Here is a 55,896-nt window from a genome sequence, read left to right as displayed (position 1 = left end):
AAATCTGGCTCAAGCTAGGAGGCAATAATCCCGCCGGCTCCGTTAAAGACCGCGACGCTTGGTCGATGATCCATCAGGCCGAGCTGCGCGGCGACATCGCGCCGGGCGATTGGCTGATCGAGGCCACCAGCGGCAGCGCGCGGGACACTTTGCGCTTCGGCTCCTTTCACCGGCTTGCCTGACGCTGCGCGCCTGAAAAAGGCAATAAAAAACGGCACTCTGAGGTACCGTTTTTTATGCGCGATAGCTGTTACTTCTTGATGCGGATCACCGGCGTTTCGCCAACGTTAACCTTACCAGAAAGCTTCGTCAGCTCTTTGATCTCATCCATATTGGAGATCACCACAGGCGTCAGCGTCGATTTCGCTTTCTCTTCCAGCAGCGGCAGATCAAACTCGATCACGACGTCGCCTTTCTTGACCTTTTGGCCCTCTTCGGCGATACGACGGAAGCCTTCACCTTTCAGCTCAACCGTATCGATACCGAAGTGGACAAACAGCTCGATGCCGTTGTCAGACTCGATTGAAAAGGCGTGGTTGGTTTCAAAAATCTTGCCGATGGTGCCATCAACCGGCGCAACCATTTTATTGCCGGTTGGCTTGATAGCAATGCCGTCGCCAACGATTTTCTCAGCGAATACCACATCCGGTACGTCTTCAATGTTTACGATCTCGCCTGACAGAGGCGCAACAATATCAATCGTCCCAGATGTGCTTTCTGGTTTATTGCCGAAAAGCTTGTCAAGAAACCCCATATTCTTCTCCTAAACAGTATTGTTGGGATAGCGTCTCGTGGATCAGCAGAGTGTTTTCTCTTTGATGAACTTATTCACCAGATTCATCAGTTCTTCCGCTGTAGGTTGAGCCAGAGCCTGCTCCGCCAGAGCTTTCGCATCTTCGAAATTCGTGTTGCGAATGATTTTCTTAATGCCTGGGATTGAAATGGCACTCATGCTGAATTCGTCCAGCCCCATACCCAGTAAAAGTAGTGTAGCACGTTCATCACCGGCCAGCTCACCACACATGCCGGTCCACTTGCCTTCGGCATGGGACGCGTCGATAACCTGCTTGATCAGGCCGAGCACCGACGGCGACATCGGGTTATACAGATGAGAAATCAAATCATTACCACGGTCAACGGCTAGAGTATACTGCGTCAGGTCGTTTGTCCCAATACTGAAGAAGTCAACTTCTTTCGCCAGGTGGCGGGCAATCACCGCGGAGGCGGGCGTTTCCACCATGATGCCGACTTCGATGGTTTTGTCGAACACTTTGCCTTCTTCGCGCAGCTGCGCTTTCAGCAGCTCCAGCTCCGCCTTTAGGCTGCGCACCTCTTCAACCGAAATAATCATCGGGAACATAATGCGCAGTTTGCCGAACGCCGAGGCGCGTAAAATGGCGCGCAGCTGAGCGTGTAAAATCTCTTTGCGGTCCATGGCGATACGGATCGCGCGCCAGCCGAGGAACGGGTTCTCTTCTTTCGGCAGGTTCATGTAGGGCAGGTCTTTATCGCCACCGATATCCATGGTGCGCACGATAACCGCCTGTGCGCCCATCGCTTCCGCGACGGCTTTATAAGCCTGGAACTGCTCTTCTTCGGTCGGCAGCGAGTCGCGATCCATAAACAGGAATTCGGTGCGGTAGAGGCCCACGCCTTCCGCGCCGTTGCGCTCGGCGCCTGCGACGTCGCGAATGGTACCGATGTTGGCGCACACTTCAACCGGGTGACCATCCAGCGTAATCGCCGGCAGATCTTTCAGCTTGGCCAGCTCATGTTTTTCGCTGAGGTATTGCGTCTGGACCGCTTTCAGCTCTTCCAGCACGCTTTCCGACGGGTTGACGTAAATTTTATTGTTGACGCCGTCCAGAATCAGGAAGTCGCCGTTTTTCACCGTCGCGGTGACGTTGCCGGTGCCGACAATCGCCGGCAGCTCCAGCGAGCGCGCCATGATAGAGGTGTGCGAGGTGCGGCCGCCGAGATCAGTGATAAAGCCCAGCACTTTTTTCAGGTTCAGCTGTGCGGTTTCCGACGGCGTTAAATCTTTTGCCACCAGGATTGATTCTTCATGGATGGCGCTCAGGTCAACAACGTGCAGACCGAGAATGTTTTGCAGCAGACGTTTGCCGATATCGCGAACGTCCGCGGCGCGTTCTTTAAGGTATTCGTCATCCAGCTCTTCCAGCGCTTTTGCCTGTCCGTCAATCACGAAATAGGCGGCAGCGTCGGACGAGGCGTGATCTTTTTTGATCAGGTCGATGATTTCCTGCTCCAGCTCTTCGTCTTTCAGCAACATGATGTGGCCTTCGAAGATGGCTGCTTTCTCTTCACCAAAGGTCTCACCCACTTTCACCTTGATGGCTTCCAGCTGTTGCGCAGCCTGATCGCGACCGTCGAGGAAGCGTTTCACTTCCTGATCGACCTGTTCGTCAGAAATTTTCTTGCGGTTGATGACGATCTCATCCTCAATCAACAGCAGAGCTTTGCCGAAAGCGATACCTGGTGATGCTAAAATGCCTGAAATCATAACCCTACCTTTTAATCACGATGGCTCTTTGACCCAATACGTTGCCATTGTCGCGGGAGCTGTACTCTACGGATGTGATAACGCGGACAGATTGTCCGCGATCAAGATGTTTGCACTCAGGGGCAAAGGAGTCGGTATAATGCAAAAGCTGAGCGGATTATTCCAGTTCAGCCATCAGTTTAACCAGATGCTCAACCGCCTGCTGCTCATCTTCGCCTTCTGCAGAGAGCGTCACAACCGTGCCCTGCGTTAGACCCAGCGTCTGCAGCTTGAACAGGCTCTTGGCGCTGGCGGATTTGCCGTTAGAGGTAACGGTGATTTCTGACTGGAACGTTTTCGCTTCTTTAACAAACTGCGCGGCAGGGCGGGTGTGGAGACCATTAGGCGCGGTGATGGTAACTTCTTGCTGGAACATTCTGTTTCCCCAACGTTATCAGGTTTGGTGTTATGGACTTAAAGTCTAGCCTGGAGCCGTAACTTTAGCCTGTGTAGGTGCGCGGGTATAGCCTGTCGCTGACCAATGAATGCGCTTTAATGAGCGTGTCATTCCAGATGAATGGGTCACAGTCCGTGTAGAGCGCTTCAGCTACTAATTATGCCGTGATTCGACGTAACGCCAAATGCGTAAATCGATTCAGCTTGATCTAATTCAAAGGCTGATTAATTTCAGGCACTTAAATTATTTCCAGCTTAAGTACCAGAGCAGCGTCACTGAAATCAATCTGGGCGGTGGTAAAAGTGGGATCTGAGCCACAAAAAAGCCCCCCTTGGGGTGCTTTTTTCGGCGTTTTCGCAGGCTGGCGTTACTGCTGCAGCTCTTTTTCGGTGAAGAGATCGGCAAACAGCGCGGTACTCAGGTAGCGTTCGCCGGAAGAGGGCAGCACAACGACGATATTCTTGTTGGCGAACGCTTCATCTTCCAGCAGCTTGACCGCAGCGGCAACGGCGGCGCCGGAGGAAATACCCGCCAAGATGCCTTCCTCTTCCATCAGCTTACGTGCGGTAGAGATCGCCTCTTCATTAGTGATCGCCACCACGCGGTCGACCAGGTCGAGATCTAGGTTGCCCGGGATAAAGCCTGCGCCGATGCCCTGAATTTTATGCGGGCCGGGTTTGATCTCTTCGCCAGCGAGCGCCTGAGCAATGACGGGTGAATCGGTCGGCTCGACCGCCACGGTGATAAGATCCTTTTTACCTTTGGTGTTCTTGATGTAGCGCGAAACGCCGGTCAGCGTGCCACCGGTGCCGACGCCGGCGATAAAAACATCTACCGCGCCGTCCGTATCTTCCCAGATTTCGGGACCGGTGGTTTTTTCATGGATCTCCGGGTTAGCAAGGTTGCTGAACTGCTGCAGCAGCACGAATTTATCCGGCTCGCTGGCGACAATCTCTTCCGCTTTGGCGATGGCGCCTTTCATGCCTTTCGGACCCTCGGTCAGCACCAGGTTGGCACCCAGCACCTTCAGCAGCTTGCGGCGCTCTACGGACATGGTTTCCGGCATGGTCAGCGTCAGCTTATAGCCACGCGCCGCAGCGACGTAGGCCAGCGCGATGCCGGTGTTGCCGCTGGTTGGCTCGACCAGCTCGACGCCGGATTTCAGGATACCGCGTTTTTCTGCGTCCCAAATCATATTGGCACCGATACGGCATTTGACGCTGAAGCTCGGGTTACGGGATTCCACCTTCGCCAGAAGGCGGCCGTTACCGATGCGGTTCAGGCGAACCAGCGGCGTATGACCAATTGTCAAAGAGTTATCTTCATAGATCTTACTCATAGCCCGTCCTTAACTGTATGAAATATTGGGAACCCTCAGAGCATACGCTTTCTGCCTGCGCGCGGAAGGAAAGAAAACGCATATCTATATGTCCCCAGGCAATAAGCCTTGCTAAAAAATGCATAAGAGACTCTGAAGCGTATCAGCATAGCTCAGTACGACCAAGCTGGCTACGGTAGCGATCGACCCACATTGCCGTCGCGCCGCACACCGCCACAGGCATAATCGCCAGGTTAAGGATCGGAATAATGGTAAACAGGCTGACCAGCGCACCGAACTGCATATTAGCGCTTTTATGACGGCGCAGCGCGCTGCGCATCTGCTGAAAGCTGACCTTATGGTTGTCGAACGGGTAGTCGGAATATTGTACCGAGAGCATCCAGGCGCTGAACAGGAACCACAGCACCGGCGCCACCGTCTGGCCGAAGCCGGGGATAAAGTAGAGCAGCAGCAGGCCGAGCGCGCGCGGCAGGTAGTAGCCCAGCTTTTGCAGCTCGCGCTTCATGATGCGCGGCACATCTTTCAGCATTGCCGCCCAGCCGCTGTCTGGCAGCGGTTTGCCCGTCAGGCGCCCCTCCAGCTGCTCCGCCAGCAGGCCGCAGAAGGGCGCGGCGATCCAGTTGGCAATAGTAGAAAAGAAGTAGCTGAACACCAGCACGATAGAGATCACCGACAGTGGCCAGAGCAGATAGCTCAGCCACTGCAGCCAGCCGGGAATATGCGCCATCAGCTGCGGGATCCAGCTGCCGAGGCGATCGAACAGCCAGATGAACGCGCCGCCCAGCAGCACGATATTCACCAGCAGCGGGATGACTACAAAACGTCGGATGCCGGGCAGACGAACCAGTCTCCAACCTTCGCTAAAATAGTGCACACCATTGAAACTTGAGACAGTGTTCTCACGGGCCATAACAGGCAACTCCTGGAAAATTATCGGGCGAGACCATGATAACCTGGCTTTTTCTTCTGAACATGAGGCGATTGGGTGAAAAAACAGCAAAAAAACGTGGGGCGACTATCTTATTTGTCAGAAAATACTGCACGAGCTTGCACTTGTTTAACAGGGCAAATACAGTTAGAGGATAAAGTTTGCCGCAGTGGCAAGGTATTGGAACAACAGAGAATACAATGATGCAGGATTTGCGTCTGATATTAATCGTTGTTGGCGCGATCGCCATTATAGCGCTTCTTCTTCACGGACTGTGGACCAGCTGTGAAGAGCGCTCGTCAGTGTTTCGCGATTGCCCGCATAAACGGCTCAAGCAGCGCGACGGGCGCGACGACGAAGAGAGCGTCGGCGAGGTTCGCGTGCGCCAGGAGCGTCCGCATCAGGAGCCGCGCTTCAAATATTTCCGCGACGACGAGCAGGACGACGCGCCGGTATTCCGCGCCTCGGCAGAAGCGCCGCGCTTCGCCCCGGCACAGCGGATTCAGGCCGATCTGCGGCTGGATCACGATACTCTGGAAGCAGTACAGCCCGAGCCGGAGTTCCAGGCGGCGCCTGAACCGCAGCCGTCCGCGCCGCGCCAGCCTGAGCCCTATTCTGAGCCGCAGCATGCCGCCGAACCCGTTCGTCAGGAGACGCCGAAAGCCGCCGTCGGCAAACCCAAGGAGGCGATGCTGGTGCTGCACGTCGCCGCTCATACCGGCGGCACCCTGAACGGCGAAGCGCTACTGCAGGGCATTCTGCAGGCTGGCTTCCAGTTCGGCGAAATGAATATCTTCCATCGTCATCTCAGCCCGGCGGGCAGCGGCCCGGTGCTGTTTAGCCTGGCCAACATGGTTAAGCCCGGCTCCTTTAACCTGGATGAGATGTCCGATTTCTCCACGCCCGGCATCTCTATCTTTATGATGGTGCCCTCCTATGGCGACGCGAACCAGAACTTCAAGCTGATGCTGCAGTCGGCGCAGCGCATCGCCGATGACGTCGGCGGCGTGGTACTGGATGACGAGCGCCGCATGATGACGCCGCAGAAGCTCGAAATCTATAAGACCCTCATTCGCGAAGTCATAGAATCCAGAGAATAATTTGGGCCGTCTAACCTGGCTCACCTAACCCCCGACTGTCGGGGTTTTTTTGTCTGATGGGGCATTATGAAATCCGTTCAGGACCAAATCACCGAACTGCGCACCACGCTGCGCCATCACGAATATATCTATCACGTTATGGACGCGCCGGAGATCCCCGACGCCGAATATGACCGCCTGATGCGCGAACTGCGCGCGCTGGAAGAGCAGCACCCCGAGCTGGTGACGCCCGACTCGCCGACGCAGCGCGTTGGTGCCGCGCCGCTGACGGCCTTTGCCCAGGTGCGCCACGAAGTGCCAATGCTGTCGCTGGACAATACCTTCGACGAAGCAGGTTTTCTCGCCTTCAACAAGCGTGTGCAGGAGCGCCTGAAAAGCAGCGACGACATCGCCTACTGCTGCGAGCTGAAGCTGGATGGTCTCGCGGTGAGCCTGCTGTATGAGAACGGCCTGCTGACGCGCGCGGCGACGCGCGGCGACGGCACCACCGGCGAAAATATCACCACCAACGTGCGCACCATCGGCGCCATCCCGCTGCGCCTGAAAGACAACGATTTTCCGGCGCGGCTGGAAGTGCGCGGCGAAGTGTTTATGACGCAGCGCGGCTTTGAGAAGCTGAACGACGAAGCGCGCCGCACCGACGGCAAAGTGTTCGCCAACCCGCGCAACGCGGCTGCCGGCTCGCTGCGCCAGCTCGATCCGCGCATTACCGCTAAGCGCCCGCTGACCTTTTTCTGCTACGGCTTCGGCCAGCTGGAGGGCGGCGAGCTGCCGGGCAGCCACTATGCGCGCCTTCAGCAGTTCAAAGCCTGGGGCCTGCCAGTAAGCGACCGCATTCGCCTAGTGCACAGCGCGGAAGAGGCGCTGGCGTTTTACCGTCAGGTGGAAAACGATCGTCCGGCGCTGGGCTTCGATATCGACGGCGTGGTGATCAAGGTTGATTCGCAGGCGCTGCAGGAACGTCTGGGCTTTGTGGCGCGCGCGCCGCGCTGGGCGGTGGCCTTTAAGTTCCCGGCGCAGGAGCAGATGACGGTGGTGCGCGACGTGGAGTTTCAGGTAGGCCGCACCGGCGCCGTGACGCCGATCGCGCGGCTGGAGCCGTTGCTGGTGGCGGGCGCCATGGTGAGCAACGCCACCCTGCATAACGCGGATGAAATCGAGCGCCTCGGCTTGCGCATCAGCGACAAGGTGGTTATCCGCCGCGCTGGCGACGTTATTCCGCAGGTGGTCAACGTGGTTATATCTGAACGTCCTGCAGACACGCGCGAAGTGGTGTTTCCAACCCACTGTCCGGTATGCGGCTCCGACGTGGAGCGCGTCGAGGGCGAAGCCGTCATGCGCTGCACCGGCGGGCTGATCTGCGGCGCGCAGCGTAAAGAGGCGCTAAAGCACTTCGTATCGCGCCGTGCCATGGATGTCGATGGCCTAGGCGACAAAATTATCGACCAGCTGGTAGAGACAGAATATGTCCAGACGCCCGCCGATCTCTTCAGGCTGACGCCGGAAAAGCTGCAGGGCCTGGATCGCATGGGGCCAAAGTCGGCGCAGAACGTGGTCAACGCGCTGGAAAAGGCCAAATCGACCACGCTGGCGCGCTTTCTCTATGCGCTGGGCATTCGTGAAGTCGGCGAAGCTACCGCCGCCAACCTCGCCAACCACTTTGGCAGCCTGCAGAAGGTGATGGATGCCGATCTGGAGGCGCTGATTGCCGTACAAGACGTCGGCAGCGTGGTGGCGACGCACGTGCGTAACTTTATGGAAGAGGAGAGCAACCGCGAGGTGATCCGCCAGCTGGTTGAGGATATCTGCGTCCACTGGCCACATATCGAGGTGGTTAACGCCGAGGCGATCGACAGCCCCTTCGCCGGAAAAACCGTGGTGCTGACCGGATCGCTGACCCAGCTGACGCGCGACGAGGCGAAAGACCGCCTGACCGCGCTGGGTGCCAAAGTCAGCGGCAGCGTGTCGAAGAAAACCGATCTGGTGATCGCCGGCGAGGCGGCGGGCTCCAAGCTGGCGAAGGCGCAGCTGCTGGGCATTGAGGTGATCGACGAAGCGGAAATGATCCGCCGGCTGGACGCCTGAGATGGACAAGTCGCAGCTGCTAGAGATCGCCACCACGCCGATGCCGTTCGGCAAATATAAGGGCGTGCTGCTTATCGATCTGCCGGAGCCTTACCTGCTGTGGTTTGCGCGCAAGGCGGAATTTCCGGCTGACCATCTGGGCGAGCTGATGCAGCTTACCCTCGCTATTAAGATCGAAGGGCTGGAAGGGCCTAGTCAAGCCGCTGAAACAGCAGACGTAAAAAAGCCCGCTTCGGCGGGCTTTTTGTTATTTCTGCAACTCAATCACGGTGGGCTTCACCTGCTGCGCCCGCTTTTTCTCGTTGCCGACTTTATAGCGCTGAGCAATAAAGGAGCAGACCATCAGCTGCCCCTGATGGAAAATCATCAACGGCAGGACGATAATACCCACCGCGCTGGCCGGGAAAAGAATATTCGCCATCGGCACGCCGTTCGCCAGGCTTTTTTTCGAGCCGCAAAACAGCACCACGATTTCATCGGCGCGGCTAAAGCCGAACAGGCGCGAGGCGCCGAAGTTAATCGCCAGCGCCAGCGCCAGCAGCAGCAGACAGCCTGCGAGGATCCATAGCAGCGTGTCGACGCCGACGCGATGCCAGATGCCGTTGACGACCGCTTCGCTGAAGGCGGAATAGACCACCAGCAGAATCGACGTCTGGTCGGTTTTACCAATCAGGCTGCGATGCCTTTCCACCCAGCCGGCGATCCAGCGGCGCGACAGATGACCCAGCACGAACGGCACCAGCAGCTGTAGCATAATCTTGCCGACCTGCTCGAGCCCGTCGGTCGGCGCGCTGCTGTGCTCGTCCATCACCAGATTGACCAGCAGCGGAGAGATAAAAACGCCCAGCAGGCTTGAGGCCGAGGCGCTGCACACCGCCGCTGCCACGTTGCCGCCCGCCATGGAGGTAAAGGCGATGGCGGATTGCACGGTTGCCGGCAGAATGCAGAGATAGATAAAGCCGGTATAGATCTCCGGCCCCACGTTAACCGGATGCCACCAGACGATCAGCAGGCCAAGAAGCGGGAAAAGTACGAAGGTGCTGCACATAATCCACAGGTGCAGCCGCCAGTGGCTGCTGCCGGCGATAATCTTCTCGCGCGACAGCTTGGCCCCGTGCATAAAGAAGAGCAGGGCGATGGCGGCGGTCGTCAGGTATTCGAAGATATCGACAACGATGCCTTTAGCAGGCAGGAAGGTTGCCAACAGCACCGCGATGATCAGTTTGAGCATCATCGGATCGAGTCGTAAAAATCCCATTGTTAAAATCCGGTTAAAAATAACATGGGGAGATTGTCTCCGAAGCGGGTTTAGAAATAAAATTGATTTATTGCATTAATCTATGAGCCACTTCGATGAATTACACCCTACGTCAGCTGTGCACCTTTGTCGCCGTCGCCCATTACAGCGGGTTAAGCCGGGCTGGACAATCTATCGACCTGAGCCAGTCAGCGGTCAGTCACAGCATCAAAGAGCTGTGAGGCGGCGATCGGCGTGTGTCTGCTGGATCGTACCACGCGCGAAGTGATGCTGACCGAAGCGGGCCAGCAACTGGCCGCGCGCATGGCGGGGCTGCTAGAAGAGGTCAACACGACGCTGCTGGATATCCGCAGCTACGGCGAGCAGCGGCGCGGCACGCATCGCCGCCAGTCAGACCATCTCGGCGCACCTGATGCCGCAGTGCTTGGCGGCCAGCCAGCAAAGCTATCCCGATATCAAGGTCATCCTGCATGACCGGGCTCAGCAGTGGGTGCTACAGAGCGTGCGTAATGCCGAGGTCGATTTCGGCATCGTGATTGGCCCGCTCAGCGACAGCGACCTGGACTGTCGGCGATTCTCGACGAGCCGTTCCTGCTGCTGTGCCGCAATGACGATCCGCTGGCGAAAGTCGACGCGGTGCACTGGAGCATGCTGGTAGGGCGCACCATGGTACTGCAGGATTATGCGTCAGGCAGCCGCGTGCTGATCGACGCGGCGCTGCGTCAGCAGCATATAGCGGTGAATGTGGTTCAGGAAATCGGCCATCCCGCGACCCTGTTCCCTATGGTTGATGCGGGCATCGGCATCAGTATTCTACCGGCGCTGGCGTTGCCGCTGCCCTCGGGCAGGGCGCTGACGGTGCGGCGGCTCTATCCGGAGATAAATCGCAGCCTGATGCTGATCAAGCGCAAGAACCGTTCGCTGACGCCTGCGGCCGAGGCGATCTGGCAGGAAGTGCGTCAGCAGGCGGCGCTGCTGACGTACCAGCGCACGTGAAGTCCGGCGTTTTAGATGTAGACATTGAGCTGATTGGTCTCGGTCGGACAATTGATGCCGTCGGCCGCTTTCACCTGTGTCGCCTGCTGGGCTGGCTCGCTCTTTTGCTGCGCCTGTTTTTGCTCAAGCTGAGCGATCTGCGCCTCAAGCATGGCGGTTTGCGACTGATACATCTGCTCCATTTCCGACTTCTGCTCGTCGGTCAATTCCTGGTTGTCTGACAGCTCCTTAACCTGCTTTGTAATGCTGGCGCTGCTGCCCCGCCTGCGCTGCTGCCCGTACTGCCTGATCACGCGGATATTGATGTCATAGGTTTTCTCCTTGTAAATAGACAAGATCGTTATCGGACCGGCAGAACATTGCATGGGGCAGGAAAGCGTTAAGGTTTGGAAAAGGTTGGCATAAAGGCGTGGGCAGGGAACTAGGAAAAAGCGTCCGCCGTAGGGAAGCGGTGGTCGAGGCCACACGGACGTGTTCACGCCGACTTTACGTAGCGGCCCCCTGTCCGCGCCTGAAAGGCACGTTTCCACAGCCCGCAACACCATACATAACGACGTGCAGAAACGAAAAAAGCGTCTAACAGGCCCTTTTCTCTAAATTGGTGGGTCGTGCAGGATTCGAACCTGCGACCAATTGATTAAAAGTCAACTGCTCTACCGACTGAGCTAACGACCCGAAGAAGAAGAAGTAGTGGGTGATGACGGGCTCGAACCGCCGACCCCCTCCTTGTAAGGGAGATGCTCTACCAACTGAGCTAATCACCCATATCTTATCTCTTGTTCACTGCGGGCCACCTTTAGAGTGGTGGGTGATGACGGGCTCGAACCGCCGACCCCCTCCTTGTAAGGGAGATGCTCTACCAACTGAGCTAATCACCCCCGCTGTGTGGAGTCGCATTATAGGGATCCTTCGAAGTGAGTCAACGCTTTTTAAAATAAAAATGCGCGTTCGCTTCAAAAATAAACATCCCGCGCTGCTTTTAGCCAATGTGCTGGTTTTATTGGTAGAATCGCGCCCGTTAACCTCTTTCCGCTTCCGCAGACGAGCAATCATTGAGGATTCACGGCAAGGTGCTAGAATGTGCGCATTCTTTTTTTCGCTTCTGACCGGTTTTTTTGTCATCCCGACAACGAACCCGCGCTTCTAAGGCACTGCTGAATGAAAATCAAAACTCGCTTCGCCCCCAGCCCGACCGGCTACCTGCACGTTGGCGGCGCACGTACCGCGCTCTACTCCTGGCTCTATGCGCGCCGTAACCAGGGCGAATTCGTCCTGCGCATCGAAGACACCGATCTGGAGCGTTCAACGCCGGAAGCTATCGAAGCCATTATGGACGGCATGAACTGGCTCAATCTGGGCTGGGATGACGGCCCGTACTACCAGACCAAACGCTTCGATCGCTACAACGCGGTAATTGACGAGATGCTGGAGGCGGGCACCGCCTATAAATGCTACTGCTCGAAAGAGCGTCTGGAACAGCTGCGCGAAACCCAGATGGCGAACGGCGAAAAGCCGCGTTACGATGGCCACTGCCGCGACAGCCATGAACACCATGCGGCGGATGAGCCTTGCGTGGTACGCTTCCGCAACCCGCAGGAAGGCTCGGTTATTTTCTACGACCAGATCCGCGGTCCGATCGAATTCAGCAACCAGGAGCTGGATGACCTTATTATCCGCCGCACCGACGGCTCTCCGACCTACAACTTCTGCGTGATGGTTGATGACTGGGACATGGGCATCACCCATGTGATCCGCGGCGAAGACCACATCAACAACACGCCGCGCCAGATCAACATCCTCAAGGCGATTGGCGCGCAGGTGCCGGTCTACGCGCACGTCTCCATGATCCTCGGCGACGACGGCAAAAAACTATCTAAGCGCCACGGCGCGGTTGGCGTCATGCAGTATCGCGACGACGGCTACCTGCCGGAAGCGCTGCTCAATTACCTGGTACGTCTGGGCTGGTCCCACGGCGATCAGGAGATCTTCTCAATCGCGGAGATGAAAGAGCTGTTTACCCTAGACGCCGTCAGCAAATCCTCCAGCGCGTTCAACACCGAAAAGCTGCAGTGGCTGAACCACCACTACATTAACAGCCTGCCGCCGGAGTATGTGGCGACGCAGCTGCAGTGGCATATCGAACAGCAGAACATCGACACGCGCACCGGCCCGGAACTGGCGAAGCTGGTTACCCTGCTGGGCGAGCGCTGTAAGACGCTGAAAGAGATGGCGGCTTCCTGCCGTTACTTCTACGAAGAGTTCGACGAGTTCGATGCCGACGCGGCGAAAAAACATCTGCGTCCGGTGGCGCGTCAGCCGCTGGAAGTGGTGCGCGACAAGCTGGCCGCCATTAGCGACTGGAACGCGGAGAATGTGCATCACGTGATTCAGAGCGCGGCAGACGAACTGGAAGTCGGAATGGGCAAGGTCGGCATGCCGCTGCGCGTTGCCGTAACCGGCGCCGGTCAGTCGCCAGGCCTAGACGTCACGGTCGAAGCGATCGGCCGCAGCCGCAGCGTCGCGCGCATCGAAAAGGCGCTCGCCTTTATTGCGCAGCGCGAAGCGCAGGGCTGATAAACGCAAACCGGAAGCCTCAGGCTTCCGGTTTTTCTACTCTTCGCTGATACCCAGCCGCTGCAATACTCCTTTAATCCCTCGCAAAATCATTGCGTCAAGCAGATCCTGCTCGCTCTGCGTCATTTGCTGCACAGAACTTAATAGTAACGCAGGTAAAGCGCAGGTAAAGAGTTAGGCTGAGTGGCGTAGGAAGCGTTGGGTTCATTCAGGTTGCGCATTGACTGGATAAAGCTTTTAACGCGCTCGTCAACGTGGATCAATCTGGCTTTGCCGCCCTGTACGCCCGGCTTTGGCGTCGTGGTCCAGTTTTCACGCTTAATCCATTTGTTTACCGTCTGACGACTGTAACCTGTCTCATTCGTGAGTTCATCAAGTGTTAACCATTCCTTTTTCACGATACTGTCCCTGTTTAATAAAATTAGTTAAGCATATTACAGCAAATCGTTACACGTGAAAGTAACCTGAATGAAATTGCCTCTTGCCCGGCGGGCAAGAGGCAGACCCTTATTGCACCGTACCGACTGCTTCGCCTGACGGACCGCAAGGAAATAGGCGAGGCCGACGAAGACCGCACCGCCCACGCCGTTACCTAAAAATACGGCAACGAAGTTCGGCAGGTATTCCGCCCAGCTCAGCTGACCGGCAGAAATCGCCGCCGGCACGGTAAACATGTTGGTAACGACGTGCTGGAAACCGATCGAGACGAACGCTATCACCGGGAACCACATGCCGAAAATTTTGCCAACTACATCTTTACTGGCGAAGGCCAGCCAGACTGCGAGGTAGACCAGCTAGTTGCAGCCGATTCCGGAAATAAAGGCGTGCAGGAAATCAGTGTTCACCTTGGCGCTGGCGATGGCAGCTGTTTTTTTCAGGTAGTCGCCCTCGGTCATTCTCAGCATATGGCCGAAGAACTAGGCGATGGCGAGGCTGCCTATGAAGTTAGCTATGGTGACCCAGAACCAGTTGCGCAGTACCGCAAAGCCGCTAATACGGCGAGCAAACCAAGCCACCGGCATGGTCATCATATTGATATTGCCGGTCAGCAGTTCGCCGCCAGCCAGCACAGTCAGGATCAATTTCACCGGGAATACCGCCGCGCCCAGCAGGCCGCCAAAGGGAGCCCCAGTCAGCGGGCAGGGAGTTAATAACATGTAGATCTGGCAGGAAGCCGGTAGCAATAAAGGCGCTAGCCATAAAGCCGACAATTGACAAGGTGGGAATGGAAGCGCGACTTTTAGTGACGCCAACCTGAATCGCCAGCTGGGCGAGCTCTTTAGGTGAATGCAGCGACATAGTATCTTTAATATTATTAATAGTTGTGACAGGGATGATGTTGTGTAAAGGCGTGGACAGCGATGACCACTTGATTAGCGGGCTAAGTTTCACATGAGCCTTAACGGAAAACAAGAAAATCCTAAAGGCTGTGTAACTAGAATTTAACCTAAATGCGCAACAATCTGCTATGGCGTTGACGCCAGCCAGACTGCGAAAAGCGGATCCGCAGGGCGAAAGCGCGGTAAAAAGCAGCAATATCCGCGAGTTGACGTCTTTTTCAGCGATTAAACCTAGTTTATCATTTTAGCGTTGACACTCCCGAGGGGAGTTTCATATTATGCTGTCCGTCGCGTAATACGGCGGTTTTTTCGGTTCGGGGCTATAGCTCAGCTGGGAGAGCGCCTGCATGGCATGCAGGAGGTCAGCGGTTCGATCCCGCTTAGCTCCACTAAGTCGCTTCCCAACGATTTGGCACTTGAAAAAATGATTCCAGATGTGGGGGTATAGCTCAGCTGGGAGAGTGCTTGCATGGCATGCAAGAGGTCAGCGGTTCGATCCCGCTAATCTCCACCATTCTCTAAGTCCTGATTTCTCAGGCAATCTCAAAAACTGCTGTAAAGCGTGCGACAAGAGCGACACTGCTGCCGCCCTGCGCTGGCACCGTTGCGCGCTGCCTTTCCGGCCGCCACACGCGAAAACCGTGCGTACCGTCGCGATCCAGCTGCGCCACCAGACCATACTCCCACTCCAGATAGGCCTGCATCACTGCCGACCCGATATCCGTGCCTTCATACGGGCGACGATAGTGGTCGATCACAGGCGAAAGCAGGCCTCTTACGCCCGCCGTCGTCTCTAGCCCGGCGGCGCGCTATGCCGTGTTGCCGCCCGCCAGCACGAAAACCGGCTTGCCGGTCAGCGCCTCGACTTGTTCAACCGCATAGCCCGCCAGCCAACTGCTGTCGCAGGTCAGCACGTAGTGCTCGGCCGCTGGCAGAGACACCTTGCCCTGCTGCTGCAGCGTGGAGTGCAGCAGCCAGGCGGCGCCGGGAATATGGCTTTTGATATGGTTGGCGTGCATCGTCAAGTCCAGCAGCTGGGTGTCGCCCTGCCTGAGCCAGTCGCTTAGCTGCTGCGGCGACAGGGGGCGGGAAGCTGCGGCGTCCAGCCGCCGGTGGCGTTGAAATCCTGCGGCTGGAAGCCGTCAAGCACCGCCGTCTTCATCCATTATCACGATGCGCGCGCCGCGCTCGCTGGTGTAGTGATCGGTCTCCTGCACCAGCTGTCCGCACGGCACGTGGCGGCTACCCGGCAGGTGTCCCAGGCTGTACGCCTCCACGTCGCTCACGTCGAACAGGTAGGTGGTGCGCGCCTCCCGCTGCTAGCGCGCCAGCGTGGCAGCGTCGATGCGCGCCACGCCCGTGGCGTCCGCTACCTGACGCGCCTGCGCCAGCGCGTGACGATGCGCGTCAGCGCTGGCGGCGCCGTAGCGGCGGCTCTGCTGCTGCTCCAGCACCAGGCCCGCCAGTGTCCAGCCGATGGTGCCGTTGCACAGCGCATAGACCGAATTACTGATGCCGGCGTTAACCAGCGACTGCGTGCCAATAATGCTACGCGTGCGGCCAGCGCAGTTGACGATAACCGTGGTGGCGGGCGAGGGCGCGATATCGCGCACGCGCAGCACCAGCTCGCCGCCCGCCGCTTGCCAGCCCGCCAGATCTTCTTTGAGCAGGGCGATATTGCTGTAGCCCCAGGCCGCCGCGCGCGCCGCCGCCTGCGCCAGGCCCGAGCCTTTATCGTAAATCGTTACCTTGGTGTTGCGGCGGGGAATGCGATCCAGTCACTCAAGCTCCAGCTTAGAGAGCGGAATATTGACGGCGAACAGCGGATGCCCCCGCGTGTAAAGCGCCTCGTCGCGCACGTCGACTAGCGCCACTTCCTGCTGCTGGCACAGCGCCTGCTGAATCTCTGCGGCGTCGTGCAGAGGAAAGGTTTTAGCCATGTGATTTATCCCAGATGTTTTGCAGATAGCGGTTGCTGTAGCCGGAGATAAAGGTTTTTTCGCTGCCGTCTTCGCGGTAGACCGCGCAGCTGACCGCGCCGATATTGGCGCCGTAAACGTGAATGCTGATGGAAACCCGGTCGTCGAAGGCGTTGCTGACGCGGTGGATATCGCCAACGCGCGGTGAAACCGCCTCGATATAGCCCGGCTCCAGCCGCACCGGCGTGCCTTCCGCCACCAGCCCGCCGTCGCCGATCCTGTAGCTTTGAGAAAGCTCCGCGCCGCGCAGCATGCCGATTAGGCCCCAGACGCGGTGATCGTGGATCGGCGTCTGCTGGCCAGGCCCCCAGACGAAGCTCACCACCGAAAAGCGCTGCTGCGCGTCGGCATAGAGTAGGTATTGCTGATAGCGCTCCGGATGCGGTCGGGCGAAGGCCACCTCCAGCCAGTCGTCATGCAGCAGCAGCAGCGCGCGGCCCTGCTCTAGCAGCGCGGCCTCTTTCGGCTGCCGGTCGAGCCGGGCGGCCAGCTGCGCCACGAAATCGCGCAGGCGGCGGTGTTGCGGTTCACTCATGATTTGTTCTCCTGAAACCGTTGCGCTACCTGATTGGCGCCGCCAGACAGGCTGAAGTCAAAGGCGGCGCTGACGTCGACGCGGAGCGGCAGCACACGTCGTCGATCCAGCTGCGGGTAATGGCGGTCGGCATGTTGAGCGACTGGCCCAGCGCCGCGGCGAAGGGCTGCGGATGCTGCGCCGCCCAGACCTGCGCCCGGGCCAGCCGCGTCAGCAGATCGGCAATCGCCTTGCGCTTCTCTGGATCGGCCAGTGCCGTCTGGCGCGCCAGTGCGAAAGAGTAGCCGGACATAATGCCTCGGCCGCCGCCCTGCGGTACGCGCACCGTGCCGTCAACCTGTGTCGAGGTGGCGATATAGGTATAGGGTTCCCACGGCGCCCAGGCGGCTACCGCGCCGGAGGTCAGCGCCGCGCGGCCGTCCGACCGGGCCGAGAAAGCGCAGCGTCACGTCGCCCGGCTTCAGCCCGGCGCGCTCCAGCAGGCCAAGGAGCAGATAGTGTCCCCAGCCACCGCGGTTCACGGCGATCTGCTGGCCTTTCAAATCCTGCAGGCGATGGATATCGGCATCGGGACGTGTCAGCAGCGCGATGCTGTCCGGGTTGTTCTGCCCGGCGCCCACCGCTTTTACCGGCGCGCATGCGGCATAGACAAACAGAAATGGCAGATCGCCGGTCAGGCCGACGTCCAGCGCCCCCGCGTTCAGCACTTCCAGCACCGGCGCGCCGGCCTCAAAGGCGGTGAGCTGCAGCGTATAGGGCAGATTATCCAGCTCCCCTGACGTCTTCAGCGAGACAAAACGGTCGCCTCTGACGTCGACGAGGCGCAGCGTCACTTTTCCGCTTTCGGCGGCCGCGGCGTGATGCAGGCTTGACGCCAGCACGAGGCTGGCGAAGAGCGCGGTCAGACGCATCAGGCGCTCCTTCTGCCGCGCGTCAGCGGCAGCAGCTCGCGGCCATACTCCACGGCATCATTGAGCGGATCGAAGCCGCGGATCAACATGCTGTCGATGCCGAGCTGGTAGTAATCCAACAGCGCGTCGGAGACCTGATCTGCCGTGCCCACCAGCGCGATGGAGTTGTAGCCGTCGCTGACCAGCTTCGCGATGCCGGTTCACAGCACCTTATCGTGGCGGTCACTCTCGTTCGCCGCCGCCAGCAGATGCTGCGCGCCGACGCTCTGCAGTTTTGGCAGGCCAAAGGTGTAGCCTGACTCCTGTAGCGGCTTCTGCGCCGTGGCGTAAATATGCTCAGCGCTCGCCCAGGACTCTTTCTCGGTGCGGCCGATAATGGGGCGGAAAGAGATATTGTTTGATCTCGCGTCCCTGACGCGCCGCGGCGGCGCGCACGTTGCGCACGGTTTCCGCCGCGCCCTGCAGAGGGTCGCCCCACAGCGCGAACACGTCGGCATGGCTCGCGGCGATGTCGATCCCCTCCGGCGAGGAGCCGCCGAAGTAGACCGGCAGTTTGCTTTGCAGCGTCTTAATTGTGGAGAACGCCTGTTCCGCCTGGTAAAAGCGGCCCTGATGCTCCTAGGCTTCCGCTGAGGTCAGGCTTTTATGCAGCACGCTGAGGAATTCATCGGTACGCGCGTAGCGCTCCGCTTTGTTGAGAAAGTCGCCGTCGCGCCGCTGCTCACTATCGCTGCCGCCGCTGATGATATGCACCGCCAGGCGGCCGTCAGTCAGGTGATCGAGGGCCGCCAGCGTGGGCGAGACAAAGCCCGGCCGCTGCGCCAGCAAAAATTTAATCGCGAGGTGTGCGCCGCCGCGTGCGCCGTCACTAAAAAGCCGTTAGGTTGATCGGACCAGTAGCCGACCAGAATGCGATCGAACCCCGCCTCTTCATGCGCGCGGGAAAAATCGGCGATGTACTGTTTATCGAAAAGGGGGCCGCTGGCCAGAATAATTTCAGAGGCCAGGCGATGGCCCGAGCATGCCGAGGAACTGAATGCTCATGCTCTTCTCCCGCTGTTGAGTTACCTGAAAAACTACGGGGCGAACGGCACGAGATGAAATTCGTTATTGTGCAATAGTTTTGCGTCTGGCGGGGAAGGGCGGGGGTGCGCAGACGGGAAGGGCGGAAAGAGAGGATAGCAAGTAGGAATATTTAAGAAAAAGGGCGAGAACCTGTCCGCCCTGCGGCCGCTGCGCCTTGCCGGCGCTGTTTGCTTGTCAGAACGCCAGCACCAGTCCGGCGATCGCCGCGGAGAGCACGCTCACCAGCGTTGAGCCGTAAAGCAGCTTCAGGCCGAAGCGCGATACCACGTTGCCCTGCTCTTCGTTCAGGCCCTTAATGGCGCCCGCCACGATGCCGATAGAGGAGAGGTTGGCGAAGGAGACCAAGAACACCGATAGAATGCCCTCTGAGTGCGGTGACAGCTGGCCCGCCAGCTTCTGCAGATCCATCATCGCCACAAATTCGTTGGAGACCAGCTTGGTCGCCATGATGCTGCCGACCTGAAGCGCTTCGTGCGTCGGCACGCCCATTACCCAAGCAAAGGGGTAGAAAACGTAGCCCAGCACGCCCTGGAAGCTGATGCCGAAGATAAAGTCGAACAACGCGTTCAGGCCGGAGATCAGCGCGATAAAGCCGATCAACATTGCGGCGACGATGATTGCCACGCGGAAACCAGCCAGGATATATTCGCCCAGCATCTCAAAGAAGCTCTGGCCTTTATGAATATCCTGCAGCTGCAGATCTTCCTCGTTGTCGACGCGGTAGGGGTTGAGCAGCGACAGCACGATAAAGGTGCTGAACATGTTGAGCACCAGCGCGGCCACCACATATTTCGGCTGCAGCATGGTCATGTAGGCGCCGACGATCGACATTGACACGGTCGACATCGCGGTCGCGGTCATAGTGTACATGCGGCGCTGCGACATTTTGCCGAGAATATCCTTATAGGCGATAAAGTTTTCTGACTGTCCCAGAATTAGAGAGCTGACGGCGTTAAAGGATTCCAGCTTGCCCATACCATTGATTTTTGACAGCAGGGTGCCGATGCCGCGAATGACCCACGGTAGAATGCGGAAGTGCTGTAGGATGCCGATCAGCGCGGAGATAAAGACAATGGGACAGAGCACGTTCAGGAAGAAGAAGGCCAGACCCTTGTCGTTCATGCTGCCAAACACAAAGTTGGTGCCTTCGCCTGCATACTTCAGAAGATGGTCGAACAAGCCGGCGAAGCCTTTCAAGAATCCAAGCCCTGCCTCGGAGTTCAGGAAGAACCACGCCAGAATCACCTCAATGACCAGAAGCTGGACAATGTAGCGAATGCGAATACTTTTACGGTCGTGGCTGACGAGCAACGCCAGCACGGCTACCACCGCCAGTGCTAAAAGGAAGTGCAAAATATGGGACATGCTTGCTCCAAATTTGATTTGAGGAGGATTATAATTTGCTACATATTCTATGTAATGCGTTACTTAAAAACGAGATCAAATCCACATTATAAGGATTCGCTATCACCGCATTTCTCAGAAAACTCTTACGCGTCACTGCTCGTTCACAAATTATTCACACTAATTACCCACAAAATTATTGTCTATAAGTTATCCTGAGCGTAGAATTAAAGCCCGTTGCGAATTTTTTACACGGCTAGCTTTACTAAGATGTATAGCAATTGCTATACTTTATGGTATTGTCTATTTAAAAAGATAACGATAACCGCCTTTCACTTGCCACTGCCACGAGCGGGCCGTAAGCTGCCGTGGTTAAAACGCGTTCAGATCAGGTAGAGAATTATGTTTGAGAGCCGTACCGCCGCTCGCGGAGCCAGAAAAATCAAGCTCGCCCTGCTGGGGCCGGCCTTTATCGCCGCCATCGGCTACATTGATCCCGGTAACTTCGCGACCAATATTCAGGCCGGCGCAGCCTATGGCTATAAGCTGCTGTGGGTGGTGGTCTGGGCCAATATCATGGCGATGCTGATCCAGCTGATATCCGCCAAGCTTGGCATCGCTACCGAAAAAAATCTGGCGGAGCATATCCGCGACCGTTTTCCGCGTCCGGCGGTGTGGTTCTACTGGGTGCAGGCGGAAATTATCGCCATGGCCACCGATCTGGCGGAGTTTATCGGCGCGGCGCTCGGCTTTAAGCTGCTGCTCGGCATCTCTCTGCTGCAGGGCGCGGTGCTGACCGGCGTGGCTACCTTCCTGATCCTGATGCTGCAAAGCCGCGGGCAGAAATCGCTGGAGCTGGTGATCGGCAGCCTGCTGCTGTTTGTGGCGGCGGCCTATTTAGTCGAGCTGTTCTTTTCGCAGCCGAAAGTCAGCAAACTGTTTACCGGCATGGCGCTGCCTTCGCTGCCGACCTCAGATGCGGTGTTCCTCTCGGCGGGCGTGCTGGGCGCGACCATTATGCCGCACGTTATCTATCTGCACTCGGCGCTGACGCAGGTCGACAGCGGTGGCAGCAAAAGCGAGCGCTACTCCTCGACGAAACTCGATGTGGCGATCGCCATGACCATCGCGGGCTTCGTTAACTTGGCGATGATAGCGATCGCCGCGGCCGCGTTCCACTTTAGCGGGCATAGCGGCATTGCGGAGCTGGACCAGGCCTACCTGGCGCTGACGCCGCTGCTCGGCCATGCGGCGGCTACGGTATTCGGCCTGAGCCTGGTGGCGGCGGGCCTCTCCTCAACAGTGGTGGGCACGCTGGCGGGGCAGGTGGTGATGCAGGGCTTTATTCGCTTCCATATTCCGCGGTGGGTGCGCCGCCTGGTGACAATGCTGCCCTCGTTTATCGTGATTATGGCGGGCTGGGATCCGACGCGCATCCTGGTAATGAGCCAGGTGCTGCTCAGCTTCGGCATCGCGCTGGCGCTGGTGCCGCTGCTCTCCTTTACCGGCAACCGCGATATCATGGGCGATATGGTCAATTCCCGTCTGATGCAGAACGCAGGGCGCGCTATCGTGGTGCTGGTGGTGGCTCTTAATGCCTATCTGCTGGTGGGTGAGGTTCTGGGGCCGTAACGCCGCGTCCGGCCAGCCTGCTGCTCACGGCAGTCGGCTCTTCTGTTAGGCGCGGCAGGATTCAGCGTCGGGCAGAGCGGGCTTTTTTCGGCGGCAGGCCGACGGGGAGACGCAGAGCGCTGGCGTCAACGGCAAAGCAAAAAAGAGGCGGCAAAAGCGCCTCTTTGCCGGCATGACCATCAGTGATGATGGTCATGGTGGCCGTGACGATCGTTATGGTCGTGGCGTTGGTGATGGCGTTGCGCCTCGCGCCAGTGATGGCGGCGTTCACGCTCCCACTGCTGGTGACGGCGCCACTCTTAGTGACGCCACCAGCGATGGTTGTTGTACTGGTAGCGATCGTGCCACCAGTGCGGCTCGCGCCAGCGGCCGCCGTCCCAGAAATAACCACGGCGATCGCGGTCTCGCCGCCTCGATGGCGGAGAGTTCGGCGACAGTGAAGTGGCAGTTGGCCAGCATCGCCACGGCGTCATCGATCTGCGCGGTTTTGCTGGCACCAATCAATACTGAGGTTACGCGCGCGTCGCGCAGTACCTAGGCGAGCGCCATCTGGGCCAGCTTCTGGCCGCGCTGCTGGGCAATTTTGTTCAGCTGGCGCATATTCTCTATCCTCTCATCGGTCAGCTGCTCCTCGCGCAGGAATTTGCTGCCGCTCGCCGCTCGCGAATCCTGCGGGATGCCCTGCAGATAGCGATCGCCTTCGCCGCGCGCGCTGCCGGGTAGTTTTAGATGGCGGTGTACAGTGCCTTGCCCTGACGCATCACCTGGCCCAGCGCGCGCATTGTCTCCTCCAGCGGCGTGTCGGGATCCGGACGGTGGTGATAGAAGATATCGACGTATTCCAGCCCCATACGCTTCAGGCTTTGATCTAGGCTGGCGATCAGATACTTGCGCGATCCCCAGTCGCCATAGGGGCCGTCCCACATGGTGTAGCCCGCCTTGGTGGAGATAATTAGCTCGTCGCGATAGCCGCGAAAATCTTCGCGCAGGATGCGGCCGAAATTCCCCTCCGCCGATCCGGGCGGCGGGCCGTAGTTATTCGCTAGGTCAAAATGGGTAATGCCGCAGTCGAAGGCGTGGCGCAGCAGTTCGCGACTGTTGTCAACGTGGGTGCTGTCGCCGAAGTTATGCCACAGCCCCAGGGAAATGGCGGGCAGCCTGAGGCCGCTACGGCGGTATTCTATCTGCAGATAACGGTCGGGATGCGCAAGGTAGGTCATACAGCGTTCCTGTCTCAAGGGAGGATTTAAAAGCGCCAGAGTAGTCGTGTATACGGTTACACAGTGATAAATCATCGCACATTACGCACTTACAGAATAATACCCCGTCGTAACGTCGGCTTGCCACGTTTTTGTTGCGCAGAGGATTGCGCTGCTTGCGTGCCGGCTTGGCAGCATAGCGGATACTCAAACCAGGCATCGGGTAAAAGGAGTGGCATATGCAATGCATGATCGTAGGCGATTGTCTGCTGGCGAGGTCAGCGCAGGCAACGCCGCGGTCGAGATCGATCGGGTGCTGACTACGGCGCTGCGCGAGCGGCGGCCCGGCTATCTGATGCTGGCGGCGGAGATCGCGCCGCCGACCGAGCCGCTGAACGCCGTGCCGCGCCTTTCGCACCGCTGCTCTGCCGACGCGCGTGACCCTGCTGGCCGATTTCCTCGCCGCGCGCTGGCAGCAGCAGGCGATTCCGTGCGCCACGCTGCTGATGGGCAAAGGGGTGCTGGATGAGCAGCAACCGGGCTACGTGGGCACTTACGCGGTGGCGGGCAGCGAGTGTGGGGTGAGCGAGCTGATCGAGCAGGCGGACATGACGATCTGCGTCGGCGTGCGCTTTACCGACACCCTGACTGCGGGCTTTACGCACAACCTGCCGGTGGCGCAGCTGATCGATATCCAGCCCTTCGCCGCCAGCGTGGTGGGCTAACGCTTTGCGCCGCTCAGCATGGCGGACGCGCTCGCCAAGCTTGAGACGCTGTTTGCGCGCTACGGCGAGCGCTGGACGCCGGTGCCGCCCGTGCAGCCTGACGCGGCGCCGGAAGAGGAGGCGCCCATCAGCCAGTGCGCCTTCTGGCGCGCCATGCAGCGCATGCTGCGGATGGGCGACAGCCTGCTGGCGGATCAGGGCACAGCCGCCTTCGGCGCGGCGGCGCTGCGTCTGCCGAACGGCGCACAGCTGCTGGTGCAGCCGCTGTGGGGCTTATACTCTACCCGCAGCCTTCGGCGCGCGGACCGCGGTGCCCGCGCAGCGGGTGATTCTGATTATCAGCGACGGCTCGGCGCAGCTCACCATTCAGGAGCTGGGCTCGATGCTGCGGGATGGGCAGAAGCCGCTAATCTTTTTGTTGTTGAACAATGAGGGCTATACGGTGGAGCGCGCCATTCACGGCGCGACCCAGCGTTCACGGACAGGCGCAGAGATGGCGCGTCACCGAATGCGTTCAACTGGAAGAGGTGATGGCGCGGCTGGAGGCGCCGGCGTGCCTGACGCTGGTTGAGGTGGTGATGCCGCAAGCGGATCTGCCGCCGCTGCTGCGGAAGGTGACCGCCTGCTTGGCGCAGCACAACGGTGCATAAGTTTCGAAGTATTGCCGCTGTCAAGCGTCCTGCCTGACGGGTAGGCTGTGCGCACTATCTTCAATGCTCGCCTTTTGTCACGGCGAGCGTTGTTGTTTTACCGGCAGACTTTTATAGTGTCCTGCATCTTAGGGACCCCAAGCGGAGCAACAGAAGAATGACAACCTATGCCCTAGTCGGCGACGTCGGCGGCACCAACGCGCGACTCTCCCTGTGTGAGGTGGAAACCGGCAAAATTTCCCAGGCCAAAACGTTCTCAACGTCAGATTACGACAGCCTCGAAGCCGTCATCCGCCACTATCTTGGCAAGCAGCAGCACGATGTCGCGGACGGCTGCATCGCCATTGCTTGCCCCGTCACGGAAGACTGGGTCGAAATGACCAACCATGACTGGGCATTTTCCACCAGCAAAATGAAAGCCAGCCTGGGCTTTGCCCACCTGGAGATCATTAACGATTTTACCGCCGTTTCCATGGCGATCCCGATGCTGACCGCGAAGCATGTGATTCAGTTCGGTGGCGGCGAGCCGGTCAAAGATAAGCCTATCGCTATCTACGGCGCGGGCACCGGCCTGGGCGTCAGCCATCTAGTGCATGTCGATCGGCGCTGGGTCAGCCTGCCGGGCGAGGGCGGCCACGTCGATTTCGCCGCCAACAGCGACGAAGAGGATTTGATTCTGGAGGTGCTGCGCGCCGAGCTGGGCCACGTCTCTGCCGAGCGCGTGCTCTCCGGCGCCGGGCTGGTCAACCTCTACCGCGCCATCGTCAAGTCGGACAATCGCGTGCCGGAAAACCTCAAGCCGAAGGATGTCTCTGAGCGCGCGCTAGACGACAGCTGCACCGACTGCCGCCGCGCGCTGTCGCTGTTCTGCGTCATTATGGGCCGTTTCGGTAGCAATCTGGCGCTGAACCTTGGCACCTTCGGCGGCGTCTATATCGCCGGCGGCATCGTGCCGCGCTTCCTAGAGTTCTTTAAGGCCTCTGGCTTTCGCGCCGCCTTCGAGGATAAAGGGCGTTTCCGCGACTACGTTTCCCGCATTCCGGTCTATATGATCACCCACGATCAGCCCGGCCTGCTCGGCGCCGGCGCGCATCTGCGCCAGACGCTGGGGCGTATTCTGTAATCCTCTGAAAACGGCCTGCAGGCCGTTTTTTTATGGCCAGGCGCGGGATTTCCCGCCCAGCGCCACCGCACGCGCGGATTAACCTGCAGAAGTGTGAGCACAGCCGATAAACCTAAAGGCGCATCAGCTCGCTAAAGCGCTTCTCCTTGCTGCGGCTGACCGGCACCTGAAACGCCAGATCGCGTAGCTTCAGCAGATAGGTATTACTGAACCAGGGCTCGATCTCGCGGATCTTGCTGAGATTAACGCAGTAAGAAGCGGTGGCAGTGGAAAAAATGCTGCTCCGGCAGGCGGGCGCAAAATTCGCTGATGCTCATCGACATCACATAGGCCTCGCGTCGGGTATAAATAAACGTCAGCTTCTCATGTGCCTCTACGTAGTGTTTCGTCATCGTTAAGCTCAAGGTTGTAGCGCAGATAGCGCGAAAGATTGATTACCAGCTGGCGCGCGGTATCGGGATTGAGCCGGATCGAGGAGTTGATGGAATTCAGCGCGTTGAACAGAAAATGGGGATTTATTTTGCTCTGCAGGGCGCGCAGTTCCGCTTTATTCGCCATCTCACACAGCTGCTCGGCGCGCGACACCTCCAGCTGGGTGGAGATAATCTGCGACAGGCCGATCGCCATCTCCTTGAGCGAGCCGGTAATGCGGTGGGCCCGGCGGTAGTAGATTTTCAGCGTGCCGGTGACGTGGCCCTTCTCCCACAGCGAAATTACGATCATCGAATGAATATCTTTGGTGCGATGCGCTTCGTCGTTGTTCTTGATGATGATTTTGCCGCTGGACATCGCCTGCGCGGTGGTGGGGCTGATGCCGTCGTCGCCGTTCTGGCAGTTCTGTTCTCCATAGCCAACGTAGGCGAGGATATGCGTCTTGTTGGTGATGGCGATCGCATCGGTGCTGATGTCGCGGCAAATAATGGTGCAGACGCGACGCTGTTGACGTCGCGAAACAGCGGCAGGGTCTTGTTGGCGATCTCCAGCGCCAGCTTCGCCTGGCGCGCCGCAATCGCCTCTTTTTCCCCCTCGACGCTCTGCACCAGCAGAACAATCAGGCCGATGCTGGAGGCATCGAGGATCATCGGCAGCGCGATTTCTGACACAATCGACCTGCCCAGCGCGAAAGGTTTGGCCCACATCAGAATCAACACCATCGTCAAGGCTTTCGCATAGCATGACGCCGATGATGCCGGCGCGCCAGCGCTGCGCTTTCGGCACGCGGCGATTGATCGCCCCGGCGATAATGCTGGTCACCAGGCAGGGCACCGAGGTCACGCCGTGGATATCGATAAAAAAACGGTGCAGTCCGGCAATCATGCCAGTGGCAATGCCCACCTAGGGACCGAACAGAATGCCGCCCGCCATTACAGCGATCACGCGCACGTTCAGCAGCGAACCGTCGACGTGGATCCCCCGACCAGGTGCTGAACAGTGCGAACAGCGAAAAAATCGCGATGACCGCCGCTTTCTCCAGCGGCGAATGTTCATCTTTTGCCGCAGCTGACGGAAGGGGCGCGTACGGGTCAGGAAAAACAGGCAGATCAACATTAGGACGGTGCGGTCAGACACCGCCAGCAGCATATCGAAGTGGGAGTTCACGGCCAGCCTTCAGGTAAGCAGAGTCAGGGGCCTATGATAAAAAAATATGATGGCGATGCGCCAGCGGCCAAAAAGAGCATTCAGGCCGTTGCTGTTCTGGATCAAAATTGCTGACACTACGAAAAAGAGGAAACCTGAGTGGAGAAAGGGAGAACACTTTTTTGCGACCGGCAGGCTGGTGAGCATCAGGGAAGTTTATTATGTTCTGACGGCCTTCGCCTTGCACTCACCTTACGCCGTCAGGAGCACTTTATGCAGTTAACTACCTCACGTCTGACTCTGACCACGCTGAAGCCAGAAGACTGGCTGCTGTTTCGCGCGGTGCATGAGGATGCGGAGACGATGCGCTAGGTCAGCGAGGTCCCGGACGAGGCCGATCTGCGCCAGCGCTTCAGCAAGCGGCTCGCCCCCTGGCAGGTCACCAGCTTTCATATGCTCTGCGTGGTGCTGCTGCGCGACGGCGGCGAGCCGATCGGCCTGTTTGGCTGCAGCCCCGAATGGCAGCCTTACCGCCAGGCGGAGGTCGGCTATATGCTGCTGCACCGCTTCTGCGGCCAGGGCTACGGCAGCGAGGCGCTGAGCGATTTTCTGCTGTCGGCGAGTTTCCACAAGATCAAGGCGATGGTGGTGGAGGACAACCAGGCGTCGCGTCGCGTGGTGCTGGAAAAAACGGCTACAGGCTGGAAGGCACGCTGCGGGATAATTATCTGCTAAGCTGCGAGTGGGTGAACGATTGGGTGTTTGGTCGTCTGAATCTGGAAAATTAAAAAATATAATTTGCCCATCGACAACTTTGTTATCGCCACGTTATGTTCTTGTTTCGACCACGCCAGTGGCCTGCGTAGCTCGGACGGTCCGGACGCTTACGTATCCAAGAGGACATTATGGCTGACAACAGCACACCCCGTCGTTTTTCGCGTATCGATCGCCTTCCCCCCTATGTGTTCAACATCACTGCTGAGTTGAAGATAGTCCCGACGGCGCCACGCCGCCGCATATCGAGGACAAGCTCTGCCAGGTGGCGCAGCGCGAAGATACCCACTGCTACTCCACTTCGCGCGCCATTTCGTGCTGGTACGCCGAGCGCTATCAGGTGGCGATCGATCCCGAGTCGGAAGCAATCGTGACCATCGGCTCGAAAGAGGGGCTGGTCACGATTGCTGGCGACGCTGGATCATGGCGATACCGTGCTGGTGCTGAATCCCAGCTACCCGATTCATATCTACGGCGCGGTGATTGCGGGTGCGCAGGTGCGCTCCGTGCCGCTGGTAGCGGGCGTCGATTTCTTCGCCGAGCTGGAGCGCGCCATTCGCGAAAGCTACCCCAAGCCGAAAATGATGAGCCTCGGTTTCCCGTCGAATCCGACCGCGCAGTGCGTCGAGCTCGACTTCTTCGAGCGCGTTATCGCGCTGGCGAAGCAGTACAACGTGCTGGTGGTGCACGATCTCGCCTACGCCGACATCGTCTACGATGACTGGAAGGCGCCGTCGATTATGCAGGTGCCCGGCGCGCGCGACGTGGCGGTGGAGTTTTTTACCCTGTCGAAAAGCTACAACATGGCGGGCTGGCGCATCGGCTTTATGGTGGGCAATAGGGATCTGGTCGCCGCGCTGGCGCGTATCAAAAGCTACCACGACTACGGCACCTTCACGCCACTGCAGTTAGCGGCTATCGCGGTGCTGGAAGGCTATCAGCCGTGCGTGCGCGATATCGCCGAGCAGTACAAGCGCCGCCGCGACGTGCTGGTAAAAGGGTTGCATGAGGCGGGCTGGATGGTAGAAAACCCCAAAGCTTCGATGTACATCTGGGCGAAGATCCCGGACTACTACGCCCATCTCGGCTCGCTGGAGTTCGCCAAAAAGCTCCTGCAGGAGGCGAAGGCGTGCGTTTCGCCGGGCTTCGGCGACTACGGCGGATACCCACGTGCGCTTCGCGCTGCTTGAAAACAGCGATCGCATTCGTCAGGCGGTGCGGGGCATTAAGGCGATGTTCCGTGCGGACGGTATCCTGCCGGGCAGCGTGAAAGCGGTGGAAGAAGCGGAGTAAAACGAAACGGGGCGACAACGTGTCGCCCCTCAGCCGGTGCTACAGCATCAGCACGAATGTGCCGACCCAGAGCAGCACAAAGAAAGATATTCCCATCAAAGCGTATTTCACAGACAACTCCTCTGAGCGGTTACGACAACAGCGATCCAGGTCAGCGCAACGCGAACAGAATGAGAAAAACGTATCGGGGCATCATCGCCTCAGGCATTTTCTCAGGTCGTTCTGAGTAACTCAGAACAGGATCGAGCGCTAATTTACGCGTAATCGATCCTAAAATAAATAGGCCCAGTATGAGAGTTTTGTCACATTATTACGGTACGTCAATTTCCGGGATCGCCGATATATTAACCTGCAGCTGCGACAGCTCCGGCTGGTCTTTATCTAGCACGATTTTAACCGGGAGCCGCTGGACGACTTTAGTATGGTTACCTGTCGTGTTATCGGGCGAAATTGCCGAAAAAGCCGCGCCGATGGCGGGTGCGATACTGTCCTCGCGGCCAGTGAAATGCTTGCCCGGCAGCGCATCGACGGTGACTTTGACCCGCCGGCCCGGACGCACGTCGTTGAGCTGCGTCTCCAGATAGTTGGCCGTGATATAGGTCTGCTGCAGCGGCGGCACCGCCAGCAAGCGGGTGCCGGCGGAAACATAGGCGCCGACGCGCGCCGCGCACTGACCCACCATGCCGTCAACCGGCGCCACGATACACGTATAGGAAAGGTTGAGACGCACCTGATCGACGCTCGCCTGCGCCTGACGCACCGCCGCCTGCAGTACGCCGATCGCCTTCACCGCCGCCGAGGAGCGATGAGTCGAGCTCGATTTTTGCTGATCGTCCGCCGCAATGGTGCCGCTTTTATACAGGCGGTTGTAGCGCTCGGCGTTCTGCTCGGCATACTGCGCGGTTACCTGATTCGCCGCCAGCGTCGCCTTCGACTGCTCAATCGCCGACTGCTGCTGTTCAAGCTGCGCCTGGCTCACCTGCAGATCCGCCTCGGCGCTCTCCAGCGCAACGCGGTCGTCGCGGTCGTCCAGCGTGGCCAGCACGTCGCCCGCCTTGACCTGCTGGTTGTCCTGCACTCTGACCTCGGCGATATAGCCAGCCATCTTCGTTCGGCGCCACCAGCGTGTAGTCGGCGTTGACCTAGGCGTCATTGGTGCGGTGATCGTTACCGGTCATCGCTGACCAGATAAAAAAGGCGGTGGCCAGCAACACCAGCAGCAGCACGGTTTTTCTCATTACTAAAGCACGCATAATCTTGTTATCTCGATGTCGTTGAAGCAGGTTGAATCAGGGTTTGCGGTGGCCAGACGCGCTTCGGCAGCAGCAGCCAGCTGTCGCTCAGGCTCAGCACAGTGGCCTGATGCTTCACCAGCGTGGCGAAGCCGCTGAGGTTCTCGCTGCTGCTGACGCTGCCGTCCATCAGCAGCGGACGGCATTTTGCCTGATCAGCAAAATGTTGGAGTGAATTTTTCCCCGATGGCAGAGGAAAACCTCAACCAGCACCGAGGCAGCAATGCTGGAGAAGCCGCGCACGGTATTGAACATCGCTGAGGCGAAGGGGCCTTCCGGCGGCGCCACCACGCTGGTGGCGCTCATCAGGATCGGCAAAATCACCATTGGCTGGCCGAACGCCTGCTACACCTGCAGCGTCCAGAAGTTCTGCCGCGTCCAGTCGCTGGTGATCTGCATGCCGAGCAGGCAGGCGTTCATCAGCAGCACGGCGCCCGCCGCCAGCACCCAGCGGCAGTCGATCCAGCGAATATTCAGCAGCGCCATGCCGCTGCAGCCGGTGAGCATGCCGAACAGATCAATCTGCTTAAACCGCTCCAGCCGCAGCGGATTCTGCGGAAACCGCCAGCGAGAAGCGGCGCTGCGAAAAGGTCACGGCGAACTAGGGCGCGATCATCATCGCCGCTACTTCGGTGGCTTGATAGGCAGAGACGATCCAGCTGCCCTGATCGACGCTGACGCCGATCAACCCCAGCGCGAGGCGAAGCGTAAAGGGATGCGGCGCTGGCGCGGTGGCAAGCTGAACGTTCATAGCAGGTTTCTCATTATTTTGATGCAATGTATTGCGATGTGATACAAGGCGCAATTTTACATCTCGATATACTGTAATATAGCCTGGTACAGGCTGTAAATCGTGCCTTTTTCGCGGTAGAGCTAAAAAGGACGACCTATGGCAAAACATTCCTCCAGCCGCGATAAAACCGGCGGTATTCAGGTCATCGCACGCGCGGCAACAATTCTCAACTCTCAACTCTCAACTCTCAACTCTCAACTCTCAACTCTCAACTCTCAACGCGCTGGGAGAGCATCCCGAAGGTATGAGCCTTGGCGGAATTGCGCAGGCGGTGGATCGCCACGCTACAGCGCATCGTCGCCGCGCTCGATAACGCCCAGCTGGTGCGCAGCAGCGGCACGGGCGGCGTGCGCCTCGGCCCGGCGCTGTTGAAACTGATCTCCAGCGTGCACACCGGCGTCGTCGATCTGATGCGTCCCAAGCTGGAGGCGCGGTGCGCCACCACCAACGAAACGATGTCGCTGTCGCGCGCCAGCGGCACGCAGCTGACCACCATTCACTACACTACGTTGTCGCTTCGCGCGAGCTGCCGCGCATGGGGCTAAAACTGCCGCTCTACAGCATCTCGGGCGGACGCGCGCTGCTGGTGCTGGAGTGCGATGAGGATGTACGCGTGATGGTGGGCGAAGCGTACCGCGAGCTGACGGACAAAACGGTGAAAACCCTGCCGCAGCTGATGGCGCTGATTAACGAGGTGCGCAACAGCGGTATCTCCTACGATCGCGGCGAACCCCTTGAAGGCATCTCCATCATAGCGGTGGCGCTGGATACGCTCTTTGGCCGCTTCTCCATTTCTCTGCTGGTGCCCACAACCCGCTTTCAGAAAAATGAAGCGATCTATCTTGAAGATATGCTTAAATGCAAAGAGGCGCTGATGCGCGAAATCGGCAAAATCGCCGCTGTTGAAGGATAAACTCACATGAAAACGCTGCTGATTGCTGTAGATAACTCACCGGTCGCCGACAAGGTGATCGCGACGGCAATTGAGGAAGCGCAGGCGCATCGGGTGCAGGTGGTGGTGCTGTGCTGCGTCGATCCTGCCTACTCCTCCTGCAACCAGCCCATCGATATCACGGTGGGCGAAGATCCGGCGGATTTCGCCGTGGCGCAGGATGAGCAGAATTCCACCGAGCTGGTGGTGCGCCATGCGCTAGCACCGCTACTGCGCACCGGCGTCGACGCCCGCGGTCTGATTGTCGCCGGCGAGGCGGCGGACACTATCGTCGCGCAGTCGCAGTCGCAGCAGCTTAACGCCCATATGATCATCATGGGACGACGCCACCTCTCGTCGTTCAACTGTCTGCTGAAGGGCTCGGTGAGCGGGGCGGTGATCGAACGCGCCCACTGTCCGGTATTAATCGACGTTCGTAAGGATTAGCGGCCCTGCATGACCTCGTCGTTTATCGCCACGCTGGCGGCCTTTGTGCTGCTGGCGCTGATTATTCTGCTGCTGCTCAATAACCACCCGGCTGCGCCTCTGGCAGGGCATACTGCTGTTTATGCCGCTGCTGCTGCTGGCTAACGTGCTCTGGTTCAGCTGGCTGAAGCCGCAGCAGCAGCGCGTGGCACAGAACGAGGCGGCGCTGAGCTATCTGGCGCAGGCGCCGGGCTACCGTATGCTGCAAACCTAGGAACCTGCGCTGTGGCAGCTTTTGCAGCAGGAAATGCAGCATCAGATGCGGCGCGGCGCAACGCCGCAGCAGGCAGCGGGCGAGCTGCGCGGCTGGCTGGCGGACCTTATTAACCAGCGGCTGATGCGCGCGCCCGATGCCGCGGTGGTCAACTACGTGCGCGTCTTGGTAAAAGCAATACAGGCGCTTGAGCAGAACGATCCTCAGCTCTGCTTTCGGTTTCTCTATCCCCAGGTGAGCGGCGGCGCCAATCTGGTGGCTACGTTCTCTCCCGCGCCCAACGCGGAAGATGCTGCGGCGACCATCTCGCCGTCGACCAGCCTCAGGCGCGGCGCGATCTGCAGCGTATTGTGGCGACGCTCTATAAAAAGTGGGGATATAAGCTGCAGCAGCTCAATATGCCAGCGGATACGGCGGTCGACCACTCGTCGATGTGCGCCATGTCGATCAATCTCTACAGCGCGATTCTCGCATTGCCGGACAAGCAGGCGGCCAATCTGTTGCGTAAAATGGTGGCACTTTCCGGCTGACGGGCAAAAAATGTCCGCTCAGTAAGGGCATAAGATCAATCAGAATGTCTTCTTGGGTTTCACCTGGTGTGGTGCAGACGCTGTTTGGTCTGAAGGCATCTTCTTACCCTTTATCACAGCGTGATAACCGTTTGGTCGAATCACTTTAATCGGTGAAAGTTAGCATTATTTATGTTAAGTTGGGCAATTTTCCGATAGCCGTCGGCTGTGCAGCGGCTTAAACTGCCGCGGCAATGAGAGGAATAAGATGAAAACAATTATTGCCGGCGCGATGGCACTGTTATTATTTATTACTGTCCGGCTGTAGCGTCAGCAAGCCGGGCGGATTTGAACATATAGATGAAGATCCCAGCTCAAATACTGTGCAGTATCGCTATGACCCGCAAAAATTAAACAAAGATGTGCTGGAACTCGATCTGGCCAGTTATTGCAACAGTAAAGGATTTGATAAAGTTGAAGCGCTGCCGCCGAAGGACAGCCATATTCTAGGGCTGAAAACAAACTGGTTCCAGTTTAACTATGCGATCAGAAGCTAGCGTAACAGCGACGGGAATAACCAATAAAATGGGCGGGTAATATCCCGCCATTTTTTATTTTTTTGCTGTGTGAAATCTTTGCCCTTAGCGGTGATGATGCCAGCCGCCGCCGTGGCCTCGGTCGATAATACATCCGCTCAGCATAGAGATAACTGCAATAACAGCTGCAACTTTAACGATTTTTTCACGGGAAGCTCTCCTCTTTTCCGATGGATATGACAATACGCTGGAATAGTGGAGCGAGGATGCGGCAAGTGTAGAGTTATTTAGAGAAATATTGCCGAATATTTCATTGTGAGTAAAAATAAATAGCCGGTTAATTTAAGCCTATCGGAACAGCCTGAATAAAAGGGATCCTCGGCAAGACAATTCTGAAAAGCAAGCCGTCTGTTTTCACCCTTTAGGGCAAATTGCGACTAAAGTAAGCGGATGCCAATAAATCAGGAAAGATAATGAAGCGTAACGTAAAAAATGTGCTGGCGATGCAGGCGGAGCTGGGAGAGTGTCGGACTTGGTTGGTGGCGGAGCAGGCGTTATGGTGCGTGGATATTCTGGCGCCAGCCATTCACCGCTTTGATCCGCACAGCGGCGCGCTGGAGACCTTTCCGCTGCAGGAAGATGTGGGCTGCAGCGGCGTCTGGCTGCTGGACGCGCAGGGCAAACCGCAGCGCAAAGTCGCCGACAATCCCGGCGAGGCGGCGAAAAGCCGCTTCAACGACGGGCGCGTCGATCCCTGGGGCAATTTCTGGTGTGGCAGCCTGTAGGAGCTGCTGGATAAAAACGGCGCGCTGCTCTGCCGCATGACGCCGCCGCTGCAGCTGGAGGTCAAAGGGCGCGACATTAAGATCTCTAACGGCGTCGCCTTTTCGCCCGATCGCCGCTGGATGTATCACAGTGATACGCCAAACGAGGTGCTCTATCGCTATGCGCTGGATGAGAAGAGCGAACCGGGCGAGCGCGAGCTGTTCCGTCGCTTTGACGCCAAAGGTGGCCTGCCGGACGGCGCGGCGGTGGACAGTGAAGGCTACTACTGGTCGGCACAGTTTGACGGCGGCCGCATTGTGCGCATCGATCCCGTCAGCGCGCAAATCGTGGATGAAATCGCGCTGCCGGTGCGCTGGTCGACCATGGTGGCCTTCGGCGGCCCCGATCTGAAAACCCTCTATATCACCAGCTCGCGCGAGGATCGCAAGGCAGAGGAGCTGGCGCACTATCCGCAGTCCGGCGATATTTTAGCGGTGGAGGTTGAGGTGGCGGGCCTGGCGGAGCCGCTGTTCCCGACATAACCCTGCGTCGCTGGCGCAGGGGCGGGCGGCGCGAGTCCGACGCCGCGTTAGCGGCATTTCAATGCGTCAGTTAGCGAAAAGGGCGCGCCTCATTTCGGAGGCGCGCCCTTTGCCGATTAGCGCGTCCGCTGCGTCTGTCCCCACGGCGGGGTGGGCCTGCCGCGCGGGAACAACCCTCAGCTGCGCTGCAGCTGCGGGTCCGCCAGCGACTGGCGCTGCGGCAGACGAATCATCAGCAGCGTCATAATCAGGCTAAAGGTCACGGTGAAGCCGCCGAACAACGAGGCCACCAGCGAACCGAGCACGCTGCCGATGCCGAAGCCAAGATAGAGCAGGCCATATTTTTTGGTCGGATTGTTCAGGCCGAAGAAGAAGTCACTTACCAGCGACGGGAACACGGTAATGGTGCCGCCGAAGCTAAAGGCGACGCAGGCCAGCGAGACAAAGAAGGTGGTTTCGTTCATGCGCGTGAACAGCAGAATGCTCATGCCAGTCAGCGAAATCACTCGGATGCGCGCCATCTTGTCCGACAGTACGCCCAGCACCAGACGTCAGCTCAAGTTGGCAACGGCGATCACCATCACCGCGCTGGCGGCGGTTTGCGCGCTGAGGGGCACCAGCCCTTCGCCACGCCAATCATGTAGAGGCCGCTCATGCAGGCGGTTAAAAACATCAGCGCCAGCATCCAATACTGCGGCAGGCGAACCGATTGCGCCCAGCCCGACCATGACGCCTGCGCTGAGGTAGAGCATCATCAGGTTGTCGGCATGGGCGGTGAGCCAGAAGCCGGCCGCCATCAGCATACCGGCGCCAATAGCGACGCGGCGCACGCCGAAGCGCTCCTGCAGTTTGCCCGCCAGCGACGAGGCGACCGCCAGCCCAAGGATCAGCAGGCCGAACGAAAAGGCGACCTCGCTGACCGCCGCGTCTAGTTTGATGGCGAGCTGGTCGTTGAACAGGCTCTAGGTATAGACCGAGCCCAGCGTGAACTGGGTAATAATGGTGCCGACTAAGTTCAGCCAGCGCGTGCGTTGGTACGAGGACAGGTTTGTCTGGTTCATGATTTTCTCTCCCGTTCAGGGATCTGGACACTGAGGCCAGCTTAAGCCCTCGTTACGCGCGCGCAGCAAAACGGCATGAACAGGATGAAATGCGTCATGAAATGCTGCTTCAGAGGGAATGAACGGCAGCGCCTGTCGCTTCGCTAATCTGTGATAAAAGCGGCATCATGATAATCTTTGGTTACCTGAAGTAAGCGAATATGTCATATGCGCGGTTCTGGCTGCAGGAATACAGAGTTTTTGCCAGGCTTAGAGCTCACTTAACAGGGAGGAAATATGAAAGACCGAGCATATGAACCCCTTAGCTGCGAGAACGAAGTGCGCTGCATCATCGGTCAGGCAGTGATTGAACTGAGCGAGAACCAGCAGCCGGTGACCAAATCAACGCTGGCGTTAAAACTGCTCTCTATGGCCGATCAGGATCAAGACGATGAGCGGGTACTGCTTTACTAGATTGCGCGCAAAGCCATCAATCAACCTCACCTTAGTCATCTCTTCGTAGTGATCGACCTAAGGCCCTTTGTCGCCTGACTTGCTGAGCGCGCGCACCTTATCGATTGCTGCTTTGCTCATCACTTCAAACTGCACGCCGCCATCTTTAAGGCGGGCTACCGCGTAAACATGGGAAAGGCGCCGGGGTTACTGTCTTCGTTCGGCACGTGCTCCAGCTTCTCTTCAAGGCCGTATACATAGCTGAACTTATAGTTTAGTTTTCAAATACTGCACGGGCTGACAGGCTGACGATCTGGCCTGAGCGGTGGGCGAGGTCGATCATCCCGCGATAGCCGACAATCAGCTGCGTTTCAGTGGCAACAGTGACCCACTGATTTCCCTGTTTCTGTCGCTTATCGAAAGGAAGCAGGTAAGCGTGCCCAAGCGTGCCGCCGGGCTCCAGACCGAGCTGTGCACACTGCATAATGACGTCGAGGAACGACATCTGGTCGCTCGGTGTTTTACGCAGCTCAGTCATTGTGATGCGTGCCAGTCTGTCGGCTGTCATATGCCTGGGCAGGGCGAGGGCAATCTGTGCCTTGATATTCGGATCGAGCATAAGCTGCGTCAGGGTTTTAGGCTTGCGGTCCTGCACAGGCGCGACGTCGTCTCCGATCGCTGCGGATTTGAGTGCTGCTGATGACATTTAGGGGCCTTATTTGATGCGGAAAACGCGAGATTTCGTAGTGGTTTTAAACGCGTCGTACAGCTCAGGGTGAGCCTCTTTAAACGCGGCAATATTGAATCGGGTTAAATTCCTGAGTGCGCCAGGTAGCCAGCTGCTTTCCTTCGAGGCTGATAAACGAGTTCTGCTGCATGAATAGCTTCAGCTTATGATCTGCAAAGTCGATTTCTTCCGATATTTCTTTCCGTCGCGCCAGCAACTCCCGGAGCTGGATAATGGTCTCCAGTGTTTTTCCATCGGCTTCAATGCCTGTTCTGGCGTCTTTGTCAAAGAGGCGCATCACGTCGCTTACTGCCGTGACCGGTGGCGGCGACAGGGTATTAACCCTGTCCTAGAACTGGATTTCCTTTTCCCGTATTGCGGCGATCGTCTCGTCGTCGCGTTCAACCCGGTAAACGCGAAAATCATCGGCGCCAATCAGCACGCCGAACACGCACACCTTTTTCCCGGTAACCATCAGCCCGAGCATGGCCTGCGTGGTGTAATGAACCGGAATTTCATCTGTCTGCTGCTCTCTCCATTCCCGCGCTTTAAAGAGGCTACATGTCTTTATCTCGATGTTTTCCCCACTCTCTGCCTCAGCATCTATTTTAGCGGCCATGTAGGGTAACTCCGGATCAAGATAACGCTCCCCGCGCCGGGCAATTATCAGGCCTGCTTCTTCAGAGAGAAGGTCAATAACGTAAGGTTCCATCCTTTGACCGCGGCTCAATATCTTTTGTTTGTCAGGTGAGAGGGGCTCTCGGCTTGGCTGCACTTTATCGAGATAAACATCCAGCGGAGTGCGACAGGGATATATGCCGAGGATACCGGCGACATCGCTGCCGCCTAAATATTTGCTTCGTTCAAGCTGTCCAACTGAACGCATCATGCTGCCTCTTGATTGCCATGGCGTCAGTAGTAACACCTGGTAAAGTTCGCCGGTTTGCTGGTCGTCTCATTGGACTGAGGTTTCCTGATGGCCCTCAGTTTTTAGCAGCCTACGTCCAGCAGGGTGGGCGTGGGCGCTGTCGCGCATCAGCCGCAGCTGCCGGCGCTGCTCATTATCCAGCACCTTCACACCGAGGTCTGGACAGCAGTCCAGGGAGGATTTTCGCTGGCTTTTTTTCATCTTGCACCGGTTGAACGCTGGCGCCACGACAAATCACCTGTCGAACGCATCCGGCTTCAGAAGCAGGCAATGCAGGGCGCCCCTGTATTCAGCGCCTTGGTTTTTGCTTTGTCGACGGGCGCGTTCTTACGCCAGAAATAAACCGCCGGGTCGATCGCATTCATCCAGCTGCGATTTGCTGACGTCAGGGCCTGCGTGACAGGCCTCATTACTGAGGCCATAGTAGATTCCAGGCTTCATGAAGCTGGCTCCTCCCAGCCAAGCACGACCTGCAGATCGTAATTGCGCTCAGCCTGGAGATAGGCCAGACGGAGAATAAAATCCTGGTAGGTGTTATCGGCGCCTTTACAGGCGCAGCAGCTTTTCACCTCGGGATGCAGATTCCAGTGGCGGAAGGCATAAAGCTGCTCAGGGAAAAAGTACAGCAGACGCTCTGCCTCATCCGCTATCCACTGATCTTTTTCAATCGCAGCCTGTTCCTCCGCGTCCAGTTGTTCCTGACGGCGTTCGAGCTGGGTGAACGACATCATGGTCAAGGCAATCTATAACAACGGCAGCGGTGGCTGCGGCGGAAGAGCCGGCGGCTGGGAGGAAAAGCTGGCACCGGTGACGATATTTTCAGGTGCAAACTCGATATTGCAGATAGCGTTAAAAGGGCGAGAAAAAGCGGCATCGCCCATGATGTGTGACTGCATCATGGGAAATGTTCCTCTGTCAAGCTGGGAGATTAAATCTGGTTGTTGTAGTCGGCATGGCTGAGTAAGTTCCAGCTCAGGCCGTTGTCTCGTGAAAGCAGGTGTCAGTGCGGGGTGACGCGCAGTGTCAGGTATCCGTCACGGTAAGTTCGTCTCGCGTGAATGTGTCCTGATCGCCACTGCCTGAGCTGCTGTTCTGCGCGCCGGGTTATCCTTTCGGGTGCATGAGGTTTCGACATAATGGCTGCCTCATCTCAGCGGCGCAGGCGGCGGCCAGCTTTTGCACAAACACCCAGGCAATGCCTTCACTGAAGCTGACAAACTGCCGGCTTCTGTTTAATACGCTGGCGGTGAAGATATACCAGCCATCATGCATCTGAATAGCCATACCGGGCCTCCTTCAGGCATAAAAAACCGCCACAGCGGGCGGTTGTGTTCAGGGCTGTCAGTTAAACTTTCACGGCTGCTGGCCTTCCTCACTCTCTTCGGACTCGCCGCAACAACAGCAGGTAGGGCTTAATTCAGGATGAATTTCATAAATCGGGCCGATAATGGCCTGAAGCAGCTCATCCAGTGAGCTTAGCACATTGGTACGGTATGCATCGGCTTCCTCCTGGCTCACTTTTCCTTCCTGCGCACAGGCATCAATCATGTTCACTGATGTGTACAGTTTTTCAGCCACATCGAAAAGGGGCTCGGTGACTTTTTCTGCAACTTCGCGATCTTGCATGGTGACCTCCGGGTCGGATGAATGCCCTGACAGGCAGGGTTAACGTAACGACGTCTCAAAATTCATGAGTGCCATATTCATGGACGAAACGATGCGTGTAGTTCTGATGAAATCAGCGACATCGCCGCCCACGTTCTACCAGTGCTCCAGCGCCAGAAGCACATCGCTGCGGATCTGACAGTGGCAGGCACCTACATACGCCTGCACATGAGTAAGGGCGAGGCGCTGTATTTCTTTCTGCGTAACGACTTCTGACGGTTTGTCACTTTTCATGGCGTCTCCAGATTTGTGCGTAAAAAAACTGCCTCAGTGGACGGTTTGTGCCTGCTTTTAGCCACATCGGGCAAGGTGATTAATCTGTGCGCGTCGGGATTCTATCTGCTATGATCTGTCGCGATCAAAAATTTTACTATTTGCATGGTATTTAATGGCGGATACAAGGCATATACAGCAGGATTTTCTGTTTTATTTTTTTGATGAAATCTTGATAAATGTAAACCTTTATTAATTCTCTATTGGGTTTGCATATTTTGCAATCCTCCCATAAGAGGGAGTTTTCTCTTAAATTTATCTTTTACCGTCTGGATTAGTATATTTAATAGCTCGCCTCGCTTGTTTGAATATTTTATCTGGCTTGCTTGTTAGTGCTTACAAATAGGGAGGCTTCTTCTAGAATAAAAATCTTAACACGAAAACGGCGGGCATAACTGATTTATGTTGGTTGCCATTTATTAATGGCAATATATCTAGGAGGATATATATGGCCGAACATCGTGGTGGTTCAGGTAATTTTGCAGAAAATCCTGAGAGAGCATCAGAAGCAGGTAAAAGGCGGGCAGAACAGCGGCGATAGTTTTGCCAATGACCGCGAAAAAGCTTCAGAAGCTGGTAAAAAAGGTGGCGGACGTAAATCTGAATAACCAGAATCTAAAATATTCTGGTTGAACCGCAGGCCCCGGCATCGATGTCGGGGCTTTCGTTCTGTGGCTCTTTATTTCAATATTATCAACAAGTTTTAACCAGCATGTTTATGGTGAAACTCCAGGTCGCTTGTGAAGAGCCCTGCCAGTGTCCCCCTGTTCATCTTTTCAGGTGTATATTTTCACGCCCCTATTTGTTATTGAAACCGCTTGGGTTAAAAGCCGTTATCTCACTTACTCATAACTCTGTATAACCCATGCTGGTGAACGTTAGTAAGGGAGGCTTTATCGAAACGATTAGATATACAGAATTCTGCTAATTTTACTTTGAACGGGACTTGTCCAGGATAACGGGTTTGAATTTTTAGTCAGTTTACTTTGATTTCCTGTCTCTGTCTGAGGGGGTTCCTGTGGGCTCTTTATGCTTTTGTTGCCAAAGGTATGGCTCAAATAAATTCATATTTACTCAACGAAACGAGAAAAAACTCTCCCATGCATGGAGCGGCCTGCGCGATATGTAGTCACCCCATGAACCGTTATTTCATGCTTCGTCAGCAGCCAACCTGTACAGCATGCTACTGCTCGGTTTGAACGCAGCCATGAAGGGTAGCAATATTTCGAAACGGGCATCGTATAAGGGCATTAGTCAGCTTTATACTTATAGTTGAAGATGCAGGTTCTACTCCTGCTGCTCGGTCTTTCTCGTCATTCCTCTTTCTGCAAAACCTCAGACGATCTGATAACTTTTTCTTTCGCTAACCTCTTAAAGAGGCCAAACTTAGCAATTGTCATTTCGATACTCAACGGAGTCTACATTTGGGCCAGGCCAAGATTCGGTGCTCATTATATGGATATCACCGTTTTAAATTTATCTTCAAAAATGAAGCAGCCGGAACGCCTCACGGAGCCATTTGCTGCGGCTGTGGTTAGCCGGTCAAATCCGGAAATCGGTACCGGCTTTTCTTGGTAGTAAATAACCAAAAAGAAGAAGTAACTGATTAAACAAGCGGTATGCTTCTTCGGCGCGGCTTCTGCACTGCACGAAGCTGGCGGCCGGCTTCGTTGATGACCTTCTGGTACTTACTGCTGATGCGGTGTTCAACGTACTTCGCAGCGCCAGCCAGAATCTGCTTGTGGTAATCGGTTTCCGTTTCTACCGTCTTGCTGACCCGATCGGCAGCTTTATGCTTACAGGAGATTTCCTCCCGGCTCATCTCTGCTGACCGCACTAGCGGTTACCATCCCAAATGAGCTGCCAAAATCTCCTCAATCTTGCGGCGCATATGCCGGCGTGTTCTGGCGTTGTCTTTCACCACAGGTTTAACAGATATGCCATAGCTGATATTTGCCATACATCCCCTGTTAAGTTACTGGCTGCACTGTCGCAACAATGCACTCAATAACCTTAGGTTAGGTGTGTTCTCGGCACCTGCCGTAGAGCTTCCCGCTCGTTGTTAAAGAACTTGTCATCCATTTGATTGTTGTTCAACATCCTGCTGATGAATCATAGTTTAGTGAATAGTAATTGATTTTGTCCAGTATTTACTAAAAAAATGGTTTGCATTTACTAAACACCATTTATTTGTTTAGCAATTTTTTGCGGACACAAAAAAGCTCGCTCAATAGCGGGCTGAAACAAAATGCGAAAAGGTCTAGGCATTAAAGATGGCTAGGCTAATCTATACTTTTAATCATATAGCTTCTACGGGTTACACCTAGATTCTCACTATGAACTTCTGAAACGCTAGCGATCAAAGATACTCGTTCACCAACTTTATATTTTTTGAATATCACTGGGTATATCAATAGGATATGATGCTTTTATCTTCCCGTTTTCACTTACTGCTTCCAGTTTTCCATACATAGATAAAAGAGCGAGTTCACCCGCGACATGTTCATCTGGAGGCTTGGCAATACTTGTCATGGACAACCGATCAGTAAGCCGTCGGATATTCATAGAATTCAAAGATACCTTTTTAACACCATCGCTTAAGGTCCAATCCACGTTAGGTAAAAATTTAAACTATGGTTTTCGCACTCTTGAATGATATTTTTTAGATTAGCGGTTGAATGAGAACCAATTTCAGCTATCATCTTGAGGTGGCAGCTATTTATCAGCAAACTATTCCTGCTCCTGCAGGCGCTGGCGCCTAGTCTCTTTTATGTTCATTCAACTATATTGATTAGTAATTGCTAAACAAGCAAATACCTGACGATCGGTCTAGTATTTAATCAACTCGACTTTTCTGGAGGGGTTTTTATGGAACTAAGAAAATACATTGTTACGTTGCCGGCTGCAGGGCCTTTAGCACCATTTTCAATGGCAAAAGAGATGCACTGACCTTCATCGAGAGTATTGTAGCTGTCGCTCCGAATAGCAGAGAAATGTACGAATACGTCTTTACTGCCGTCATCCGGAGTGATAAAGCCAAAACCTTTATCTGAGTTAAACCATTTTACTAAGCCAGTCATTTTATTAGACATAGATAGTTCCTTAATTGATGAGCCACTAAAAGCGGCGAAGATGGCCTGTAATGAGAAAGTGACTTATTGGGCACTTAGGAGGAGATTCACGAAGAAGGGTATCTATAGATAACACTTGAACTGAGGACTGCTTTACTAAAACTGCTTTCATAAGGTCTGTATTTCAAACCGACGCAGCTATTAAGACACGGCGTGGTTTGATTAGCAAAATTTTTTGATTTATTTTGACCGCTTAAATGGCCAGATGGCTGTACGCCTGTTAGTATCACCGCAAGTGAAGGACTTGTCACGTTCAGACTTAATCTCACGCAGGGCCAGATATTTTATGATGTCTGTTTGCCGGTCTGTTTAGTTGTAGAGGTCTTGTGCATCAGTGGTTAGAAATCACTTTCTGGTGTGGGCAGAATTTATCAAACGAAGCTATCAGCTTCTTCAGTCTAGACTGCACATTTTTGATATCTGTACATTCCTGCAAGGGTATAGGGTCTCAGCTTAAGCATACTCATAACAGGCTTCCCACATCGCTTTTATCAGATGCCAACAGTGCTGCGCTTTATGTATGCTAGCACTACCCGGCGAGATTCCGCGTCGTCCTGACAATGGTTATTTATGGAATCACCTGAAGAGTACATCACAGTAATATTCTTCTTGGTAACGCTTTAATGGAGTTGATCCAATGAAGGAAAAGGCATATCTCGTCACAGCCTGATTGAAAAAATCAAACAGCAAGCCGGAGAGACAAAGAGCGAGGCGCACAAAGCCTCAGTATCACTTGCGGCCAAAAGGTTGGGCTCTTGCTCAGGTACGTTGAACTGCTTTCTTCAGGTCACTTTCTTACAGCAGTGGTAGCCCGGGGGCCTGCTACTGCTGCACCATTCTTGGACTCATTCTGGCCAACAGATTATCAGGCTATCCATTTCAATCCCGCCGCGCTTTCTGATACTGGTATTTTCTGCGCAATTTTTGTACCAGTATATTCAGAGCTTCCTGGCAGGCTCCACGCACAGCCTCATCCTCAGTCTGTTATTTCATAACACGAAGTGCTTCCATCAACTGCGGTAACGTCAGATGCCCTTCAGATTCAAGCGTGTCCGCGACTGCCTTTCCGATAACGGCCAGAATGAAAGAAAATTCATCAACGCTGTAGTTCAAATAATTCTCCTTTTTCCTCAAAACAGCAAGTCGGGGAAAAGCACCGTTTGCTGCTCTCTGACGTTACCTTAAGTAGCATTAAAATTGAAGATTCTTCAGAATGAACTGGTCAGGAAAAAGACGTGCTCAGGCAGCATTAAATCCCGAAATGCGCTCGCTGTATAGAAGCATTACTGTAACGGATAATAAAACGACAGGAGCCTAAGGTAATGGATTATTCTGGCAGCGATGGAAAAAGAAAGACAGAACCAAAGTGACAGCTTTGATTATCATATCCTTGCGTACATGTTTTGGGAGGCCATATGCCAGTTATCCAGTCGGTGAAAGTGGACTGGTTCCAGGTGATCACAGACCTGACTCGGACCGGTTGTTCTCTGCAGCAGATTGCGGATGACATTCAGGTCGCTAAATCTACATTACTTGGTTGGAAGCAAGGGGCAGAACCGGGGCATGCTGCCGGTGAGGCGCTCATCCCCTACTGGCGTACCGTGCTCGCACGTAGACGTTGCGAACTCCCTTTCAAAATTGTTCATCTTAAGACTCGTTCCGAGGCAGCGGCTCGTCCTCGACATATGTTTCACGCACTCTTCAAATCAGCGCAAATCTGATTTCCTTGAGTATAAATGCGGCCTGTACTTTTTTGATGCTGGCGAGGCATGACTGTTGCTGGTCGGGATAACGTCCCATGGTAAGAAAGGGGAAATTCTGTTTCTGGTAACCTTTCTGCGCCTTGATGAGATCAGGTGCCGGGTTATACTGGCCCGGCCGGTAATAATCGCATAACGAAATACTTCGCCGCACCGTCTTCTGGCTTTATTCGCCCATTCCAGTGCGCCTCTGTCTTCATAGAGACTGATTACTTTCAGAAGCAACATTGGCTCAACTTCATCTATGCTGAGATGCCCGATGAGCGGCAGAATATTGTTATCGAACATACGGTACAGTTCAGCTGCATAGCTTTTCGACCACACGACTGATTTGTGGGCATACCACTCATTGAACTCATTGAAAATGTCGGCAAAGGTCCAGGTATCCGGCACCTTTTTCTTCTTCTATTGCCTGTTTTTCCTGAGCAGGATCGATGCCAGACAGCAGTTTCATTTTCGCTTCCGACTGTCGTGCACGCGCTTCTGTCAGGGATATCTGCGGCCAGGGGCCAATGACTAGCGTTTTCTCTTTGCCGTCAAAGCGGTAGCGGAGGCGCCACACCTCTTTTCCGGTAGGCGGGACGAAAAGGAAAAGGCCTCTTGCGTCAGCCAGGCGATATGACTTACCCTTAGGTTTAGCGGCGTCGATCTACTTTACCGTAAGCATGTGGGCATAATTCCGGGTGCAGTTTACGTTGTGCCCACAATATGCATGCAAAAAACTGGCGTAGTCAATTCATGCCGGTTCATGGTGGTTCTGTTCAGTCAGGGCTGCTGTCAGGCAGAGCGCAGGTTTTGTTCGTATCGGTGGTGGAGGTGGGTTCGGGTCAGTCAGAATGGCGTCCCCTGCAGGAGTCGAACCTGCAACTAGCCCTTAGGAGGGGCTCGTTATATCCATTTAACTAAGGGGACCGCGGCGCGCAGCAGTATAGCGCAAACGCGCCGCAAGAATACCCCGGCTGCGGCGCGTTTGCTCATTTCCTCAACAGCTTAGCGCTACTGCTTTTTCTGCTTTGCCGTTTTGCGCTGTTTCGCTTTCGCCGCCTCGCTCATATCGTTACGGATCTGCGCGTGGCTGATCAGGGCGAAAATCAGAGTGCCGCCGGTAATATTGCCCAGCAGCGTCGGCAGCGCGAACGGCCAGATAAATGCCTGCCAGCCGACCTGGCCGGTAAAGATCAGATAGAGGATCGCCACCGAACCCACCACGATATGCGCCAGATCCCCCAGCCCGACCAGCTAGTTCATCATCACGATGACGATCAGTTTAATAGCGCCCGCCTGCGGCATCATCCACACCATTGTGGCGATAATCCTGCCGGAAATCACCGCATTGGCGAACATCTCGCCAATGGTATTCTCCATCACCTTCTCGCTGATGGCGCTAAACGCCTGACGCGTGGCGTCGTCGAAAATCGGCATCTGCGCAAAGGCGAGCGAGGCGAGGGCGGTGCCGATCAGGTTGCCCAGCAGCACCAGTCCCCACAGCCGCAGCAGCAATCCGACATTGCCAATTGTCGGTTTATGCTCACCGACACAGCACTGCCGTCACCGTATTCTCGGTAAAGAGCTGCTGGCGCGCCATGATGACGACAACAAAGCCAAAGGTATAGGCCCAGGTTCTCCAGCAAAAAGGCGCCCGGCAATCCTTCTAGATGCACCTAGAAAATCCCTTTCGCCATCAGCGAGGCGCCCATCGGCAGCTCGGCGGCGACCGCCGACTAGAGAAGCGCCATGCCGTCGCGCTCTAACTCCTTCTCGCCATCCTGGCGGATCTCTTCGTGTATCGCCGCCGCGCGCGAGGGCAGGGCGTCTTCATCTACCCCAATTTCAGTTCCTTGCTCTTTTTCATCGCTATCAACATCGTTTTCATCCTGGCGAATAGATGGGGGAGGTTTCATGTTGGCTCCTTGTTGTTATTATTGCAGCGCATAATAAGCGTAGTCGGTTTTGGCAAGGGCGAAATGTAACTATCTTATCCATGAAGTGTTAGAAATTTTTAACACTGTGCAATTTTTCAGCATATCCGCCGCAAAAGAGGTGTAACCCTCCATTCAGGCGCGCCGCGACGCACCGCATGGGGTTCGGACCTCAGCAACCTTGTGGTATTATCCTGGCCTCTTTTTACCTGGCGCGACTCCTCTTGTATGCTCGATGTCATTAATCTCTCTTGTGTTCGCGATGAGTGCACTCTGTTTCACAGCCTGACGTTTAGCGTCGCGGCTGGCGATATTGTGCAGATCGAGGGGCCAAACGGCGCGGGAAAAACCTCGCTGCTGCGGCTGCTGGCGGGCCTGAGCCGTCCAGAGGCGGGCGAGGTGCGCTGGCAAGCGCAGCCGAGCCAGCAACAGCGCGAACAGGGGCATCAAAACCTGCTTTTTCTCGGCCATCAGCCGGGGGTAAAAGCGGTACTATCGCCGCTGGAAAATTTACGCTTTTATCACCCTGACCACAGTGAGTCGCAGATATTTGACGCGCTGGCATGCGTCGATCTGCTCGGCTTTGAATAGGTGCCGGTGGCACAGCTCTCGGCGGGACAGCAGCGGCGCGTGGTGCTGGCCCGGCTCTGGCTCAGCGAGGCCGCGCTGTGGATCCTGGACGAGCCACTGACGGCGATAGATAAAGCGGGCGTGGAGACATTAATGAAGCGGTTTACGCAGCATGCCTAACAGGGCGGACTAGTGATCCTTACCACCCATCAGGATCTGCCGCAAAGCGCGGTGTGGGTGCGTGCCATCCGGCTGACCGGCGCGGAGTCTTGCTGATGTCCTTGCGCGTCATTCAGCGCGAACTGCGCATCGCCTTTCGCCGCGGCGCGGAAGTAGTCAATCCGCTTTGGTTCTTCCTGATCGTGATTACGCTGTTTCCGCTCGGCACCGGGCCGGAACCGCACTAGCTGCTGGCGCGCCTGTTCCGCGACTATTTTCTCGACGGCTCGCTAGAGCAGCTCCTGCTGCTGCTGCTGCTGCTGCTGCCGGTGACGGTGCTGGGCAAAGTGATCGCGCACTGGCTGGTGACCGGCCTGCCGCTGATCCTGCTGTCGCCGCTGTCGCCGCTGGCGGCGTTGCTGCTGTCGCTCGACTTTAACGGCTGGCTGGCGATGGCGCTGACGTTGCTGCTCGGCACGCCGACCTTCGGCTTTCTCGGCGCCATCGGCGTCGCGCTGACGGTCGGGCTGCGGCGCGGCGGTGTGCTGCTGAGCCTGCTGGTGCTGCCGCTGGCGAGATACCGGTGCTGATTTTCGCAGCGCAGCGATCAACGCGGTGAGCCAGGGATTGCCTATCGGCGGCTATCTGGCGATCCTCGGCGCGATGCTGGCGCCGTTCGCCACCGCCGCTGCGCTGCGTATCGCGCTGCACTGAGCCGCACATGCGTCAGACGTGTCGGACCCGATTTTTTAACCGCTGATGGCGGGACGGCTGGATACCGCCTGGACGCGCTGGTCGCGTCCCTGGACCACCACCGCCTGGGTGTTTCTCACTATCGGGCATCGTGCTCGGCTCGGTGTGGGCCTATTACAAACTCGGCTGGGGCGGCTGGTGGTTCTGGGATCAGGTCGAAAACGCCTCCTTTATGCCGTGGCTGGCGGACACCGCGCTGATGCACTCGCTGGCGGTGACGGAAAAGCGCGGCACCTTTAAAGCCTGGACGGTGCTGCTGGCCGGCTCGCGGCATGTTTATCCTCGCCTTCCTGGTGATCTTGATCGGCAGCTTGCTGCTGCTCTACGCTATCAAGGGCAGCCGCGTGCAGAACGAAGCCTAGTCACGCAAATCCTTCCTGCTCGGCAACAACGTGCTGCTGATCGCCGCGATGCTGGTAGTGCTGCTCGGTACGCTGCTGCCGCTGGTGCACAAGCAGCTCGGCCTCGGCAGCATCTCGATTGGCGAGCCGTTCTTCAACACCATGTTCAGCTGGCTAATGGCGTCGCTCGCCCTGATGCTCGGCATCGGGAAGCTGGTGCGCTGGCGCTGGTCGTCACCCTGGCCTGTTCGGTGCTCTGTTGCCCTGGTGGCTGCAGGACCGCATCGAGGCGATGATGGTGGTGGGGCTAATAATGTCGGTCTGGATCATCGTACTGACGCTGCTGGAGCTGCACGAGCGCGCCACGCATCGTCACACCTTCTTGCGCGGCCTGCGCCATCTGTTGCGCAGCCACTGGGGCATGGTGCTGGGCCATCTCGGCGTCGGCGTCATGGTGATCGGCATCGCTTTCAGCACCCAGTACAGCTTCGAGCGCGACGTGCGTATGAAGGTGGGTGACAGTGCCGATATTCACAGCTATCACTTTGTATTCCGCGACGTGCATAACCTGCAAGGGCCGAACTACAGCGGCGGCGTCGGCATTATCGACGTCAGCCGTAACGGCAAGCCGGAAGCGGTGCTGCACGCTGAGAAGCGCTTCTATTCCGCGGTGCGCACCATGATGACCGAGGCGGCGATCGACGGCGGCTTTACGCGCGACCTCTACGCCGCGCTGGGCGAAGAGCTGGACGACGGCTCCTGGGCGGTACGCATCTATTACAAACCCTTTGTGCGCTGGATCTGGTTCGGTAGCGTGTTTATGGCGATCAGCGGCCTGCTCTGCCTGCTCGAGCCGCGCTACCGCTCGCGGAAAAAAGCGGCGCGGGAGGAGCGGGCATGAACAAGAAAATCCTTTTTATCCCGCTAGGGATGTTTTTAGTGCTGGCGGCGGCGCTGCTGTGGCAGCAGGCGCGCAACGCCGGCGGCGACGATCCCACGCAGCTGGAGTCAGTGCTGATCTGCAAGCCGGTGCCGCTGTTTAAGCTGGAAGCGCTCGATCGCCTGGGCAAGATCTACGACCAGAAGATCCTGACCGACGGCCAGCCAATCCTGCTTAACGTCTGGGTGACCTGGCTCAATACGCTGGGCAACCCTTATGCGCTCAGCCTCTATTACGGCGATGGCATGCTGGGGCTGGATCTCGGCGTCTAAGGCGCGCAGGAAACCTTCCTTATCGATGGCAAGGGCATTATCCGCTATCGCCACGCCGGCGATTTGAACGCGCGCGTCTGGCAGCAGGAAGTGCTGCCGCTGTGGCGGAAATACAGCAAGGAGGGCGCGTGAAACGCTTTCTCTTTATTCTCTGCGGCCTGATGCTGAGCTTTATCCTGTGGGCGGCGATCGACACTTACCAGTTCGAATCGGTGGCGCAGGAGGAGCAGTACCGCGACCTGACCGCCTCACTGCGCTGCCCGAATGCCAGAACAACAGCATCGCCGACTCAAACGCGATGATCGCGGCGGATATGTGCCTCAAGGTGTATGAGCTGATGAAGCAGGGGCAGAGCCGCCAGCAGATCATCGACTATATGGTGGCGCGCTACAGCAATTTCGTCACCTATGCGCCGCCGGTGAAGCCCTCGACGCTGATCCTCTGGGGCGGCCCGGCGCTGTTTGCGCTGCTTGGCGGCCTGATCATTATTCTGCGCAGCCGCCAGCTTAAAACGCGCAGCGAGCTGGACGAGGCTGAACAACAGCGCCTCAACACCATACTGAACAGCAACGGGAAGCGGAAATGAGCGCATTGTGGATAACGATTTTTGTGCTGCAGGCAGTTGTCAGCCTGCTTTTTCTCGGCGCGGGCTGGCGGCAGCGTCAGGCGAGCAGCAACGATCGCGATTGCCTGAATACCGATTTTTACCATCAGCGCTTGCGCGAGCTGGAAGAGGATGAGGCGCAGGGCGTAATCGGCGAGCGTGCCACCATGGTGAGCGAACTGCAGCAGACGCTGCTGAACGACGTTCCGCCCGCCGAGGCGGCGCGTTCGCGCGCCAGCAGCCGTCTGGTGCTGCTGCCCGGCGTGCTGTTGCTGGTGGCGGCGTCGCTCGGCATGTACCTGAAAAGCGGCGGTCTGACGCAGGTTGCCAGCTGGATAGCGGTGCAGCAGGAATACCCGTCGCTGCGCGCGCGTGATGGATCCGCAGGCGAAGCCGCTGACCATGGAGGAGCTGGCGCGTCTGCAGCTCGCCTCCGATAACCTCGCGCTGAAGCAGGACTATGCCGAAGTGCTGACGCGCTCCAGCGATCCGCAGGATAACCGCCAGGCGGGTCTGATGCTGCGCGATATGCTGAAAGATAACGGCAGCGATCTGCGCACCCTCGGCCTGCTGGCGTTTAATGCCTATGAGCTGCAGCAGTTTGATCAGGCTATCGGCACCTGGCAGACTATGCTTAAACTGATCCCGGCTGACGATCGACGCCGCGCAATGATAGAGCGCAGCATTGAACAAGCGAAAACCGACGCGAGCCAGCAAAATACGCAGCTGGCGCTGACCGTGACGCTGACTCCAGAGGCAGAAAAAATGTTACCGCCGGGCGGAGTCATTTATATTTCTGTTTCTGACAGTGTTTTATCTGTGCCCGTGGCCGTCAAGCGCCTGCCGCTGAGCTACTTCCCGTTATCGCTTACGCTGGATGACAGCAACACCATGATGCCAGAGCGCTTGCTTTCGGCGCAGCATCAGGTACAGGTTCGGGTGCGTATTTCCCGCGACGGCAGCGTCACTCCACAGAGCGGCGACTGGTTTGGTCTGAGCGTGGTGACGCCCTGGGATGGTCATCAGCACATGGCTGTAGAGATTAATCAACGGCAGCCCTGAAGTGATACTTCATTAAACTGCACAGGGAGATAACAATGACTTACCGCCTGACCAGCCTTGTACTGGCCAGTTTCATTCTGGCTGGATGCGCCAGTTCAAAGCCGGAGAGCGAGGCGTCTGCCCAGCGCAGCGACCCGTTCGAAGGCTTTAACCGCACGATGTTTAACTTTAACTACAACGTAGTGGATCCATATGTGCTGCGTCCCGTCGCGGTGGCGTGGCGCGGCTATGTACCGGTGTCGGCACGAACCGGCCTGAGCAACTTCCTCGGCAACCTGGAAGAGCCGACCAGCATGGTGAACGCGATTCTGGTGGGCGATTCGCGCCAGGCAGGCATTTACTTTACCCGCTTCTTACTGAACTCCGTTCTGGGGCTGGGTGGCTTTATCGACGTGGCGGGCAAGGCCAATCCCGAGCTGGCGCGTGAAGTGCCGCGCCGCTTCGGCAGCACGCTCGGCCACTACGGCGTCGGCTACGGACCTTACGTGGAGCTGCCCGCCTATGGCAGCTTCACCATTCGAGAAGATGGCGGCTACTACGTCGATACGCTCTATCCGTTGCTGAGCTGGCTGACCTGGCCGATGTCCATCGCCAAGTGGACGCTGGAAGGGGTAGAGACGCGCGCGCAGCTGCTGGATTCGGACGCGCTGCTGAAGCAGCAGTCAGATCCGTACGCCTTTATTCGCAACGCCTATTTCCAGCGTCACGATTTCTTGGCGAACGGCGGCCGGCTCAAGCCGGAAGAGAATCTGAACGCCAGCGCGATTCAGGACGATCTGAAAGATATCGACGCGCAGTAACGGCGGTAAAAATAGCAATGGCGACCCAGGGGTCGCCATTTTCCAAACAGGGAAAAATGAGCAAAGCGCAGCTGCTGCTGACGCGCGTGGGCGATCGCATAGCTATCACTCACGGATTACGCACCCCTTTCCTGCGCCAGGCGACGGGATTCCACGGAGTCCCGGCGGTAGAGCTGGGTCGCATGGTAGTAAGCGAGCTGATGGCGCGCAGCGAATTGCCTGTCGAGGCGATTGAACAGCTAGTGTTCGGCCAGATGATCCAGATGCCAGAAGCGCCCAATATCGCGTGCGAAGTGGTGCTCAGCAGCGGTCTGGGCGTGCACACCGACGCCTACAGCGTTAGCCGCGCCTGCGCCACCAGCGTTTAGGCAGTAGCCAACGTGGCGGAGAGCCTGATGGCAGGCACGATCCGCGCCGGTATCGCCGGCGGCGCAGACTCCTCGTCGGTGCTGCCGATCGGCGTCAGCAAAGCGCTGGTGCGCGCGCTGCTGGATCTCAGCAAGGCGCGCAGCTTTGGACAGAAGGCGGCGATCCTGCGCCACCTGAGGCCGCGCGATCTGCTGTCAGTGCCGAGTATTCCACCGGCCTGCGCATGGGCGACACGGCGGAGCAGATGACGAAAAGCCACGGCATCACGCGCGTCGTGCAGGACGCGCTGGCGCTGCGCTCGCACCAGCGCGCCGCCGGCGCCTGGCAGTCGGGCGTGCTGCAGGAAGAGGTGATGCCCGCCTTTGCGCCGCCGTGGAAGGCGCCGATCGAACAGGACGACAATGTGCGCATGACGGCGAAAATCGAGGACTATGCGCGGCTGCGCCCGGCGTTTGATCGCCAGCACGGCAGCGTCGTCACGGCGGCCAACAGCACGCTGCTGACCGACGGCGCGGCGGTGGTGCTGATGAGCGAGGGACGCGCGTGCGAGCTCGGCCTCTCGCCGCTCGGCTACCTGCGCAGCTACGCCTTCACCGCCATCGACGTTCAGCAGGATATGCTGCTCGGTCCCGCCTACGCCTCGCCGCTGGCGCTGGCGCTGGCGCTGGCGCGCGCCGGCCTCAGTCTGCAGGATCTGACGCTAATCGATATGCACGAAGCCTTCGCCGCCCAGACGCTGTATAACCTGCGCTGCTTTAACAGCGAGCGCTTTGCGCGTGATAAACTCAACCGCCCGCACGCGCTGGGCGAAGTGGACGACGCGCGCTTCAACGTGCTCGGCGGCTCTATCGCCTATGGGCATCCTTTCGCCGCCACCGGCGCAAACGCTGCGCGAGCTGCGGCGGCCTGGGGCTGGTAACCGCCTGCGCGGCGGGTAGCTTAGGCGCGGCAATGGTACTGGAGGCGGAATAATGGAGCAGAGCGCGTTTCACTTACAGATGAGGTCGGATCGTGTCGGTGTGATCACCATCGACGTGCCGGGCGAAAAGATGAATACCCTGCGCGCCGCCTTTGCGCAGCAGCTGGCGGCAGTAATAGAGGAGGCGCGACGCGACGCGCAGCTGGCCGGGCTGGTGCTGATCTCCAGCAAGCCCGACAGCTTTAGGCGGCGGGCTGGAGTTGGCGCTGGCATGCGACGCGCGCATCTGCACGCTGGACGACAAAACCCGCCTCGGCCTACTGGAGGTGCAGCTGGGGCTGCTGCCGGGATCGGGCGGTACCCAGCGGCTGCCGCGGCTCCTGCAGCAGGCGCTGCCGCTGATCCTCACTGGTAAAACCCTGCGGGCGAAGCAGGCGCGCAGGCTGGGGCTGGTGGATGACGCTGTGCCGCAGGCGATCCTGTTGGAGACGGCGGTAGCGCGGGCGCTGAAGGGCAAGCGCGCCAGCCGCGCGCTGCGGCTGCGCGACCGCGTGATGCAGGCGCTGCTGGCGCAGCGCGAAACCGCGCGCAAAACCCATGGCAACTATCCAGCCGCGTCGCGCATTATCGACGTAGTGCGCACGGGCATCGAGCGCGGCACCGTGGTAGGGCACCAGGCGGAGGCGAGCGCCTTTGGCGAGCTGGCGATGACGCCGGTCGCCAGATCGGCGTGCTGGGCGGCGGCATCGCCAGCGTCACCGCCATCAACGCCGGCCTGCCGGTGCGCATCTAAGGATGTCAGCCTGCAGGGGGCGACCACGCCCTGAAGGTTGGCTGGGAGCTGCTCTGCCGCAGGGTAGAGCGGCGCTATATCAGCCCGGCGCAGCGTCATCAGCAGATGGCGCGCATCTCCGGCGGCATCTACTATCAGGGTTTCGCGCAGCGCGATCTGGTGATTGAGGCGGTATTCGAAGATCTCGCGCTCAAGCAGCAGATGGTACGCGAGGTCGAGACCCACTGCGCGCCGCACACCATCTTCGCCTCTAACACCTCGTCACTGCCGATTGCGGATATCGCCGCGCAGGCGCAGCGGCCGGAAAACGTGATCGGCCTACCCTACTTATTAAGCCCGGTCGAGAAGATGGTGCTGATGGAGGTGATCCCACACGTCGCCACTTCGGCTCAAACGCTGGCACCACCGTCGCGCTGGCGAAAAAGCAGGGCAAAACGCCGATTATAGTGGCGGACCGCACGGGGTTTTACGTCAACTGTATCCTTGCGCCCTATATAAATGAGGTGATGCGCTGCCTGCTGAAAGGCGAGCCGATGGAGCATATCGATCGCGCGCTGGTCAGGGCGGGCTTCCCGGTCGGTCCGATTCAGCTGCTGGACGAGGTGGGCATCGACGTCGGTAGTAAAATAACCACGGTGTTGCAGCAGGCGTACGGCGAGCGCTTCGCCGCGTTAGAGGCGGTGCTGAAAGACGACCGCAAGGGGCCAAAGGCTTCTATCGCTATGGCGGCGGGCGCGGCGGCAAGAAAGCCGATCTCACGCTCTACGCGCTGCTGGGGTTGCAGCCTGCTGCGAAGCAGAGCGAAAAGCAGATCGCCGAGCGTTGCATGATGATGATGCTCAACGAGGCGGCGCGCTGTCTGGAAGAGAGAGAGAGAGAGAGAGAGAGAGAGAGAGAGAGAGAGAGGGAGGATCCAGAGAGAGATAGTCGCGAGAGAGAGA

39 protein-coding genes, 6 tRNA genes and 32 pseudogenes (1 of these 77 only partly in view) are annotated in these 55,896 nt (G+C 57.2%); 35 read left to right on the top strand and 42 right to left on the bottom strand.

Annotation, left to right across the window (positions count from 1 at the left end):
* Nucleotides 1-137 (top strand): annotated as a pseudogene (locus EIO60_RS12765) (pyridoxal-phosphate dependent enzyme) (its annotated part extends 76 nt beyond the left edge of the window); the annotation flags it as partial.
* 113 nt (nucleotides 138-250) lie between these two features.
* Here the strand turns inward: EIO60_RS12765 and crr are convergent.
* The 5 genes from crr to cysZ form a co-directional block, all read right to left on the bottom strand.
* Entirely contained in the window at nucleotides 251-754 is a 504-nt protein-coding gene (gene crr, locus EIO60_RS12760; RefSeq protein ID WP_258577007.1) for a PTS glucose transporter subunit IIA, read from the bottom strand.
* Between the two features lie 42 nt (nucleotides 755-796).
* Nucleotides 797-2,524, bottom strand: coding sequence for a phosphoenolpyruvate-protein phosphotransferase PtsI (ptsI, locus tag EIO60_RS12755; protein WP_258577006.1), 1,728 nt, complete (start codon nucleotides 2,522-2,524; stop codon nucleotides 797-799).
* A 157-nt stretch (nucleotides 2,525-2,681) separates the two neighbouring features.
* Nucleotides 2,682-2,939, bottom strand: coding sequence for a phosphocarrier protein Hpr (ptsH, locus tag EIO60_RS12750; protein WP_258577005.1), 258 nt, complete (start codon nucleotides 2,937-2,939; stop codon nucleotides 2,682-2,684).
* A gap of 388 nt (nucleotides 2,940-3,327) precedes the next feature.
* Nucleotides 3,328-4,299, bottom strand: a complete 972-nt coding sequence (gene cysK / locus EIO60_RS12745) for a cysteine synthase A (protein ID WP_258577004.1) — start codon at nucleotides 4,297-4,299, stop codon at nucleotides 3,328-3,330.
* Nucleotides 4,300-4,441: 142 nt separating this feature from the next.
* Complete coding sequence (gene cysZ / locus EIO60_RS12740) at nucleotides 4,442-5,209, bottom strand: sulfate transporter CysZ (protein WP_258577003.1); 768 nt, start codon at nucleotides 5,207-5,209, stop codon at nucleotides 4,442-4,444.
* 218 nt (nucleotides 5,210-5,427) lie between these two features.
* Between cysZ and zipA the strand changes: the two genes are divergently transcribed.
* From zipA to EIO60_RS12725, 3 genes and pseudogenes are all read left to right on the top strand, one after another.
* Nucleotides 5,428-6,327 carry a cell division protein ZipA gene (gene zipA / locus EIO60_RS12735; protein WP_258577002.1) on the top strand — a complete coding sequence of 300 codons (900 nt, stop codon included), beginning with the start codon at nucleotides 5,428-5,430 and terminating at the stop codon, nucleotides 6,325-6,327.
* A 66-nt stretch (nucleotides 6,328-6,393) separates the two neighbouring features.
* Entirely contained in the window at nucleotides 6,394-8,412 is a 2,019-nt protein-coding gene (ligA, locus tag EIO60_RS12730; RefSeq protein WP_258577001.1) for an NAD-dependent DNA ligase LigA, read from the top strand.
* A gap of 1 nt (nucleotide 8,413) precedes the next feature.
* Nucleotides 8,414-8,633: pseudogene (locus EIO60_RS12725) on the top strand (DUF3820 family protein).
* A 26-nt stretch (nucleotides 8,634-8,659) separates the two neighbouring features.
* Here EIO60_RS12725 and EIO60_RS12720 read toward each other — a convergent pair.
* Nucleotides 8,660-9,670, bottom strand: a complete 1,011-nt coding sequence (locus EIO60_RS12720) for a bile acid:sodium symporter family protein (protein ID WP_258577000.1) — start codon at nucleotides 9,668-9,670, stop codon at nucleotides 8,660-8,662.
* A 95-nt stretch (nucleotides 9,671-9,765) separates the two neighbouring features.
* Here EIO60_RS12720 and EIO60_RS16880 point away from each other — a divergent pair, with 95 nt between their 5' ends.
* The 3 genes and pseudogenes from EIO60_RS16880 to EIO60_RS16870 all read left to right on the top strand — a co-directional run bounded on the left by EIO60_RS16880 (nucleotide 9,766) and on the right by EIO60_RS16870 (nucleotide 10,666).
* A complete protein-coding gene (locus EIO60_RS16880) occupies nucleotides 9,766-9,891 on the top strand; it encodes a helix-turn-helix domain-containing protein (protein WP_374058196.1) in 126 nt (41 codons plus the stop codon).
* A 13-nt stretch (nucleotides 9,892-9,904) separates the two neighbouring features.
* The gene (locus tag EIO60_RS16875; RefSeq protein ID WP_374058195.1) at nucleotides 9,905-10,144 is read left to right on the top strand and encodes a hypothetical protein; all 240 of its coding nucleotides are present in this window, start codon (nucleotides 9,905-9,907) and stop codon (nucleotides 10,142-10,144) included.
* Nucleotides 10,083-10,666, top strand: a pseudogene (locus EIO60_RS16870) (LysR substrate-binding domain-containing protein). The gene EIO60_RS16875 and the pseudogene EIO60_RS16870 overlap by 62 nt, the downstream one beginning before the upstream one ends.
* 11 nt (nucleotides 10,667-10,677) lie before the next feature.
* On the opposite strand, the gene EIO60_RS16865 reads toward EIO60_RS16870, so the two are convergent.
* The 4 genes from EIO60_RS16865 to EIO60_RS12695 all read right to left on the bottom strand — a co-directional run bounded on the left by EIO60_RS16865 (nucleotide 10,678) and on the right by EIO60_RS12695 (nucleotide 11,544).
* On the bottom strand, nucleotides 10,678-11,145 hold the full coding sequence (locus tag EIO60_RS16865) for a FlxA-like family protein (RefSeq protein ID WP_374058194.1): 468 nt from the start codon (nucleotides 11,143-11,145) through the stop codon (nucleotides 10,678-10,680).
* Between the two features lie 120 nt (nucleotides 11,146-11,265).
* Nucleotides 11,266-11,341, bottom strand: a tRNA-Lys gene (locus EIO60_RS12705).
* A gap of 16 nt (nucleotides 11,342-11,357) precedes the next feature.
* Nucleotides 11,358-11,430 (bottom strand) — tRNA-Val (locus tag EIO60_RS12700).
* A 38-nt stretch (nucleotides 11,431-11,468) separates the two neighbouring features.
* Nucleotides 11,469-11,544: transfer RNA gene (locus tag EIO60_RS12695), tRNA-Val, on the bottom strand.
* 280 nt (nucleotides 11,545-11,824) lie between these two features.
* Between EIO60_RS12695 and gltX the strand changes: the two genes are divergently transcribed.
* Complete coding sequence (gene gltX / locus EIO60_RS12690; RefSeq protein WP_258576999.1) at nucleotides 11,825-13,240, top strand: glutamate--tRNA ligase; 1,416 nt, start codon at nucleotides 11,825-11,827, stop codon at nucleotides 13,238-13,240.
* A gap of 36 nt (nucleotides 13,241-13,276) precedes the next feature.
* Here gltX and EIO60_RS12685 read toward each other — a convergent pair.
* Nucleotides 13,277-13,638: pseudogene (locus tag EIO60_RS12685) on the bottom strand (YfeC-like transcriptional regulator).
* Nucleotides 13,639-13,674: 36 nt separating this feature from the next.
* Nucleotides 13,675-14,539, bottom strand: a pseudogene (locus tag EIO60_RS12680) (formate/nitrite transporter family protein).
* A gap of 357 nt (nucleotides 14,540-14,896) precedes the next feature.
* Here EIO60_RS12680 and EIO60_RS12675 point away from each other — a divergent pair.
* Nucleotides 14,897-14,969: transfer RNA gene (locus EIO60_RS12675), tRNA-Ala, on the top strand.
* A gap of 49 nt (nucleotides 14,970-15,018) precedes the next feature.
* A tRNA-Ala gene (locus EIO60_RS12670) sits at nucleotides 15,019-15,094 on the top strand.
* Between the two features lie 112 nt (nucleotides 15,095-15,206).
* On the opposite strand, the pseudogene EIO60_RS12665 reads toward EIO60_RS12670, so the two are convergent.
* From EIO60_RS12665 to EIO60_RS12640, 6 genes and pseudogenes are all read right to left on the bottom strand, one after another.
* A pseudogene (locus EIO60_RS12665) lies at nucleotides 15,207-16,520 on the bottom strand (rhodanese-like domain-containing protein); the annotation flags it as partial.
* Nucleotides 16,513-17,094, bottom strand: coding sequence for a cysteine dioxygenase family protein (locus tag EIO60_RS12660; RefSeq protein WP_258576998.1), 582 nt, complete (start codon nucleotides 17,092-17,094; stop codon nucleotides 16,513-16,515). The gene EIO60_RS12660 and the pseudogene EIO60_RS12665, both read right to left, overlap by 8 nt.
* Before the next feature lie 25 nt (nucleotides 17,095-17,119).
* Nucleotides 17,120-17,419, bottom strand: a complete 300-nt coding sequence (locus tag EIO60_RS12655; protein WP_258576997.1) for a type 2 periplasmic-binding domain-containing protein — start codon at nucleotides 17,417-17,419, stop codon at nucleotides 17,120-17,122.
* A gap of 7 nt (nucleotides 17,420-17,426) precedes the next feature.
* Nucleotides 17,427-18,005 carry an ABC transporter substrate-binding protein gene (locus EIO60_RS12650; protein WP_258576996.1) on the bottom strand — a complete coding sequence of 193 codons (579 nt, stop codon included), beginning with the start codon at nucleotides 18,003-18,005 and terminating at the stop codon, nucleotides 17,427-17,429.
* Nucleotides 18,005-19,049, bottom strand: a pseudogene (locus EIO60_RS12645) (LLM class flavin-dependent oxidoreductase). Before EIO60_RS12645 ends, EIO60_RS12650 begins: the two are co-directional and overlap by 1 nt.
* 216 nt (nucleotides 19,050-19,265) lie before the next feature.
* The gene (locus EIO60_RS12640) at nucleotides 19,266-20,456 is read right to left on the bottom strand and encodes a NupC/NupG family nucleoside CNT transporter (protein ID WP_258576995.1); all 1,191 of its coding nucleotides are present in this window, start codon (nucleotides 20,454-20,456) and stop codon (nucleotides 19,266-19,268) included.
* A 381-nt stretch (nucleotides 20,457-20,837) separates the two neighbouring features.
* On the opposite strand from EIO60_RS12640, the gene EIO60_RS12635 reads away from it, so the two are divergent.
* Nucleotides 20,838-22,067, top strand: coding sequence for an Nramp family divalent metal transporter (locus EIO60_RS12635; RefSeq protein ID WP_258576994.1), 1,230 nt, complete (start codon nucleotides 20,838-20,840; stop codon nucleotides 22,065-22,067).
* 61 nt (nucleotides 22,068-22,128) lie between these two features.
* On the opposite strand, the gene EIO60_RS12630 is transcribed toward EIO60_RS12635, so the two are convergent.
* The 3 genes and pseudogenes from EIO60_RS12630 to EIO60_RS12620 form a co-directional block, all read right to left on the bottom strand.
* Entirely contained in the window at nucleotides 22,129-22,338 is a 210-nt protein-coding gene (locus tag EIO60_RS12630; RefSeq protein ID WP_258577099.1) for a hypothetical protein, read from the bottom strand.
* A pseudogene (locus tag EIO60_RS12625) lies at nucleotides 22,247-22,471 on the bottom strand (DUF2502 domain-containing protein); the annotation flags it as partial. The gene EIO60_RS12630 and the pseudogene EIO60_RS12625, both read right to left, overlap by 92 nt.
* Before the next feature lie 4 nt (nucleotides 22,472-22,475).
* A pseudogene (locus EIO60_RS12620) lies at nucleotides 22,476-23,287 on the bottom strand (aldo/keto reductase); the annotation flags it as partial.
* A 160-nt stretch (nucleotides 23,288-23,447) separates the two neighbouring features.
* On the opposite strand from EIO60_RS12620, the pseudogene EIO60_RS12615 reads away from it, so the two are divergent.
* Both EIO60_RS12615 and glk read left to right on the top strand, forming a co-directional pair.
* A pseudogene (locus EIO60_RS12615) lies at nucleotides 23,448-24,641 on the top strand (thiamine pyrophosphate-dependent enzyme); the annotation flags it as partial.
* A 157-nt stretch (nucleotides 24,642-24,798) separates the two neighbouring features.
* On the top strand, nucleotides 24,799-25,764 hold the full coding sequence (glk, locus tag EIO60_RS12610) for a glucokinase (RefSeq protein WP_258576993.1): 966 nt from the start codon (nucleotides 24,799-24,801) through the stop codon (nucleotides 25,762-25,764).
* A 112-nt stretch (nucleotides 25,765-25,876) separates the two neighbouring features.
* Here glk and EIO60_RS12605 read toward each other — a convergent pair.
* A pseudogene (locus EIO60_RS12605) lies at nucleotides 25,877-26,147 on the bottom strand (LytTR family DNA-binding domain-containing protein); the annotation flags it as partial.
* A pseudogene (locus tag EIO60_RS12600) lies at nucleotides 26,143-27,345 on the bottom strand (LytS/YhcK type 5TM receptor domain-containing protein); the annotation flags it as partial. The pseudogenes EIO60_RS12600 and EIO60_RS12605, both read right to left, overlap by 5 nt.
* 270 nt (nucleotides 27,346-27,615) lie before the next feature.
* On the opposite strand from EIO60_RS12600, the pseudogene EIO60_RS12595 reads away from it, so the two are divergent.
* Together EIO60_RS12595 and alaC are read left to right on the top strand one after the other, a co-directional pair.
* Nucleotides 27,616-28,130 (top strand): annotated as a pseudogene (locus EIO60_RS12595) (GNAT family N-acetyltransferase).
* A 117-nt stretch (nucleotides 28,131-28,247) separates the two neighbouring features.
* Nucleotides 28,248-29,409, top strand: a pseudogene (alaC, locus tag EIO60_RS12590) (alanine transaminase).
* A 39-nt stretch (nucleotides 29,410-29,448) separates the two neighbouring features.
* Here the strand turns inward: alaC and ypdK are convergent.
* From ypdK to EIO60_RS12575, 3 genes and pseudogenes are all read right to left on the bottom strand, one after another.
* Complete coding sequence (gene ypdK / locus EIO60_RS12585; RefSeq protein ID WP_006120362.1) at nucleotides 29,449-29,520, bottom strand: membrane protein YpdK; 72 nt, start codon at nucleotides 29,518-29,520, stop codon at nucleotides 29,449-29,451.
* A 199-nt stretch (nucleotides 29,521-29,719) separates the two neighbouring features.
* A pseudogene (locus tag EIO60_RS12580) lies at nucleotides 29,720-30,662 on the bottom strand (HlyD family secretion protein).
* 7 nt (nucleotides 30,663-30,669) lie between these two features.
* Nucleotides 30,670-31,452: pseudogene (locus EIO60_RS12575) on the bottom strand (hypothetical protein).
* A gap of 138 nt (nucleotides 31,453-31,590) precedes the next feature.
* On the opposite strand from EIO60_RS12575, the pseudogene EIO60_RS12570 reads away from it, so the two are divergent.
* The 7 genes and pseudogenes from EIO60_RS12570 to EIO60_RS12540 all read left to right on the top strand — a co-directional run bounded on the left by EIO60_RS12570 (nucleotide 31,591) and on the right by EIO60_RS12540 (nucleotide 35,477).
* Nucleotides 31,591-32,407, top strand: a pseudogene (locus tag EIO60_RS12570) (IclR family transcriptional regulator).
* A 6-nt stretch (nucleotides 32,408-32,413) separates the two neighbouring features.
* Entirely contained in the window at nucleotides 32,414-32,872 is a 459-nt protein-coding gene (locus EIO60_RS12565) for a universal stress protein (RefSeq protein ID WP_258576992.1), read from the top strand.
* A 9-nt stretch (nucleotides 32,873-32,881) separates the two neighbouring features.
* A complete protein-coding gene (locus tag EIO60_RS12560) occupies nucleotides 32,882-33,016 on the top strand; it encodes a hypothetical protein (RefSeq protein ID WP_258576991.1) in 135 nt (44 codons plus the stop codon).
* Nucleotides 32,994-33,125, top strand: coding sequence for a hypothetical protein (locus EIO60_RS12555; protein WP_258576990.1), 132 nt, complete (start codon nucleotides 32,994-32,996; stop codon nucleotides 33,123-33,125). The genes EIO60_RS12560 and EIO60_RS12555 overlap by 23 nt, the downstream gene beginning before the upstream one ends.
* 350 nt (nucleotides 33,126-33,475) lie before the next feature.
* The gene (locus EIO60_RS12550; RefSeq protein WP_258576989.1) at nucleotides 33,476-33,655 is read left to right on the top strand and encodes a hypothetical protein; all 180 of its coding nucleotides are present in this window, start codon (nucleotides 33,476-33,478) and stop codon (nucleotides 33,653-33,655) included.
* Nucleotides 33,656-33,915: 260 nt separating this feature from the next.
* Nucleotides 33,916-34,191: a hypothetical protein gene (locus tag EIO60_RS12545; protein ID WP_508278752.1), complete on the top strand. Its 276-nt coding sequence runs from the start codon at nucleotides 33,916-33,918 to the stop codon at nucleotides 34,189-34,191.
* Between the two features lie 452 nt (nucleotides 34,192-34,643).
* Nucleotides 34,644-35,477 (top strand): annotated as a pseudogene (locus tag EIO60_RS12540) (SMP-30/gluconolactonase/LRE family protein).
* Between the two features lie 176 nt (nucleotides 35,478-35,653).
* Here EIO60_RS12540 and EIO60_RS12535 read toward each other — a convergent pair.
* Nucleotides 35,654-36,538, bottom strand: a pseudogene (locus EIO60_RS12535) (MFS transporter).
* A gap of 276 nt (nucleotides 36,539-36,814) precedes the next feature.
* Here EIO60_RS12535 and EIO60_RS12530 point away from each other — a divergent pair.
* Nucleotides 36,815-36,991 carry a hypothetical protein gene (locus tag EIO60_RS12530; protein WP_258576988.1) on the top strand — a complete coding sequence of 59 codons (177 nt, stop codon included), beginning with the start codon at nucleotides 36,815-36,817 and terminating at the stop codon, nucleotides 36,989-36,991.
* On the opposite strand, the pseudogene EIO60_RS12525 reads toward EIO60_RS12530, so the two are convergent.
* Nucleotides 36,965-37,676: pseudogene (locus tag EIO60_RS12525) on the bottom strand (recombinase RecT); the annotation flags it as partial. The gene EIO60_RS12530 and the pseudogene EIO60_RS12525 sit on opposite strands and share 27 nt — an antisense overlap.
* 9 nt (nucleotides 37,677-37,685) lie before the next feature.
* Nucleotides 37,686-38,586: pseudogene (locus EIO60_RS16205) on the bottom strand (YqaJ viral recombinase family nuclease).
* A gap of 129 nt (nucleotides 38,587-38,715) precedes the next feature.
* On the opposite strand from EIO60_RS16205, the gene EIO60_RS12510 reads away from it, so the two are divergent.
* Nucleotides 38,716-38,967, top strand: coding sequence for a hypothetical protein (locus EIO60_RS12510; RefSeq protein ID WP_258576985.1), 252 nt, complete (start codon nucleotides 38,716-38,718; stop codon nucleotides 38,965-38,967).
* Between the two features lie 95 nt (nucleotides 38,968-39,062).
* Here EIO60_RS12510 and gamL read toward each other — a convergent pair whose 3' ends face one another.
* Complete coding sequence (gamL, locus tag EIO60_RS12505; protein ID WP_258576984.1) at nucleotides 39,063-39,356, bottom strand: host nuclease inhibitor GamL; 294 nt, start codon at nucleotides 39,354-39,356, stop codon at nucleotides 39,063-39,065.
* Between gamL and EIO60_RS12500 the strand changes: the two genes are divergently transcribed.
* Nucleotides 39,343-39,585, top strand: a complete 243-nt coding sequence (locus tag EIO60_RS12500; RefSeq protein WP_258576983.1) for a hypothetical protein — start codon at nucleotides 39,343-39,345, stop codon at nucleotides 39,583-39,585. The genes gamL and EIO60_RS12500 overlap by 14 nt on opposite strands.
* A 144-nt stretch (nucleotides 39,586-39,729) precedes the next feature.
* Here EIO60_RS12500 and EIO60_RS12495 read toward each other — a convergent pair whose 3' ends face one another.
* The 3 genes from EIO60_RS12495 to EIO60_RS12485 form a co-directional block, all read right to left on the bottom strand.
* Nucleotides 39,730-39,909 (bottom strand): hypothetical protein, encoded by a 180-nt coding sequence (locus tag EIO60_RS12495; RefSeq protein WP_258576982.1) that lies wholly within the window; start codon nucleotides 39,907-39,909, stop codon nucleotides 39,730-39,732.
* A gap of 69 nt (nucleotides 39,910-39,978) precedes the next feature.
* Nucleotides 39,979-40,251 (bottom strand): hypothetical protein, encoded by a 273-nt coding sequence (locus tag EIO60_RS12490; protein ID WP_258576981.1) that lies wholly within the window; start codon nucleotides 40,249-40,251, stop codon nucleotides 39,979-39,981.
* Nucleotides 40,252-40,386: 135 nt separating this feature from the next.
* Nucleotides 40,387-40,524 (bottom strand): hypothetical protein, encoded by a 138-nt coding sequence (locus tag EIO60_RS12485; RefSeq protein WP_258576980.1) that lies wholly within the window; start codon nucleotides 40,522-40,524, stop codon nucleotides 40,387-40,389.
* Between the two features lie 487 nt (nucleotides 40,525-41,011).
* Between EIO60_RS12485 and EIO60_RS12480 the strand changes: the two are divergent.
* Nucleotides 41,012-41,171 (top strand): annotated as a pseudogene (locus EIO60_RS12480) (con-10 family general stress protein).
* Nucleotides 41,172-42,169: 998 nt separating this feature from the next.
* On the opposite strand, the gene EIO60_RS12475 reads toward EIO60_RS12480, so the two are convergent.
* From EIO60_RS12475 to EIO60_RS12440, 9 genes and pseudogenes are all read right to left on the bottom strand, one after another.
* Nucleotides 42,170-42,385, bottom strand: coding sequence for a hypothetical protein (locus EIO60_RS12475; protein ID WP_258576979.1), 216 nt, complete (start codon nucleotides 42,383-42,385; stop codon nucleotides 42,170-42,172).
* A 560-nt stretch (nucleotides 42,386-42,945) separates the two neighbouring features.
* Nucleotides 42,946-43,095: a hypothetical protein gene (locus tag EIO60_RS12470; RefSeq protein ID WP_258576978.1), complete on the bottom strand. Its 150-nt coding sequence runs from the start codon at nucleotides 43,093-43,095 to the stop codon at nucleotides 42,946-42,948.
* A 308-nt stretch (nucleotides 43,096-43,403) separates the two neighbouring features.
* Nucleotides 43,404-43,655, bottom strand: coding sequence for an RNA chaperone/antiterminator CspA (gene cspA / locus EIO60_RS12465; RefSeq protein WP_258576977.1), 252 nt, complete (start codon nucleotides 43,653-43,655; stop codon nucleotides 43,404-43,406).
* 1,023 nt (nucleotides 43,656-44,678) lie between these two features.
* Complete coding sequence (locus EIO60_RS12460) at nucleotides 44,679-44,807, bottom strand: hypothetical protein (RefSeq protein ID WP_258576976.1); 129 nt, start codon at nucleotides 44,805-44,807, stop codon at nucleotides 44,679-44,681.
* Nucleotides 44,808-45,493: 686 nt separating this feature from the next.
* Nucleotides 45,494-45,805: pseudogene (locus EIO60_RS16860) on the bottom strand (tyrosine-type recombinase/integrase); the annotation flags it as partial.
* A 4-nt stretch (nucleotides 45,806-45,809) separates the two neighbouring features.
* Entirely contained in the window at nucleotides 45,810-46,103 is a 294-nt protein-coding gene (locus EIO60_RS16855) for an Arm DNA-binding domain-containing protein (protein ID WP_374058197.1), read from the bottom strand.
* A gap of 188 nt (nucleotides 46,104-46,291) precedes the next feature.
* A tRNA-Arg gene (locus EIO60_RS12450) sits at nucleotides 46,292-46,366 on the bottom strand.
* 84 nt (nucleotides 46,367-46,450) lie between these two features.
* Nucleotides 46,451-47,151: pseudogene (locus EIO60_RS12445) on the bottom strand (formate/nitrite transporter family protein).
* Between the two features lie 24 nt (nucleotides 47,152-47,175).
* Nucleotides 47,176-47,355, bottom strand: coding sequence for a hypothetical protein (locus EIO60_RS12440; RefSeq protein WP_258576975.1), 180 nt, complete (start codon nucleotides 47,353-47,355; stop codon nucleotides 47,176-47,178).
* 246 nt (nucleotides 47,356-47,601) lie between these two features.
* On the opposite strand from EIO60_RS12440, the pseudogene ccmA reads away from it, so the two are divergent.
* The 9 genes and pseudogenes from ccmA to EIO60_RS12395 all read left to right on the top strand — a co-directional run.
* Nucleotides 47,602-48,219: pseudogene (ccmA, locus tag EIO60_RS12435) on the top strand (cytochrome c biogenesis heme-transporting ATPase CcmA).
* Nucleotides 48,219-48,816: pseudogene (gene ccmB, locus EIO60_RS12430) on the top strand (heme exporter protein CcmB). Before ccmA ends, ccmB begins: the two co-directional pseudogenes overlap by 1 nt.
* A 42-nt stretch (nucleotides 48,817-48,858) precedes the next feature.
* Nucleotides 48,859-50,097 (top strand): annotated as a pseudogene (locus EIO60_RS12425) (heme lyase CcmF/NrfE family subunit); the annotation flags it as partial.
* A pseudogene (locus EIO60_RS12420) lies at nucleotides 50,094-50,540 on the top strand (thioredoxin domain-containing protein). The pseudogenes EIO60_RS12425 and EIO60_RS12420, both read left to right, overlap by 4 nt.
* Nucleotides 50,541-50,569: 29 nt before the next feature.
* Nucleotides 50,570-50,994: pseudogene (locus EIO60_RS12415) on the top strand (cytochrome c-type biogenesis protein).
* A pseudogene (gene ccmI, locus EIO60_RS12410) lies at nucleotides 50,991-52,074 on the top strand (c-type cytochrome biogenesis protein CcmI). Before EIO60_RS12415 ends, ccmI begins: the two co-directional pseudogenes overlap by 4 nt.
* A gap of 35 nt (nucleotides 52,075-52,109) precedes the next feature.
* A complete protein-coding gene (gene mlaA, locus EIO60_RS12405) occupies nucleotides 52,110-52,874 on the top strand; it encodes a phospholipid-binding lipoprotein MlaA (RefSeq protein WP_258576974.1) in 765 nt (254 codons plus the stop codon).
* Between the two features lie 56 nt (nucleotides 52,875-52,930).
* Nucleotides 52,931-54,215, top strand: a pseudogene (gene fadI, locus EIO60_RS12400) (acetyl-CoA C-acyltransferase FadI).
* Nucleotides 54,215-55,896 (top strand): annotated as a pseudogene (locus tag EIO60_RS12395) (3-hydroxyacyl-CoA dehydrogenase NAD-binding domain-containing protein); the annotation flags it as partial. The pseudogenes fadI and EIO60_RS12395, both read left to right, overlap by 1 nt.

It is taken from the genome of Candidatus Pantoea persica, from assembly GCF_013753875.1.
In the GTDB taxonomy this organism is placed as follows: domain Bacteria; phylum Pseudomonadota; class Gammaproteobacteria; order Enterobacterales; family Enterobacteriaceae; genus Pantoea; species Pantoea persica.
Note: the sequence above shows the minus strand (reverse complement) of the source record. Positions and strands in the feature narration are given on the sequence as shown.

Excerpts from the sequence above, each read along its gene's own strand:
- zipA (WP_258577002.1), top strand. The coding sequence starts at position 5,428 with ATGATGCAGGATTTGCGTCTGATATTAATCGTTGTTGGCGCGATCGCC.
- EIO60_RS12490 (WP_258576981.1), bottom strand. The coding sequence starts at position 40,251 with ATGCAAGATCGCGAAGTTGCAGAAAAAGTCACCGAGCCCCTTTTCGAT.
- mlaA (WP_258576974.1), top strand. The coding sequence starts at position 52,110 with ATGACTTACCGCCTGACCAGCCTTGTACTGGCCAGTTTCATTCTGGCT.
- EIO60_RS12565 (WP_258576992.1), top strand. The coding sequence starts at position 32,414 with ATGAAAACGCTGCTGATTGCTGTAGATAACTCACCGGTCGCCGACAAG.
- EIO60_RS12555 (WP_258576990.1), top strand. The coding sequence starts at position 32,994 with ATGCCGCTGCTGCTGCTGGCTAACGTGCTCTGGTTCAGCTGGCTGAAG.
- EIO60_RS12640 (WP_258576995.1), bottom strand. The coding sequence starts at position 20,456 with ATGTCCCATATTTTGCACTTCCTTTTAGCACTGGCGGTGGTAGCCGTG.
- EIO60_RS12560 (WP_258576991.1), top strand. The coding sequence starts at position 32,882 with ATGACCTCGTCGTTTATCGCCACGCTGGCGGCCTTTGTGCTGCTGGCG.
- ligA (WP_258577001.1), top strand. The coding sequence starts at position 6,394 with ATGAAATCCGTTCAGGACCAAATCACCGAACTGCGCACCACGCTGCGC.
- gamL (WP_258576984.1), bottom strand. The coding sequence starts at position 39,356 with ATGATGTCGTTCACCCAGCTCGAACGCCGTCAGGAACAACTGGACGCG.
- EIO60_RS12495 (WP_258576982.1), bottom strand. The coding sequence starts at position 39,909 with ATGGCTATTCAGATGCATGATGGCTGGTATATCTTCACCGCCAGCGTA.
- EIO60_RS12660 (WP_258576998.1), bottom strand. The coding sequence starts at position 17,094 with ATGAGTGAACCGCAACACCGCCGCCTGCGCGATTTCGTGGCGCAGCTG.
- EIO60_RS12440 (WP_258576975.1), bottom strand. The coding sequence starts at position 47,355 with ATGAAACCTCCCCCATCTATTCGCCAGGATGAAAACGATGTTGATAGC.
- crr (WP_258577007.1), bottom strand. The coding sequence starts at position 754 with ATGGGGTTTCTTGACAAGCTTTTCGGCAATAAACCAGAAAGCACATCT.
- cspA (WP_258576977.1), bottom strand. The coding sequence starts at position 43,655 with ATGTCTAATAAAATGACTGGCTTAGTAAAATGGTTTAACTCAGATAAA.
- EIO60_RS16880 (WP_374058196.1), top strand. The coding sequence starts at position 9,766 with ATGAATTACACCCTACGTCAGCTGTGCACCTTTGTCGCCGTCGCCCAT.
- EIO60_RS12720 (WP_258577000.1), bottom strand. The coding sequence starts at position 9,670 with ATGGGATTTTTACGACTCGATCCGATGATGCTCAAACTGATCATCGCG.
- glk (WP_258576993.1), top strand. The coding sequence starts at position 24,799 with ATGACAACCTATGCCCTAGTCGGCGACGTCGGCGGCACCAACGCGCGA.
- EIO60_RS12530 (WP_258576988.1), top strand. The coding sequence starts at position 36,815 with ATGAAAGACCGAGCATATGAACCCCTTAGCTGCGAGAACGAAGTGCGC.
- cysZ (WP_258577003.1), bottom strand. The coding sequence starts at position 5,209 with ATGGCCCGTGAGAACACTGTCTCAAGTTTCAATGGTGTGCACTATTTT.
- EIO60_RS12470 (WP_258576978.1), bottom strand. The coding sequence starts at position 43,095 with ATGACAAGTATTGCCAAGCCTCCAGATGAACATGTCGCGGGTGAACTC.
- EIO60_RS12635 (WP_258576994.1), top strand. The coding sequence starts at position 20,838 with ATGTTTGAGAGCCGTACCGCCGCTCGCGGAGCCAGAAAAATCAAGCTC.
- cysK (WP_258577004.1), bottom strand. The coding sequence starts at position 4,299 with ATGAGTAAGATCTATGAAGATAACTCTTTGACAATTGGTCATACGCCG.
- EIO60_RS12650 (WP_258576996.1), bottom strand. The coding sequence starts at position 18,005 with ATGCGTCTGACCGCGCTCTTCGCCAGCCTCGTGCTGGCGTCAAGCCTG.
- gltX (WP_258576999.1), top strand. The coding sequence starts at position 11,825 with ATGAAAATCAAAACTCGCTTCGCCCCCAGCCCGACCGGCTACCTGCAC.
- EIO60_RS12475 (WP_258576979.1), bottom strand. The coding sequence starts at position 42,385 with ATGAGCCGGGAGGAAATCTCCTGTAAGCATAAAGCTGCCGATCGGGTC.
- ptsH (WP_258577005.1), bottom strand. The coding sequence starts at position 2,939 with ATGTTCCAGCAAGAAGTTACCATCACCGCGCCTAATGGTCTCCACACC.
- EIO60_RS12485 (WP_258576980.1), bottom strand. The coding sequence starts at position 40,524 with ATGAAAAGTGACAAACCGTCAGAAGTCGTTACGCAGAAAGAAATACAG.
- ptsI (WP_258577006.1), bottom strand. The coding sequence starts at position 2,524 with ATGATTTCAGGCATTTTAGCATCACCAGGTATCGCTTTCGGCAAAGCT.